This window comes from Acinetobacter sp. UBA6720, from assembly GCF_002454215.1.
Classification (GTDB): domain Bacteria; phylum Pseudomonadota; class Gammaproteobacteria; order Pseudomonadales; family Moraxellaceae; genus Acinetobacter.
This window is the reverse complement of record NZ_DKIK01000010.1, coordinates 1-43,641: the sequence shown is the minus strand read 5'-3', so window position 1 is coordinate 43,641 and position 43,641 is coordinate 1. Positions and strand designations below refer to the sequence as shown.

Genomic DNA, 43,641 nt, shown 5'->3' with positions numbered 1-43,641 from the left:
TTTTGATTATATTATTCGTTCTGGGCTGTAAGTGTGAAATGAAAAAGCCAATGCTCTCCCAAAATCTACGTTGGCTTTTTCCCTTTTTATGTTGTATGACTAAGCTCTAGTTATACTTTTATAGGAACTCTGGTCGCTAACAGCCTGAGTTCCTTTTTTTTGGAATGATGATTTCGGGCAAAGAAAAAGCCAAAGTGTTCCCCAGATCACTTTGGCTTTTTCATTTAGTTGTTGTTTATTGTTATTCTTTGCCCAGTTTTTGTTTTGAAACTCTGAGTGTGGTTAGTACTCGGTTTCTTTTCTACTTTCCCCAAGGTTAGACGCTAAATAAGTTCAATCCTTTAAATTTTTCTAACAGTTGTTGCTGAGTTTCCATGTGTTCTGGGTGTGGCTCGATACAGGCAATTGGGCAAACATCGACGCAGGTTTGGGTGTCATAAAAACCAACACATTCTGTACAACGGCTGACGTCTATTTCATAAATCTTGTCACCTTCAAAAATAGCAGTATTGGGGCATTCAGGAAGGCACATATCACAGTTAATACATGCATCTGTTATTCGTAGTGCCATGGCATTATCCCCAGTCAGCTTGCAACATAAGCCAATGCAGGCGCTGAAATATCAGTGCTTGAATGCGGTAAGTTACGAATGAGTAGGGCATAACGCATGTCAACATCAGCAGGAACAGGTATTTCAACTACATGTCCTGAGCCTTTCGCTTCAAGTATTGGATTGCCTTTTTTATCGAGGATTTCTGTCAACTTAAAGGTGATATTGCCTGACGTGGTCATGAGTTCAAGTACATCGCCCACCACAAAACGGTTTTTGACATCGACTTTCAGATAATCGCCATTTCGCTCTAAAATTTCACCGCAGTATTGTTGATGGTCAAAACTAGATGAGCCATTTGCATAGTTTTGATATTCGCTGTGTACGTGGCGACGTAAAAAACCTTCGGTATAACCACGATTCGCCAGACCTTCGAGTTGTGTCATGAGTGATGGGTCAAAAGGCTTATTTGCGAGCGCATCATCTATGGCTTTGCGATAAATTTGAGCAGTACGGGCACAGTAAAAATAAGACTTGGTACGTCCTTCAATTTTTAAAGAATGGATGCCCATATGGGTTAAGCGCTCAACATGTTGCACCGCGCGCAAGTCTTTTGAGTTCATAAAGTAAGTACCATGTTCATCCTCTTCAGCAGCAAACATGTCTTCATCATGACGTTGTAATAATACGGGTTCATCGAACTGATGCTGTGCTTGCATATGCACTTCATCAACATCAGAATTTGAACAGCAGTTGGAGCTTGTATTCAGATTTTGAACGGGGATCACATCGCCATTTTCATCTTGTGTAGTCTGATGGACTTTGTATTCCCAACGGCAAGCATTGGTACATGCCCCTTGATTGGCATCACGTTTATTCATATAGCCTGAAAGCATGCAACGTCCTGAATACGCCATGCATAGCGCACCATGCACAAAAACCTCAATTTCCATGTCTGGCACTTGCTGCTTAATTTCTTCAATTTCATCAATGGATAATTCACGGGACAAAATGACACGAGTCAGTCCCATGTTTTTCCAAAATTTTACAGTAGCCCAGTTGACAGCATTGGCTTGAACAGAAAGATGCACATCCATGTCTGGAAAATGCTCACGTACCATCATAATCAGCCCAGGATCTGACATGATCAGGGCATCGGGTTGCATCGCAACCACAGGTGTGAGGTCACGAATAAAGTTTTTGAGCTTTGAGTTATGGGGTTGAATGTTGACGACCACATAAAACTTTTTGCCTAAGTCATGCGCTTCTTGAATGCCGATAGCTAAATTGTCATGATCAAATTCATTATTGCGCACACGTAAACTATAACGGGGTTGTCCTGCATAGACTGCATCTGCACCATAGGCAAAGGCATAACGCATATTTTTAAGCGAACCAGCCGGTGAAAGAAGTTCAGTAACGTGGGAAATGCTCATGATCAAACTAAGGCATAAAAAAAATATGGTTTTATTGTAGTGCTTTAAAAAATAGATTCAACCTAGTAAAAAACTCGGAATTTAACTGCTAGTGAGTATCATAAATTTTTATTCAAGGCTTTAATTTTAAATAATAAATAATATTTCTTTGAGTGAAGAATGATGTCTTTATAAAGATAGAAATTAAAAAAATAAAGTGCCTCATATAAAATTCACGCTGATTTGAAAAAGAAAAGATAAAAATTCTATACGAGTCTTTGCATATTTAGATGAAAGAAAGTGAAGACTAGGCATAAAAGTGAAGTTAAGCCATCAGGCATGTCAAGGTTCTGCTATTCGTCAGAAGTTTCCGCTTCAAGTTGCCTTAAAATTTGACAATCATCAATGGTTGATAGCGTGGCACAGGATTGACGCAGTTGTTGCAACTGAATTTGGAATTTTTTTAGTTCAACTATTTTTTGCTCGACTTGTTTTAAATGCTCATCTATCAATTGATTGACCGCGCTACAGTCCTGTAGTGGGTTCTGCTCCAATTGGATGAGATATTCAATTTCTTTGAGTGAGATATCCAGCGCACGGCAACGTTTAATAAAAATGAGTCGTTTAAGCGCCTCATCTTGATAATAGCGATAGTTATTGTCCCCGCGAAAAGAAGGTTCTAATAAATTTTTCTTTTCATAAAAACGAATGGTATCGGCACTTAAGCCAGTTTTTTGGACTAAGTCTTTTATTAAATAAACAGGAGATGAGTTTTGTTGATTCATTTTACTTGACCTTAGAGTGACTCCATGGTTTTTAATCATAATATAAAATGATCAAGTAGTGATAGAGGTCGCTAATATGGCGTGTTCTTCTTGTAGTTGTACACCCGCACCACAAAAGCCGAATAGTAAGTTTAGAACGGCATTATGGATTGCCTTATTTATTAATTTAGCTATGTTTGTGGTGGAACTCATTGGTGGGGCTTATGCGCATTCATCATCATTATGGGCTGATTCCTTAGACTTTTTTGGTGATGCGGTGAATTATGGTATTTCACTGGCAGTGCTCGGTGCGAGTTTATACTGGCGAGCGACAGTAGCCTTGCTGAAAGGTATAACCATGGCGCTGTTTGGCTTAGTTGTGATAGGCAAAGTGATTTATGCTTATGTGCTAGGGATTCCGCCTGAAGCTATGACTATGGGTGTGATTGGTGTGATAGCTTTGCTTGCGAATGTGGTTTGTGCTGTCATTTTATATGCTTACCGCGAAGGGGACTCGAATATGCAATCGGTTTGGCTTTGTAGTCGAAATGATGCGATTGGAAACGTGGCGGTTATCTTTGCAGCTATAGGTGTGTTTGGGACAGGAAGTATGTGGCCTGATATGATTGTTGCAGGTATTATGGCAACGTTAGGTTTGACAGCTGGCTATCAAGTCGTGACTAAGGCATTAGCTGAGCGGAAAAAGAGCGTTTTAGAAAATTCGACTGTGAAATATGAATAGGATGTAATTGCGAATACGTTTAGCGTTCAAGATTCGGTTTACAGCCTTACAGTAGTTTGAAGTTTAACACTCCATAGGATGGAACTTCTGCATGTTTAAGACGAATATGAGAGTGTACATGGACGTACAGCTATTAAGATGAATTAGTGAGTATGCAAATACATCTTTGTCCAAAAGTCATTCCACAGATTTAAATATTCAGCTTGAAGCTGTTTAAAATATGACTCGTCTTTTGGTTGGTAGCTTTGCGTGAATAGCAACCAAATATCGTCTTCATGATTATCATCGTTTGCAAGAGTTTGGTCACTGGCTTTAGCAATACCATGACATGCATAATAACCATTGGTAAACGAAGAATCATACACCGCGAGATTTGTTCTGAGTGCTTCACTGAACTTAATCACTTGCAGTTCAGTACAAGCCAAAATCAACAATAAGTCTGCATAAGAATGAATATGCTCTTGAATAAACTGTGTAAGAGAGAATGCTTCGGCTTGAGTTTGTTTTTGGTCAGGGACATCGAGTTTGAGTTGTTGCATCAGCTTTAAAAAATAAACCAAGTGCGATTTTGCAGGGGAGCTTTTTTCAAGTTGATGCGTGTTAAAACCCAATTCATCAAAAAGATTGAGTGAGAGTAGATAACGCGCATATATCTTTGCCGCAATACGGTCTTGTGCCTTAATATTACTGTTGTTTTCAAGTTGTAATGCTTGGTAGATCACCATGCTTAAGGCATCGGTAAAATTCTTGACAATAGCTGTAAAATAATTCAGATGAATTAATTTTAACTGCTCAAGGGTCAGTTGACATTGGTGCAACCGTGTAAGGATAGGATGCTTAAATAAGGCATGATCTCCTGTTGCCTGCTTTAGTGCATGGACCACTTGAGTATTTGATTTCCATAACTCTGGACTTAAGGAGTGCTGAATAAAGTATAAAACTTCTTCGCGGGTATGTTCAGACTGAGTAAAGGAAAAGGTGTTCATAGAGCGTTAAATTTTAATTTTCATCATTTTTTATCATAGTGAAAAAGGCTGCATTCTTCTAGTTTTTTTATTTAATTTAAATCTCTTATATTTCATGTGCTTATTTTAATGTTAGTGAGATTTCCCATAAAAAAACAGTGTTGTTTTAAATTTGATATATAATATCGTTTCGAAACGATATATTTCATATTCTTGTGGTGTTCTTATGGGGCAGTGGCCTAATTTTAAAGTTTTGTGCATCAGGTAAAATAAATGTCAAAAAAAGAAGACATCATTAATACAGCGCTTAATCTCTTTAACTCACATAGCTACAATTCTATCGGTGTGGATCGAATTATTAGTGAGTCTGGCGTTGCTAAAATGACATTTTACAAATATTTCCCTTCCAAAGCTAAATTAATTGAAGAATGCTTAGTGACTAGAAACCAAAATTTGCAGCAGTCTCTCGATGCAACGATTGCTGCGTGTGACCCAAGTGATTATCTCTCACATATTCGCGCAATTTTTGAATGGTATAATACATGGTTTCATACGACAGACTTTAATGGTTGCATGTTTCAAAAAGCAGTCGAAGAAATTTCAAAAATTTATCCGTCATCGCTCCAACCAGCAATTGATTATAAAGAGTGGTTGAAAGGAAAGTTGCGCCAAGCATTGCATCATTTAGGGGTGAAGCAAGATGAACAGTTGGCTGGTTTTCTTTCTAGTATTTTGGATGGAATGACTATTCAAGCTCAAATTGACCCAAATCAAGTGCATTTGGAAGAGTATTGGAAGCGTGTGAATACATTGATTCAGATGGAATTAGTTGCGGCTTAAATTATTAAAAATAAGAATGTAGCATCTAAGAATTACATTCTTATTGATTGAAATCATGCAGACTTTTATAAAATTCAATCAAAAATAAATAAGCGCGATAACTGTTAGATTATCGCGCTTTGCTGATAATAATTTATTTTTCATATCACTCATTATTTGACACTAATGAGTGATATGAATATGAGCAACTTAAACGTGCCTTCTTATATTTTTTTGTACCCTCTGAATGTTTTCGGTCATTCAGTATTTCAGCAAAAATAGACAGACTTGTCTGTTTTGTTGAATTATAGAGAAATTGTGGAGAAAAACAACCAATATGTCTTGAGTTTGGCTGAAATTTATTCATTGCCTCTAGTATTCAATAACTTAAATAGAATTAATTTTTTTAGAATTTAATTTGCTACAGTTTCGAGTACGCTTGGGGGTAAGTAAATTGTAAATTCATTGATCGGTTCAATCAGTACACTATAAGGCTTGAGTTGATCTTCATAGGATATAAGATTAAGCCTTGCTAACAGTTCAAAGCGCGCGTAGTGCAGTGTTGCGGGTCTAGGATTTAAGCGCTCATGCCACACACGATATGTACCGAGTTTGCCATCACGGCGATGATAAAATCCTGCCAAAGGATGTGTAAGAAAGACTTGGTAACTTTCTAAATCAGGAAAGCCTTCAAAAAACCAGTGGTCATCTTGAGCCTGAATTAAATTCACTTCAGAGCTAGCCCATGCAGATTGGGTTCGCATTTTGTATTGTGTGTATAAGCCAGTCGGATCTTGTAGACAGTCAAACTCAATTTGGGCTGGATGCCATGGCAGTTGCCAAACATAGCGTGGAAAGATCAGCGTCCAAGAGTCCAAAGTTGTGCCTAGAAACCAAACACAACGTTCCTGTGTTTCCTGATCAATCACATACACTCGATAGTTGGTTTGTCCCATAGTAAATTTAGGAAAAGGGTAGACGGCGGAGCTAAAGTCAACATCAATAAAAGGAACGACAGACATCAAAGCACATTGTTGGCCTTGATAAAGGATAGTGTCTAATTTAAATCGAGGGGGAATAATGTCTTTGAAGCGTGTAGGGTCGAGTGCATAAGTAATGAGGGCGAAATGCTGAAGTTTACACTGTACATCGAGACCTTTAGGTTGAGGTCTTGGGTGTAAATAGTCTTTAAAATTGAGTTTTGGAAAGGTCATTGTATAAATTTAAGATTTGTTCTTTTGTACAAATATTAGAGAAAAAGACAAGCAGAGTAAATAAAAAAACCGAAGCCTAAGCTTCGGTTTTTTAATATCTTTATACGATCTTACTTTTCAACGAATGCACGTTCAATAACATAATCACCCAGTACACCCATTTTAGGTGATTCTTTTAGACCATGTTGATCGAGAAGTGCTGCAACGTCATCTAAGAACGCTGGGCTGCCACAAAGCATAGCGCGGTCAGTTTCTGGGTTGAAACGTGGTAGCCCAATTTTTTCAAACAATTCGCCAGTTTCAATCGCTGTCGTTACACGACCTTGGTTTGGATATTCTTCACGAGTAACCGTTGGGTAGTAAACCAATTTGTCTTTGATACCAAGTTCTTCAAAGAATTCATGGCTTGGAAGTTCATTTAGGATTAGGTCTTGGTAGGCTAATTCAGAAATGAAACGAGTACCATGTACAACAATGATTTTCTCAAAGCGTTCATAGGTTTCTGGGTCACGAATTGTAGACAAGAACGGTGCAAGACCTGTACCTGAAGAAAGGAGGTATAAGTTTTTACCAGGGTTTAAGTCGTCGAGAACCAAAGTCCCTGTTGGTTTTTTAGAGATTAGAATCTCATCGCCCACTTTTACTTTCTGTAAGATAGATGTCAATGGGCCATCTGGAACTTTAATTGAGAAAAACTCTAGTTCTTCTTCATAGTTTGCACTGGCAATAGAATAAGCACGCATTAACGGTTTGCCATTTACTTCAAGGCCGATCATCACAAATTGACCGTTTTTAAAACGCAGTGCAGTGTCGCGTGTCGTTTTAAAAGAGAATAAAGTATCATTCCAATGGTGGACGTGAGTAATCTTTTCGACGTTGAAAGCAGCCATTAAAGGTCTCAATAAATTATCAAATTAGAACAGCTTGCTATTCTAATCTAAAATCATTCTCGATAAACTGAATATATTTAATTGAGCTTATTAGAAAAAGTGATGATAACTGAGTTAACCTTGCCAATTATTGGTTATATGCACTCTTCTTATAAAGAAAAGTTTGGTATTCCTCGCCAGCCTAATTTGGTACAAGTGGAATCCTATATTGAAATGTCAGCCCCTTATAATGATCTTTTGGCCTTTGAGGGGATTGAGGCTTTTAGTCACTTATGGTTGGTTTGGCAGTTTCATGACAATAAGAATCAAGAAAAAGCACAGTTTCGTCCACAAGTTCGACCACCTCGCTTAGGGGGCAACACAAAAATAGGAGTGTTTGCCACACGGAGCATGTACCGTCCAGCGCCAATTGGCCTATCTGTAGTTCAATTAAAAGCGGTAAAAAAAGAAGGGCGGTCAGTTCGTGTGTATGTTACAGGGAGTGATTTGCTCGATGGTACGCCAATTGTTGATATTAAGCCTTATATTCACTATTCAGATGCAGTTTTAGATGCTGAAAGTGGTTATGCACAAGATGAGCCTAAACGAAAGGTGGTGGTGTGGTCTGATCTGGCTTTGCTACAGAAGCAGCAGCTTTTAGCAAATGGCAAAATTTCTACGCAGACAGTACAGGAGCTTGAGGCGGTTTTATCTTTAGACCCGCGACCTGCGTATCAAGATGATGAAGCGCGAATTTATGGGATGAGATTTGCAAACTTAGATGTGAAATTTAAGGTAAATGAAACGTGTGTGGAAATACAGGAACTTTGAGTTCCTGTAGCCATTAAAACGCTCATCGGTAGCATGCTTTTCAAGTAATTTAGAACTTTAAGTTTTGTTCTAAATAACTTGCTGCAATTGGATTATACAGGTCACAACCTTTATTTAAGCCATCTGCCTTAGCTAAACGTGCGTTTTTCTCTTCGGTAGACATATTGTTTGTGATGAGGTCTTTCTCTGATTGAATGTCATCTACAAGATTTGACTCTACCCCAGCATTTACTTTTGAACTTGAATAGTAACTGTCTTTGTATTGAGCATATCCAATGAAAGTATTTGCCTCAGTTCCATCAGGACTGTAATGGTAGGCAAGAACATTTTTAAATTTTGTGAGCTTAAAATACTCTTGTTTAGTTTGGTTGGTAAATCGCTCTGTATATTCTTTAAAGAGACGTTGATATTCATCATCTTTTTCAGCTAAAAGTAAATATTCCTGATTATTAGAATATTGGGTTTCCAGTAGGCAGGTTGAACCTGCTGGGAATTTTAAAGCTTGGTAGGCTTTTAATTTTGTATTGATTTCATCTGAATATTTGACGCTATATTGAGGATAGTTCAAGTTCCAATTCAACTCAGGGTCTACCATTGCAAGTAGACTTTCGCCCGAAATATCGCGTTTGCTGACAGTTGACGTGAATTCTAATCCTGTAGAACCAATTGCTGAATAAGGGCGAAGTTTGAGTTGATTATTGGAAAAGGTCATTTCACCCATTAAAGTGCCATAACGACTATGGGTTGGGCCGAATGTTTGATACTCGCCTTGCGTAGTTAAGTAAATTTCATTTGTATCATCATCTGCATCTAAAGTGGCATAGGCTTTACCATCCACCAGTGTAATTTGCGTATTCAGTACATTGAAATCACCAAATTGATTGAGTTGATCATACCAATAATCAATACGGAATATTTCCCATTGCTGAGCGGTATTTGAATTATTATTTGATGAGTCAGTAGTTGTTGAGTTGTTGCTCGTGCTTGTATTATTTGAGCTATCAGAGCTTCCACCACATGCACTCAGCATGAGTGTGCTAAAAATTGCAAATGATAATATTTTAAATTTCATAAAGTACCCAATTCAAAAAATTTATTATTAATAACGTTGTTGTTTAAAAATAAAGCGGGCTGATTATAGGTTAATAGTATTGAATAAATAAATTTCATAAAAATAAGTAAGCTAAGTTTTTTTAAAAAATCATCCAGTACAGTAAGCCGATTAAAACCATCATATGTAAAATTTGAATCGGTGCAAAAGCAATAAAGTATTGCATCCCTCCTGTTAAAGCGGCATTCACAGATTTGGCAATCGCATGTGCGGCTAAACCAAATATAAATGCGGATATAACAGCAGTATCTGTGGGGGTACCTTGCATTACCACGGTTGCCATCGCCGCATGGATTTCAAACAAAGAGGCCAGTAAAGTTCCTGCAATTAAGCCAGCTTCGCCTAGCCACAGGTGAAGTCCATATACTCCTGCCTGAATGAGAGTTAAGCTCAGGGCAATAATTCCTGCCTCTTTTAAACTAAACATGCGTGAATCACTGCTCAGTTGCTGTTCTTGAGCTGGGGCAGTGCGGACTAAAGTATAGGCAGAGAGTCCTAAAATCAAACATGCGATTAGAGTGGGTAACAGTATTGTTTTGAGCCAGAGCATACTGACGCCCGCCACAATAATGAGCAGTTGCAATAAAGTTGCGATACATGACATCAGAGCAGCACCTGCATTGGATTTGGCCTGTGCACGACCTGCTCGAACCTCCATGCCCAAGCTAGCAATAGTGGCTGTACTGGATACAAAACCAGAAGCAAGGGCGGATAAAATCATGGCATTTTTAGTGCTTAACAATCGTTTGGCGATATGTGCAAGGGCTTGAACAGCCAGAATGAGTGTGACTAATTTTAAAATGATATAAGGATTCAGCACAGCGCCCCATAAAGGCGTATTCGGTGTTAAGGGAAGGGCTATTAAAATGAGAGCCAATAGGAAAATACCGTCTTTAAATTCTGCTTCTGTAATCCATTTTCCTGCAATACTGTGCATGGAGTGTTTAGTCATGAGAATAATGGTCAGCAGTACAGCCAGACCTGCTGCTAAAGGTGCATTCCACAGGCACATGGCGCCAATAAAATAAGTCATCACAAAGGCAAGCTCAGTGGTTGAGCCTAAGTCCTCAGTTTGGTTTTTCATGGAAAATAGGACAATACCTCCAATGATCAGCGCACCCACAATACCAATGGTGACACCAAATAAAAAGCAAATAGCACCAAGAAGGGCACAAATGGCAAAGGAGCGCAGTCCTGCAAAGCTCTGTTGGTTTTCTCGTTGCTTGCTTCTTTCTCGCTCTAGACCAATGAGTAAACCACAGCCCAAAGCTGAGGCCAATGTAAACAGGACGTCAGATAAAGCATAGTTGTCGATTGAAATGGTACTGAAGTCCAAAGCCTACCTCATAAACACAAATGAGTCGTTTAAAATATAGGCGAATGCGGGTGGTGGATTCAAGTCAAAATAGAGAAAAAGCGTAGTCATTTCATGATTATATTGATCAGCTGACATGCTTTTTTATATTTATAGGATTTGCCTGTGCTTTGTACAAAATAATCTCGAAAATCTTGCTATAGTGGTGTTCTGTTTGGGGACGTATAACAATGAATTTTAATTTTGAAATTGATACCACTTGGTGCTTAGATCAACTTTTTAAAGATGGGCGAATTACTGAAAAAGAAAAAAATCTCGTACAAACCTCGCACCGTCAACGGGATCAATTAAAGTGGCACCCTTTACAATGGATTGCCCATTTTAATATGCAGGATCAGTCACACCCTCAGTCCAGACTGACGTTGAACCGATTATGTCAATGGTTAGCCGAAAAAACCCAGTTACCGTTTTATGTGATTGATCCACTCAAGGCTGATGTTCAAGCCTTGACTTCGGTGATGTCCCAAGAGTTTGCCTTCCGCAATAAAATCTTGGCCGTAGAGGTTCAACCCAATCAAGTGTTGATTGCGACAGATCAACCCTATATGAAGGATTGGGTAGCGAATTTGGAGCATAATGTCGCACCGAAAAAAATCCAGCGCGTATTGCTCAGCCCAGAACAATTACAACGTTATATGGTGGAGTATTATCAGGTGAGTCGCGCTGTGAGTAATTCACAGAAGTCTGGAATTTATGATCGTGAAAATAAAGGCGTTGAAGCCCTGTTACAATTAGGTGATAGTCAAAATCCTGATGCCAATGATCAACACATTGTTAAATTAGTTGATTGGGTTTTACAGTTTGCTTTTGAACAAAGTGCCAGTGATATTCACCTAGAACCTCGTAAGGACAATGGTAAAGTACGCTTCCGCATTGATGGTGTGTTACATACGATTTATAACATGCCTGCCAATACTTTAACGGCGGTCATTTCGCGAATTAAAATTTTAGGTCGAATGAACGTTGCAGAAAAACGTAAGCCACAAGATGGTCGTTTAAAAACACGTACACCCAAAGGACAAGAAACAGAACTACGTCTTTCAACCTTGCCAACGGCCTTTGGTGAAAAGTTGGTTATGCGTATTTTTGACCCAGAAGTTTTGGTACGTAGCTTTCAGCAGTTGGGTTTTGATGGGCATTTGCTCAGTGATTGGAAGGCACTGACTTCACATAGTCATGGCATTATTTTGGTGACAGGACCAACAGGCTCAGGTAAAACCACCACGCTTTATTCTTCATTGAAACAGTTGGCAACAGAACAGGTGAATGTCTGTACCATTGAAGACCCAATTGAAATGTTAGAACCAAGCTTTAACCAAATGCAGGTCAACACAGGTATTGACTTAGGTTTTGCTGATGGTGTTCGTGCACTCATGCGCCAAGATCCCGACATTATTATGGTGGGGGAGATTCGTGACCATGATACGGCCAATATGGCAATTCAAGCTGCACTTACAGGGCATTTGGTACTTTCAACCCTACATACCAATGATGCGCCTTCTAGTCTAACCCGTTTACACGATTTGGGCATACAACCATTTTTAACTGCAGCCACCATTTTGGGTGTATTGGCACAACGTTTGGTACGGCGCCTATGTCCACACTGTAAAGTGGAAAAACAAATCAATAGCCAAGAGTGGGAGCACCTGACTTTTGATTATATTATGGAGATGCCTGAAAAAGTCTTTACCGCAGTAGGCTGTGAAGAGTGTCGTCAAACGGGCTACAAAGGGCGAGTTGGTATTTATGAGTTTATGCCTATTAGCATAGAGGCTAAACAATTAATTGGTGCAAATGGTGATTTGACTGCACTGCGTCAGCAGGCCAAAAAAGAAGGCATTGAGCCTTTGCGGATTGCAGGGGCACGAAAAGTGTTAGAGGGAGTCACCACGCTAGAAGAAGTGTTGCGTGTCGTACCTCTCAACTAAGCGTTTAATGTTTTACTTGAAGCTTTCTTAAGATTCAGCTCATCTAATTTTGGTTTAATAACTTCATCAAATAGATCAACAATTAAATAGAGGTACTGGATATGAATATGATGATGAAAGCGTTATTGGTTGCTGGTGTGATTGGTTCGACAACTGTGGCAGTAGCAAATACAGCGGTGAACCAAGCGGCTGTAGCTGCTTCAACGCCAACTACGGTTAAGCATGCATTAACTTTAAAAGATGACAGCCATGTTCAGTTAAAAGGTTATGTGGTCAAAGCAATTGGTGATGAAAAATATGAATTTCGTGACCAAACAGGTTCAATCACTGTCGATATTGATGATGAATTATGGGGTGGCAAAGCGATTTCGGCTAAAACACCTGTCACTATTATCGGTGAAGTGGATATTGACTATAAACCAACAAAACGCGTTGAAATTGATGTAGATCAAGTGAAATTCTAAACACTCTAGTCCAACCTTAATTGGACTTTCTTAAAAAACCACATGGCTTAGATTTGATCTTAGCCCTGTGGTTTTTGTATTTTTCATCATTTCACGGCATGATTTAAACAACAGGGATAAGGCAGGTTCAGCAGTGCGGATATTGTTAGCAGAAGATGATGCCTCTCAAGCTGAAAGTATTAAAACTTGGCTTGAAATGGATGGTTATAGTGTGGATTGGGTGGAGCGGGGCGATCATGCCATTTTAGCGATTGAACAGCATCAGTATGACTGTGTGCTTTTAGACCGTGGATTGCCACATGCCACAGGTGATGACATTTTGCTGAAAGTCCGTGGCAAGAACCTCTCGACGCCTGTGATTTTTCTCACTGCGCGTGACAGCATTCGAGATCGGGTCGAAGGGCTAGATTTGGGCGCCAACGACTATTTGGTTAAACCCTTTAGTTTGGAGGAATTATCTGCTCGTATTCGCCTACAACTGAGACAGCAACAAAATAGCAGTTCGCATATATTGAGTTATGCCAATATTCAACTCGATCCACAAGCCAAAAGCGTAACTCAAAATGGTCAATCCGTGAATTTGACCGCCAAAGAGTTTCAAATTTTGCATAAATTGATGCTCAAGCCTGAACATGTGGTGACACGTGAGCAGTTAGAAGAAAGCCTATATGCGTGGGGAGATGAAATCGAAAGCAATGCCATCGAGGTTTTTATTTATCAACTGCGAAAAAAACTCGGTAGCCACTGTATTAAAACCATCCGTGGTTTGGGTTATAGAATGAATCAGGACACATAATGGCTCAACCAGTTTCATTACAACGTCAGCTCGTTAAAAGTTCGCTCCTCAGTTCGATACTGGCGGGGCTTTTGGCCTTGCTGATGTTTATTGGAGTGTCGGTTTATCAGACCATGTCTATGCAAGATGAGATCATGGATGAAATGGCCGATATGTTGTTGGCAGATGACTTAACTGTCAGCAATGGTCAGGCCTTGGCTGAGCTCAGTGATGAGTTTGATATTCGCTATCGACTCGATAATGCACAACAGCTTTTAACTGCCTCAGAAGATGTGCCAGAAAAAATAACCGTGGATCATTTGAGTTTGGTTTCAGATGCACCTTATGGCTTTTACTGGTCAGAGCAGAAACTTTGGCGTATTTATAGTGCGCAGGATGAGCATGGATTGCAGGTACAAGTCACTCAGTTGATGTCGGATCGTTTTCAAGCCTTTGGGCACACCATCTTGATTTTTAGTGGGGTATTGCTTTTAGTCTGGTGCGTACAATGGCTATTGATGCACTTTGCGATTCGACGCAAGTTTCGGACGATCCACCAAGTTTCAGAGCAAATTTCAAATAAATCGGTAAATGATTTAGCGCCTATTTCTATGCCAGAACCTGAACTGATTGAACTACAACCGATGTTATCTCAGTTGAATGCTCTATTGGCTCGTTTAGATCAGGCCTTAGTGGCAGAGCAACGCTTTACCGCAGATGCCTCGCATGAGCTACGTTCTCCATTGTCTGCGATACAAATGCGGCTTCAGGTACTCAAACGTAAGTTTCCTGAGCTAGAGCAGGAGTTTAAGCCAATTCAGCAAGATGTGAGCCGTGGGGTACAAGTTCTCGATAATTTACTTTTATTGGCACGGTTAGATCCAGAGCAAAGTCAAAGTTTAGCCAAAAGCAAATTTGATTTTAGTCTGTTAATACAAGATGTAGTCAAAGCCTTACAGCCTTTTGCAGAATCAAAACAGATTGAGGTTCAGATGGTACTTGCAAAAGAGGTCTATGTATTTGCCAATGAACAGCTTTTATTCAGTGCACTACGGAATGTACTTGATAATGCGATTCGTTATAGTCCTGAGCAGGCAAAAGTTTTTGTGACGCTGACGATTGAAAGACAGCAGCTTAGACTGAGTATTGAAAATAGCGGATATGGTGTAGATGTGACAGTTATCCAACGTTTGGGTGAACGCTTCTATCGGGCTTTAGGTACAAAAACACAAGGCTCAGGCTTAGGTCTATCCATCTGTCAAAAAATTGTCGATTTACACGCAGGGCAGTTGTTATTTAGCCCATCTGACTTAGGCGGTTTAAGCGTTGAATTGATGCTGGATGTTGTTAAGGTTTAGAGCATGCTTTTTTAGCGATAAAATTAAAATGAATATTTTAAATCAATTAAAAAGCAGTACGCGCTGACATACTGCTTGTTTCCACGATTATTGTTATTGAATTTTTATAATTCTTATTTGGTTAGAATGAGTCGATTATTGCGTGTGAGTCGTAGACGGTACTCTTCTCCTGCGTGCATAATGCGAATTTCACGGCCTAGGGCAAATAAGTTGTTCGAGTGTAGCATTGGTAGTGAATGGGCTGTTTCGTTACGAGTAAATAAGCTAAATGGTGCGTTCATTCTGGCGACTCCGTGGTGTATATTGAACGTTTTAAATGATAATCATTATCGAATGGGGCTGTCAACATTTTCTCGCTGAAAATATAAAAAACTTCTATAGCGTTACATATGGTCACTTAACACACTACACATCTGAAATGGAATCTGATTATGTCAAAACCTCTGGTTCAAGTTGCTATAGCTATTCTTTTACATCAAGGCAAAGTATTGGTGGGATGGCGTCAGGCTGAGCAACATCAAGGTAATAAGCACGAATTTCCAGGTGGGAAAGTTGAGTCAGGTGAAACCACAGAACACGCATGTCGCCGTGAGGTTTTAGAAGAAGTTGGAATTGATATTACAGATTGGCATGCCTTTGACAGTATTCAGTTTGAATATGAGGACGTCATTGTGCATTTACATTTGTTTCATGGCATTGTCTTAGATCATCAGCTTTCAGACATTCGTGTGCCTTGGGCATGGTTTAAACGTGCCGAGTTACAGGATTTAAACTTTCCTAAAGCCAATCAGGCCATTTTAAAGCGACTGTATGCTCCGCAGGTGATTAAGATTTCTGAGCAAATTACGCTGTTAAAGACTTTAGCTGAACAGCAAATGTTGTATTGGAGAGTGCCTGTAAGCCCTGAGCATCTTTTGAATATAGCTGAACTGAGTGTGGAACAGTTGTCGCGAGTCATTGTGAATGTAAGCTTGTGGAAAGAGCTGAACCCTTTACAGCAGCAAGCGATTGCGGCTATACACTTGAAACAATCTCAACTGATGCAACTTCGTAAAGGCGATTTAAAAGTTGGTCAACGTTATATTGCGGCTTGTCATGACACAGAAAGTGCAGAACATGCGCAGAATATTGGCTGTGATGCCATTTTACTTAGCCCTGTACTTGAAACTTTAAGCCATCCGAATAGTGACACTTTGGGCTGGGAGCAGTTTAGTCTGATTGCTCAAAAGATTCACATCCCAATTTTTGCCCTAGGTGGCTTACAGTTAGCTGATTTAGCCAAAGCACAAAGTTATGGTGCTTATGGTATAGCAGGCCAGCGCTCTATTTAATGGAGCGTACTTTTAAGACAGGCTTTTGATTGCAGTCTGGGCTTGTTGAATGGTTTTTTGGTTTTTCTGCATTTGACCAGCTTTTAAGATAATGCTCCAAAGTTGCTTTTTCATGGCATTACTTTGCGCATAACTCAGGCCTCGACGCGCGAGTGATTCTGCATTTGCAGGTTGTTTTTGTTGATTGGCAATTAGCGCCAAATACAGGAAGGTTTCACTTGACTGTGGGGCGATACGTTGCGCCTGCATAGCAAAACCTTGAGCTTGGTTCCACTGACCTTGGCGGTAAGCGGTTTGTGTTTTTTGCATCAAGTTTTTGAATGCAGGGAGTTGTCGACCATCATCAAACTGCTGTTTGGTCTTTTGTTCAGGAATCACAATTTTTTGACGTTGAATTTCTTCGCGGTCATAAGGGTGAATCGTTACACCTGATGGTGTTTGCTGCTCTTTGTTCGGCTCAGCTTTCTCTGGCATTTTTTTATCAGTTTGCTGTGGGAGGCTTTGACAGCCTGCCACAGTTATGACGATTGCTAAGATACTTAAACGTTTAAACCACATCAAAATTTAAATCCGTCCTATTTATTCAGGTTGGTAGCTACCGCTTGAAATGACCTGCGTGTCATTTTCTAGGTTGCGTTGCATATTTGATTCACTTTCACGAATATAGTTGTCTATGCTGTCGCCTTGTTCAGGTGTAGCTTGGTTACCATCTGTTTCAGGATTGTAAGTGGGTTCAACTTGATAATGAGGCAAGCCACATGCAGTTGCCTTTCGGGGAATGGTGTTACGAAGTAGAGGAATATACATTGCGCCCTCACAACCTTGGGCTGCAAGATAGCCTGAACTACTGTCAATCCAGTGCCATTGAACATCATCGGGTTGGCGTAAATTGACAGGCTTTTGACGCAGTTGACTCATTACATTGGTCCACACAGGTAAAGCACCTGAAGAACCTGTTAAGCCTGTTTGTTTGTTGTCATCCAGTCCTAACCATACTACAGAAACATAGTTGCCTGAGTAACCTGCAAACCATGAATCACGGGTGTCATTGGTGGTGCCAGATTTTCCTGCAAGCTTGAGCGACGTCGGAAGAGTATTGTACGCAGAGCGTCCCGTGCCCGAAGTCATCACTTGTTGGAGTCCATAGTTCAGGACGTAGGCAGAAGAAGGGTCAATAGTTTGTTGGACGTTTAGACCATAACGGGTCAGTAGGCGACCATTTTGATCGACAACGGTACGAATCGCTTTGGTTGGGTATTTAAAGCCCCCTGTTGCAAAATTACCATAAATGCCAAGTACCTCCATTGGAGACATGTCTACCGCACCCAAGAAAATAGATGGATAACTTGGGATGTTGCTAGTCACACCGAAACGTTTTAAGTGATTGCTAAATGTTGATAAACCAAACTCTTGACCTAAACGTACGGATGATAAGTTATAAGAATGAGACAAAGCTTGTACCATCGGCACAACCCCATGTTCGCCACCACTATAGTTTTTTGGTGTCCATGACTGACCATTTGACTGAATGCTGATACTACTGTCTTCAACAGGACTAGCCCAGTTATAGCGACCTGACTGAATTGCACTGAGATAAATTACAGGCTTGAGCAGTGAGCCAACTTGACGTTTGGCATCTAATGCGCGGTTAAACCCAGTAAAATCTTGTGTTGATCCTACTGCTGCGACTAATTCACCATTTTCAGGATGCGCAACCAATACAGCACCTTGTAACTCTTTTAAACGATTTGACCCACGACTCAAACGATTAACTGTTGCTTTAAACGAGTCTTGAATTTTGGTCTGGGCAATCGGATCGAGTGTTGTAAAAATACGTAGACCTTGATTAGTTAAATCACCTTCTTGGTATTCGGTACGCAACTGACGACGTACAATATCTAAGAAATCTGGGAAGCGTGATGGGCCGAGAGTTGGTTTGGCAATCACATTTAAAGGGCGAGCCGTTTCAGTTTCATACTGTTCTTGAGTCAAATAGCCCATGACCAACATGTTGTTTAAAACGATATCACGACGTTTTTTAGCCGCTTCTGGATTACGCCAAGGGTTATATAAGGTTGGACCTTGTACCAAACCAACCAAATACGCTTGTTGTGCAATATTTAGTTCGCGTAAAGGCATGCCGAAGTAGAACTGTGAAGCCAAGCCATAGCCATTAATTGAATAATTACCATTTTGACCGAGATTTACTTCGTTGAGATACGCTTCTAAAATTTCATCTTTGTTGTAGTGAAGTTCAACCAATAAAGCCATAAATGCTTCATTTACTTTACGCTTAATGGTTTTTTCAGGAGTGAGATAGAAGTTCTTCACCAACTGTTGGGTCAGCGTTGAACCACCCTGACGTTTTCCACCTGTGACATTACTCACAATCGCACGTGCAGTACCACGGATTGAAATACCGTGGTGGCTATAAAAATTACGGTCTTCCGTTGCGATTAAGGCTTCAATTAATGGTTTAGGGACTTTATCGAGTTTAATCAGTACACGGTCTTCGTTATGCTGTGGATAGATCCCACCTATGAGCATCGGCTCTAAGCGTGCAATCCCTGTAGAGGAAGGTTTAGTGGCACTTACTTCAGAGACTTGTTCATCAGCAAAGGTGACTTTAAGCACTTGCTCAGGTTCGACACTATCTCCAAAATCAAAGCCACGTGTATGCACATATAACTCATTGCCAGAACTGACATAATTGCCTGATTTGGTATAGTTTTCAGAGGACTTATAGCCCAAAAGTTTGAGCTCTTGGGTAAAGTCAGCCTGACTAATCGGTGCGTTGGTATACACTTCAAGCGGACGTGCGAATACTTTCGCAGGGATATCCCAACGCTTTCCTTCAAACTTGTCACGAACAACCGAATCTAGTCTTATTAAATAAATACTAAAGACCAAAAAAGCTGCAATGACTAAGATGCAGAAGATCAGTGCAATTATACCGATGCCACGTTCTGACTTCATAAATACTGATAAGATCCTTATAAATTGTGCTAATCATGCGAAGCTTTTCGCTAATTTGCAATAATTAAACTGTGAACAAATTGAAATATAGAGATAAATATTTGTATAGAAGCAGTCACTTTAGTTTTGAATCAATTTAAATAAATAATGCTATGATAGGCGGGAATCTTAGCGGAGCGATGTTGCTGGTGCAAATTTCACATAAAACATTTCGAAACATAGGCTTAATTGGGCGTCCAGATAAGTCTTCAGTCGTCGAAACCTTATGTCTTATTCATGATCATCTTCTCAGTTTAGGGTTACATCCTGTTTTCGATGCGGAAACAGCTGAACTCGTTCCTTATAAAAATACACAAACAGTCAGTCGAGCACTTCTGGGTGAAGTGGTCGATTTGGTGATTGTGGTGGGTGGAGATGGTTCACTTCTTCATGCCGCACGAGCTTTGGTGAAATACAATACCCCTGTAATTGGGGTAAACCGAGGTCGCTTGGGCTTTTTAACGGACATTAAGCCAACAGAAGTGATTTTTAAGCTCGATCAAGTCTTAAAAGGTGAATTTCAACTGGACCGCCGTTTCCTGTTGGAAATGGAAATTCGCTCAAAAGGTGAAACCATTTATGATGCGATTGCCCTAAACGATGTGGTGTTGCACTCAGGTAAATCGGTACATATGATTGACTTTGAGCTCAATATTGATGGCCAATATGTTTATCGTCAACATAGCGATGGTTTGATTGTATCGACTCCAACAGGTTCAACAGCTTATTCGCTGTCTGGTGGTGGACCCATTGTACATCCGAGTATGGATGCGATCGCTTTAGTTCCAATGCATCCCCACACTTTGTCTTCACGCCCAATTGTGGTGGGTGGACACAGTGAAATTAAGATTTTCATTCGTGAAAACCGTGTATTACCGATGGTTAGTGCCGATGGTCAGCACAGCGTATCTTTAAATGTCGGTGACAGTTTACATATTCGTAAACATCCCTTTAAACTGAATTTATTACATCCGCCGGGTTATGACTTTTATATGTCATGCCGAACCAAACTCGGCTGGAATCAAGATTTTGACTCTTTTCAGCAGGATTAAATCATGAATATTGAACAAATGTTAGCTGTGCTCAATCCTGAAATTGTTGAGCGTTTAAGAACAGCGGTTGAAATTGGTAAATGGCCAAATGGGGTTGCGTTAACCAAAGAACAGCGTGAAATTTCGATGCAAGCGGTCTATGCGTGGGAAATGAAACATTTACCTGAGGATGAGCGCAGTGGTTATATCGACCGTGGCACGAAAGAAGACGGTGAAGAGTGTGATGATGATCATCACCATCAGCATGACGATTTCCAGCCTATCAAATTTATTTAAGTTCTTTTAAAGATAAAAAGCTAAGCCCAGTGCTTAGCTTTTTACTTTAACGTTTATGAGTATCGAACGTGCTTAGTGGAGACGGTTTTGCCATAAACGTTTTGCCTGTTGCATCGCTTCTTCATATTGCTCGCAGATTCCCATGGTATATAGTGCAATGCCAATGGTTTCAGTCACTGCCATTTCACCATATTCGTGCTGTTTTTCACCCAGCCAAACTGCTTTAAACTCGGCCAAATCCAGTTCTTCTTCGATTGGGCTGCGGTTGTTGGTGAGCTTTGGTAGTTCATGTTCGTAAAGTTCACCATTTTTAATACCACAGATTAACGTTTTAGCATCAGGGTTACGTTCAAACTCGCCACCTTCGCCTTTAATGACAGCACTATTTTGATAACCCAGTTTAAATGCTGCTTGTTGATGCGAACCACGATAGGCTGGATGGAAAATAGCTTGCAAAGTCGCTTTGGCATTAAACGGATTGATCAAGCGTGCAAGGGTATGAATAGGTGAACGAAGCCCCATCACATTTCGCAGGGAAATCAGCTCACTTAGAATCGGGGAAATGGCATGTAAAGGTAAATAAGCAAAATTATGTGTTGCTAATTCCTGTTCCACATCTGCTTGGTTTTGGCAAATATTAAAATCGAGATACTCTAATACTTGTTCGGTATAAATACGGTTAATGGTATGACCTGATGCACCATGCATCACAACCTTATAACCCGCTTTGGCTAAAGTCAGCGCTGCCAAAAGAAACCATGGATAGTGCTTACGTTTACCCGCATAAGAAGACCAGTCTAAATCGACATCGAGAGCAGTAAATGGTAGTTGATCACGAGTGGCTTGAACAAAACCTGCCAGTTCATCTACAGACTCCTCCTTCACACGGAGTAACATCAGAAATGCGCCAAGCTGCACATCTAAGACTTGGTTTTTCAAAATCATGTCAAAGGCTTGATAGGCCTCTTCATAACTGAGAGAACGTGCACCGTTTTTCCCTTTGCCAATAATGCGAACAAACTGGGCAAAAGGGTGCTCAGTATCTTTATAAATATTTCTTTTGTTGTTCATGAACAAACCAACGTAAGTGACGGCTATGGTGTGCTATTTTAGATGAACGATCAAAAAAAATAGCACTTTTAATTTTAAATAATTTTTCATCATTAGACTAAAGTATGAGTCATATTGTTTAGATTTTATACATTATTTTTAAAATGAGTTTACTTTGCTTAAAGAATGTTAGGTAAAATTTACTCAATTGTTGTGACTTGCTAGTTTTTAAGTTTCTCCCATTATAGTAGATGTGAATGAACTGTGAATTTCATCACATAGCTAATGTTTGTACAGCATGATTTTTACCCGGTGTTTGGGCGCGGTCCAAACTGTGGGCTTTTTTGTGTTTATCAGAAAGCCTGCTGCCTATAAGGATATGTAGGTATACCGATTTTTTCAGTTTTTTGATTTACAGAAGTATTAGTTATGACTAAGAAACCAATCTATAAGTCACTATATTTTCAAGTTATTGTCGCGATTATTGCGGGTATCTTGGTAGGGCATTTTTTCCCTAGCGGTACGCAAGTTATCAATGGCGTTGAAGAATATGTACCCGGCTGGGGCGAGCTTTTTTATCCTCTAGGTCAAGGCTTTATTAAACTGATCAAGATGATTATTGCGCCAGTGATTTTCTGTACCGTGGTGAGTGGTATCGCGGGTATGGAAAGCATGAAGTCTGTGGGTAAAACAGGCGGTGTTGCGTTACTTTATTTTGAAATTGTATCGACGATTGCATTATTGATCGGTTTACTGGTCATTAACATCTGGAAACCAGGTGTAGGCATGAATGTTGACCCTTCAACACTAGATACTTCTGGTATCTCGAAATTTGTTGAATCGGGACAGCAGCAAACAACTGTCGACTTCTTTATGCACATCATTCCAAACACTGTGGTTGGCGCATTTGCTGAAGGTGAAATCCTACAAGTATTGCTGTTTGCACTCATGTTTGGTTTTGCATTACATAAGTTGGGTGACGCAGGTAAACCAGTTCTTAAGTTTATTGATCAAATTTCGCATGTGTTCTTTAACATTGTAAACATGATCATGAAGCTTGCACCAATTGGTGCGTTTGGTGCAATGGCATATACCATTGGTAAATATGGTATTGGCAGCTTGGCGCAACTTGCTCAGTTGATCATCTGCTTCTACATTACCTGTTTGCTTTTCATTTTCTTGGTTCTAGGCACAATTTCACGTCTTTGTGGCTTCAGTATTTTGAAAATGATTCGCATGATTCGCGAAGAATTATTGATTGTACTGGGTACGTCATCTTCAGAATCGGTTTTACCGCGTATGTTGAAAAAGCTTGAAATTGCGGGTTGTGAAAAGTCAGTGGTTGGTTTGGTTATTCCAACAGGTTATTCATTTAACTTAGACGGTACCTCAATCTACTTAACGATGGCAGCGATCTTTATTGCTCAAGCGACCAATACTCAGCTCGATCTGATGCACCAAGTAACTTTATTGGGTGTGTTATTGATTTCATCGAAAGGTGCTGCGGGTGTCACAGGTTCGGGCTTTATTGTAATGGCTGCGACTTTATCAGCTGTTGGTCATATTCCAGTGGCGGGTCTTGCTCTCATTTTAGGTATTGACCGTTTCATGTCTGAAGCACGTGCCTTAACCAACTTGGTGGGTAACTCATTGGCAACGATTGTTGTTGCGAAATGGGTGGGTCAGTTAGACCAAGAAAAACTACATTTTGCACTAGCAAACCCAGATGAAGTAGACCGCCAAATGGCTGTTGAAGAAAATGCTCACGCATAATTTCAGTTCATCTTAAAAAGGAAGCCATTCGGCTTCCTTTTTTTATGTGCATAAAAAAATGGCCTGATGCGGTCATGACAGTTGCATTAAAAATGGCTAGCATGTGAGCTGAATAATAAAACAACATCAACATAAGGAAAAAACATGCTGAATTACGATGCAGACTTAGAGCTATTTCGCGATAATTTTCGTCGCTTTATGAATGAACACATTGCACCGCATTATGAACAATGGGAACGAGAAGGCTTAATGCCGCGTTCGGTATGGAACGCATTGGGTGAAAATGGGTTCTTATGTGTCGATGTTCCAGAGGAATACGGCGGTTATGGCGTTCCAACGCATTATTCGCTGATGTTGGTTGAGGAGTCGGCACGAGCAGGTTTTAGTGCTTTATCGACAGGTATTTCTTGTCACTCCGAAATTGCAGCACCGTATATTTTGCATATTGGAACTGAAGCACAGAAGCAGTACTGGTTACCGCAAATGGTGTCAGGTGAAGTGGTCGGTGCAATAGGGATGACGGAGCCGGGTGCGGGTTCAGACTTACAAGCCATGCGAAGTAATGCGATTTTGCAAGGGGAGCATTATATTTTAAATGGTTCTAAAACCTTTATTTCAAATGGGCAGCATGCTGACCTTGTGGTATTGGCGGTAAAAACTGATCCGCAAGCTCGTGCAAAGGGTGTTTCACTGATGTTGGTCGATACACATTTAGAAGGTTTTAAAAAAGGGACCAATCTCGATAAAATTGGCCTGCATTCGCAAGACACTTCTGAGTTGTTTTATGATAATGTAAAAGTTCCGAAAGATCAATTGTTGGGACAAGCAGGTCAAGGTTTTGCTTATTTGATGCAAGAGCTACCACGTGAGCGTACAGCAATTGCAGCAACCGCTGTAGGTGCAATTCGCGGTTCGATTGATGTCACTATTCAATACGTCAAAGAGCGTCAAGCCTTTGGTCAACATATTTCTCAGTTCCAAAATACACGTTTTGTTTTGGCTCAAGCCAAGATTGATGAACAAGCCACAGCAGCTTTTTACAATCAAAACGTGGAGCTTTATATGCAAGGCAAGTTGGATGTAGAAACCGCAGCAGCACTGAAAAGCTTTTCAACGGATATGCAAATGAAGGTGGCAGATAATTTATTACAGCTCTTTGGAGGCTATGGCTATATGAGTGAATATCCAATTTCACGTTTCTTTGTCGATGCGCGTATTCAACGCATCTATGGTGGAACCAATGAAATTATGAAAGAAATTGTCGCACGTAGTTTGTTGGGACGTTAATAGTTACTGAGCGAGAAACCGATCGGTTGGCTAAAGAGCTTGCATTGGTTCTTTAGCGACTGAGTACGAGTAGGCTTTCTCTAATAAAAGCAGGTAAGTCGTGCTGCGTTTGTGATGAAATGTACAAGTTATTGTCATTGACTACCCCTGTATTATATAGCACCGCGCCTGCATCTTCTAAGTCCTGATGAAGGTGGTGGATGCACGTCATACGTCGGCCTTTTACGACTCCTGCATGCATCAAAACTTTTGGGGCATCGGCACTGCATAAAATGGGCTTTTGCGTGTTTGCAAATTGCCTGACAAATAGAACATAGCGTTCATCTTGACACAGGTTGTCAGGTGAGAAACCGCCAGGGATGAGTAAGGCATCAAATTCATGCACTGAGGCATCATCTATACTTTGGTCGATGGTCACAAAGGCTTTACGCTTTTTACCATAAATAATTTTGCCTGCCTGACTTTCAAGATTAATAATACTATGCCGAGCTGCCCGAAATGCTTCAACAGGTTCAGCATATTCGGCATCCTCAAAGTCATAGGTGACTAAGACCGCAATTTTCTTGTGCATGACAGTACCTACAGTTCATTATTGTTTTGTTTTATTGAGACTATAGAGCAATCTGTCGTGCTGCATACTCTCTTTGTTATGAATACGTCAACTTAAGTAAAGCATATTTTAAAACAAACTCTAACGCACTGAAATACAGATAAATGGTGATTTTTGCCTAGATGTAGCAAAAATTTTCTAAACCAAGTTTAAGTGTTAAAAACATTAGACTTAGATAAAAATTCAATAATCAGGTGAGGTGTGTTTTTAAGGGTGTTCTGCATAATATGTGCAAGGTCAATACAGATTCCTCAGTGATTTTATTGATGTCGATTATTTAGGCAGTTTATTGATTAACTTGATGATTAAATCAACTGTATGTTTTTAGCACTGAAACATGCAAAGTCTTATTGCGCAAGATTTCAAAGCTAACTATTGTTATACTGTTTGCACAATGTATATGAAGGGCGACATAACAATGATCCAAGACGATCAAAACACAACGACTTCTCTTGACCTCAATCAAATCCGTCAGGATATCGACTCTGTTGATCAGCAGATTCAACAACTTATTAACCGTCGAGCAAAACTGGCGGAAGCTGTTGCAAAAGCAAAATTTGCTTCTGAAGAGAATCCAATGTTTTACCGTCCAGAACGTGAGGCGCAAGTTTTACGTAATGTTATGGAGCGTAATGAAGGTCCTTTGTCTGATGTGACTATGGCGCGTCTGTTCCGCGAAATTATGTCTGCGTGTTTAGCGCTTGAAGCGCCACAAAGTATTGCATTTTTGGGACCTGTCGGCACCTATACACATTCTGCGGTTTTAAAGCATTTTGGTCATGATGCTGTGGTTCGTCCTCTACCTACCATTGATGAAGTTTTCCGTGAAGTGGAAGCGGGCAGTGCACATTATGGTTTGGTACCTGTAGAGAATTCATCTGAAGGTGTGGTTAACCATACATTAGATTGTTTTAAATCGTCTCACTTAAATGTGATTGGTGAAGTTGAATTGCGTATTCATCATCAGTTCCTTGTGTCTGAAAACACCCGCAAAGACAGTATTAAACAAATTTATGCACATCAGCAAACTTTAGCACAGTGCCGTGCATGGTTAGATGCACACTATCCAGGTGTTGAGCGTGTAGCTTTGAGTTCAAATGCAGAAGCGGCGCGTCGTATTCGTACAGAATGGCATTCGGCTGCAATTGCGTCTGAGGTGGCTGCAACCATTTATGATCTTGAAATTTTGCACAGCAATATTGAAGATAATCCAGAAAATACAACGCGCTTTTTAGTGATTGGCCGTGAAAAAGTGCCACAAAGTGGCAATGATAAAACTTCGCTTTTGATTTCAGCACACGATCGTGCAGGTGCATTGCTTGAAATTTTAGCACCTTTTGCAAAGCATAATATTAGCTTGACCAGCATTGAAACCCGTCCTGCGCTGCCTGAAAAATGGGCTTATGTCTTCTTTATTGATTTAGAAGGGCATGTGGAACAAGACAATGTTAAAGCGGCGATTGAAGAGATTCGTCCACTAGTAAAAGAAGTTCGAGTATTGGGTTCATATCCGATAGCAGTATTGTAATCTCCAAGGTGGTTGGGTTTGTAAAGAACTCAACCCTATAACCACTTGTAAGAATGGAAAGGTCACATGTCGTTTGCTCCAGCCAATGAAGGTATTTCAAAGTTAAAACCATATCAACCAGGTAAACCTATTAGCGAATTAGAGCGTGAATTGGGGATTACCGATATTGTTAAACTTGCCTCAAATGAAAACCCTTTGGGTTGTTCTGACAAAGTAAAAGAAGCAGTTGCTGCTGAATTGGCGCAAATTGGACGATATCCAGATGGTGGCGGTTTTATCTTAAAAGATGAAATCCATACTCAGTTTGGTGTGGCGCATAATTGCATTACCCTTGGTAATGGTTCAAACGATTTGCTTGAAATATTTGCGCGCGCTTTTGTTTCTGATAAAGACTCAGTCGTGTTTAGTCAACATGCATTTGCGGTCTATGCTTTGCTCACTCAAGCCATTAATGCTGAAGCAATAGAAGTGCCTGCTCAAGGTTTTTCGCATGATCTTGAGGCGATGGCAGCGGCCATTAAAAGCAATACCAAATTAGTATTTATTGCAAACCCGAATAACCCAACAGGGACTTGGTTTGAAGAAGCTGAATTTGATCGCTTCATGCAAAAAGTACCGAGCCATGTGATCGTGGTTTTAGATGAAGCCTATGTGGAATATTTCCCAGAGAACTTCAACAGTTTAAAATTTTTAGCCCAGTACCCAAACTTGATTGTCAGCCGTACCATGTCGAAGTGTTTTGGTTTGGCAGCCTTACGTGTTGGCTTTGCTTTAGCATCAGCAGAAGTAACAGATTTCTTAAATCGTATTCGTCAACCGTTTAACGTCAACCATTTAGCTATGGTGGCTGCTGTTGCGGCACTGAAAGATAAAGATTTTATTGAGAAATCACGTGTGGTCAATAAAGCTGGCATGGCGCAATTGGAAGCAGGGTTTAAAGCTTTAGGATTAAGTTTTGTGCCTTCACGCGCTAACTTTATTTTGGTGGACATACAAGCCGACCCAACACAGACTTTTAATGCGTTGTTAAAAGAAGGTGTGATTGTTCGCCCAGTAGGAATTGCGCATCATCTGCGTGTGTCCATTGGTACTGAAGCTGAAAATTCGAAATTTTTAACAGCTTTGGCTAAAGTACTTGGTTTAGAGGCGAACATTTAAATTATGTCTGTGCCACTGTTTGAAAAAGTTGCATTTATTGGACTAGGACTGATTGGTTCGAGTCTTGCACGGGTCATGATTGCTGAGGGTTTAGCAAAGCAAATTGTGGCATCAACACGCTCTGAGAGAACCCTACAGGATGCCAAAGCATTAGGCTTAATCCAACAAGGCTATAGTGACCCTGTAGAGGCAGTTCAAGGTGCGGATTTGGTGGTTTTAGCCTTGCCTGTTCGTGCAACCCAAAAAGTGCTGGAAACCATTAAACCGTATTTGCAAGAACATACGATTATTACCGATGTGGGGAGTACTAAAGGTAATGTAGTCGATGCAGCCAAAGCCGTGTATGGTGAAGCATTGCCCGCTGGCTTTGTACCAGGGCATCCTATTGCGGGTGCAGAACATACGGGTGTGCATGCAGGTAAGGTTGATTTATTTGCAAATCATAAAGTGATTTTGACGCCGCTACCGACCAGTGCTGATTGGGCGGTCGAAAAACTGATTCAACTGTGGCAAGCTGCGAAAGCAGAAGTAATTTGTATGGATGTGGCCAAGCATGATGAAGTCTTGGCGCATACCAGTCATCTTCCACATTTAATGGCCTTTAACTTAGTTGAACAGCTGGCAAACCGTGAAGATAATTTAGATATTTTTCGCTATGCTGCGGGGGGGTTCCGTGATTTTTCTCGAATTGCGGCAAGTGATCCGCAAATGTGGCATGACATCTTCTTTGCCAATAAAAAAGCCATTTTAAATGCCGTAGATGGTTTTGAGAACCAACTGGCAACGATTCGTAAACTCATTGAAGATGAAGATTCACATGCTTTAATGGGCTTACTTGGACATGCGCAAGCAGCACGCCAGCATTTTAACCATATGCTCGCTCAAAAACCTTTCATGGAGAACAATAAAGTGACGACACAGCAATTCACCATATTACCGGGTAAAAAAAGTTTCCAAGGTAAGTTTAGCGTGCCAGGTGATAAATCTGTGTCACACCGTTCAATCATGTTTGGTGCAATTGCGGAAGGAACGACGCATGTGACAGGCTTCTTGGAAGGTGAAGATGCGTTAGCGACTTTACAAGCCTTCCGTGATATGGGCGTGAGCATTGAAGGTCCTAAAAATGGTGAAGTGACGATTCATGGTGTGGGCGTAAATGGCCTTAAAGCGCCAGCAAGTGCGCTTTACATGGGTAACTCAGGGACGTCGATGCGTCTGCTTTCAGGCATGCTCTCTGCACAGAAATTTGACTCTGTAATGACGGGTGATGCATCACTGTCGAAGCGTCCAATGGAACGTATTGCTAAACCGTTACGTGAAATGGGTGCTCAGATTCAAACCACAGGTGAACGTGGCACACCTCCTGTTTCTATTACTGGAAATCAAGCTTTACAAGGCATTCACTATGATTTGCCGATGGCATCTGCGCAGGTGAAATCTGGGATTTTATTGGCAGGTTTATGGGCGGCAGGTGAAACATCGGTCACAGAACCAGAACCTACACGTGATCATACTGAACGTATGTTGCGTGCATTTGGTTATGATGTGAAAACAGAAGGTAACCGCATTTCACTGCAAGGTGGTGGTAAGCTTGTTGCTACAGAGATTCAAGTGCCATCAGATATTTCATCGGCTGCTTTCTTTATGGTGGGTGCTGCGATTACCGAAGGTTCAGATGTCACTTTAGAGGCAGTAGGCATTAACCCAACCCGTACAGGTGTGATCGAGATTTTGAAGCAAATGGGTGCGGACATTACGGTTGAAAATGAACGTATTGCAGGCGGTGAGCCGATTGCAGACATTCGTATTCAAGGTACACGTACACTCAAAGGCATCCATATGCCTGAAGATCAAGTGCCACTGGCAATTGATGAATTTCCTGCATTGTTTATTGCGGCTGCCTGTGCAGAAGGGCAAACCGTACTAACGGGTGCTGCTGAACTCAGAGTAAAAGAGTCAGACCGTATTCAAGTGATGGCAGATGGCTTAAAAACTATGGGCATTGATTGTACACCGACTGACGACGGCATCATCATTGAAGGTAAAGGTCGATCAGGTGAGTGGGGTGCTATTTTCACTGGTGGTGAAATTGCATCACATCACGACCACCGTATTGCAATGAGCTTCTCAATGGCAGGCTTACGGACCTCTGGTGAAATTAAAATTGTAGGTACTGAAACGGTTGCAACCAGTTTCCCTACCTTTACGCAATTGAGCAATCAAGCCGGTTTAGCGATTCAAGTCACTGAATAAGACCAAAGCTTAACGACTTTGTTGAATTACAGCCAAGCTTTTGCTTGGCTGTTTTGTTTTTACCCTTTATGCTTAAACCCATATAACAAAAAAGCCTTTAGGATGATTAATGAGAAAATTACAATTTACGGCACAGCATGGACAACCGCATAGCCTAAATGACAATGCTGTAGTACAAAAGCAGGTGCAACAGTTACTGGTTCAAAAATTGGGGCAATTTGGCTTTGAAACGTTGCCACAAAGTGGTGATCAGGTGGCTGTGAGTGTGGATAACCATACTTTGCCGTTGTCTATTACTTGCCAAGGTCATGACAACGAAGGAAACTTGGTATGTGAAATTGCTTCTTATCCTGATGAAGAGCAGGACTGGGTAGACCGTATTGCGGAGCGTAGCTTATTGAATCAACTTGCTCAAGCAGTTGAAAATACATTAAAAACAGATAAAAGTTTTACTGAGTTTGAGTGGAAAAATAGTTAGCCGAATGGGGAAAAATGCTGAATATTTTATCATTCAGCATTTTCTGGGACAGAACAAGTTTAATATTTTAATGGGTCAATGCGTCTATTGCATGATGTGCTATAAGACCTACTCCACACGTAACCAAGTCTGGCTACGTCCCACAGCTGAAACCCCTAAATACCCTCGTAAAAAAAGCTTTTTGCCGTTTGGGCTAATTTTTCCTTTCAGGCTATACAGTTTGCCTGAAACGGGATCAATAATTTTGCCATGCGTATAATTAATATTATTGTCAGTTTTTAAACCCGTACTCACTTGCATGCCAATAATCGGTTTATCTGTGTACGGTGCTGGACAGTTGGTGCAAAATTCTTTTGCTGTATAACCCGGGCGAGGAGTTGCTTTCAGTGCAGTTCCAGCATAAGTCCCATTGGCTTGCTTTTCAATTTTAACCAGGCCTTTGGGTTCTCCAGTTTTATCGTCGATATAACGCCAAGTTCCTGTAATATCCTGAGCCCAGATGGATGTAGTTGTTACAGCAACTAAAATAGCCCCAATAATTGTTTTCATAAGATCCTTGAATATTTTAAAAATTATTTAAATCTGTAGCTCTATCGAGCCAAGGCATTGATTGTATAGTTAATTATTTGAAAAAGGTTATGCAGAATATACCAAGTTAAAAAAGATATAGTTGCATAATGTGCCATGATACGGTTTGAAGCTTCGCGGATATTTAAATGTGGGGGGCGTGTCGGTTTTGAAGCGATCCAATATGGAGTTCAAAAGAGATCATCAAAAAAACATAGAAGATGAAATAAGTGATTAAAAACGCGCTGTTCAGATCAAGACAATAAAATAAAATAAAGTGATACCTCAATGTGTAATCAAAGAAAAGTGCGAAGTGAAATGCTGGAAAACTCAAGAAAGAAATGTTCTAAAGAAGATCATCATTTCTCTCTTGAACTCCTTTAAGCATTAAATCCACAGAAAACGTGTAATCGCGATACGTAACTGCTTTAAATAACCTGTAAAGAAATGGTTTGCGCCCGGTAATACAGTCACTAAATGGCGCTGTGGTTTAGCCCACTGGATCATATCGGAGAGCAATGTGACATCATCGGCTTCACCATGAACAAACAAGATGTCACCCTTAATGTGTGGGGTAACATAGTGACGTACACCCGCTACAGTTGCTGTTGGTAAGCCACATAAAATAGTTTGTACAGGATGAACATCTACTGGAAGCATAGAGTAGCTTTTTGCCATGACATGTGCACCAAAGCTAAAACCACCTGCATAAAAAGGTAAGTCTGCGTGTTGGCTACGTGCGTAGTGTATAACTTCTAAGGTGTCTATCGTTTCGCCGTGACCTTCGTCGTGCTGGCCAGCACTTTGACCAGAACCACGGAAACTTGGGCGATACACAACGCAACCGCGTTCTAAAAACATTTGTGCAAGTAAAGCAGGAACCTTGTGTTGAGGCGTACCACCTTGCAGGGGATGGGGGTGAGTTACTACCGCGAATCCTTTCACTTCACCCTGTGGATAGTCTACAAAAACTTCAATTTGCCCAACTGGACCTTGAATGAACATCTGCTCAGACATAGAAAATAGATACATATAACAGGAGAATCGGCTAGTTTAACTGTTTATGCTTATTAAAAACACAGATTGGCAATAAAATAAGTCTACTGTTATAGTCTGTTTAATTGTTTTTTAATCAGGTTGTCTATGCTCGCCCTTGTTTCTCCCGCTAAAACTCTAGATTACCAAACTGCTTTACCTACCGATCAGTACACACAACCCAGATTGCTACAACATTCCCAAGAATTGATCGAAGTTAGTCGCAAGTTGTCGGCAAGTGAAATTGCAAACTTAATGAGCGTGAGTGAGAAAATTGCCACTTTAAATGTAGCGCGCTTTCGTGATTGGCAGTCAGAATTTAGCTTTGCGAATGCACGACAAGCCATGTTTGCTTTTAAAGGTGATGTTTATACAGGTTTAGATGCTTATCATTTATCTGCAGATGACATTCAATATGCGCAGCAGCATTTAAGAATGTTATCGGGTCTATATGGTTTGTTACGTCCATTGGATTTGATGATGCCTTATCGTTTAGAAATGGGCACTAAACTTACGAACCCTCGCGGACACAATTTGTATGAGTTTTGGGGCAATCACATTACTGATTTAATCAACCAAGATTTAGAACAAGCTGGTTCTCAAATTTTGCTGAATATTGCTTCTGATGAATACTATAGATCTGTGAAAGAAAGCAAAATCCAAGCAGAAGTTATTAAACCTGTGTTTTTAGATCAGAAAAATGGCAAATATAAAGTCATTAGTTTCTATGCCAAAAAAGCACGTGGTTTGATGGCTCGCTATATGATTGAAAATCAGATTGATCAAATCGAAGGCTTAAAATCCTTTAATACTGATGGCTATTATTTCGATGCAGACAGCTCGCTAAAAGGCGAGTTGGTCTTTAAACGAGATGAACAGGCAGCATAACGAAAGGGCATTGCAATGGTGCGGTATATAAAACAGTTTCAGGACTATTGGACACATACCGCAAGCCAGTTGGATTTAACTGTGAGTAGTTGTGAAGAACTTTATGGAGCACTGTGTAGCGCCTATAGTGAATCACAACGGCATTATCATACGGTGCAGCATATTGTTGAGTGTTTAGAGCATTTTCATGACATTAAAACCCACCTAACAGATGCCTTATCCGTTGAGTTGGCGATTTGGTTTCACGATGTCATTTACAATCCGCAAGCAAATGACAATGAACAGCAAAGTGCTGATTACATGAAGCAGGTGCTTGAAAGTGTGCTGGTTGCTGAACAAATGGAAAAGATTTATGCATGGATTTTGGCAACCCAAGCACATGCACCGACAGCTCATTTGGATTTAGCTTATCTACTGGATATTGATCTGGCAATTTTAGCCAGCAATCCTATTCGTTTTGCTGAATATGAACGCCAAATTCAGCAAGAATATGCTTGGGTTGAGCCTTCACTTTATGCACAGAAACGTCAGCAGGTGTTAAGGCACTTTTTAAAAATACAGCCTCTGTATCAAACACCACTTTTCCAAAAGCGCTATGAGCATCAGGCTAAGCAGAACTTAGCCCAAATTTTAAGTGTTTAGAGCCCTTTAAACGCTTCGATGGCACGCACACGGCTGGATTTTAAATCTACGATTGGTTTGGGATAGTCTAGTTCCATATTCGGCTGCCGAGCATAAGGTTCATGAATGCTTTTGGCATCTAAATGTGCAAGCTCTGGTAACCACTGTCGAATATAGTCACCATGACTATCAAATTTCTGCGATTGGCTTACAGGATTAAAGACTCGGAAGTAAGGCACAGCATCGGTGCCTGTGGAGGCACACCACTGCCATCCACCATTATTGGCAGCCAAGTCACCATCTGCCAAATGTTGCATAAACCACTGTTCGCCCAGTCGCCAATCAATCAACAAGTTTTTCGTTAAGAACATTGCGACAATCATCCGCACTCGATTATGCATCCAGCCTGTCGCAAGGAGTTGTCGCATACCTGCATCCACAATTGGAATACCAGTACGACCTTGTTGCCATGCTTTTAAATCCTCGGGTGCATCTCGCCAAACAATTCGCTGTGTGTTGGCTTTAAATGGCAGATGTTTAGAGACATGCGGAAAATCAAATAGAATATGTTGATAAAACTCTCGCCAAAGTAATTCATCTAACCACGTTTGCTGGCCTGTATTATCAATCATAAATTGACCATGTTGAGCACGAAACAGGGCATTGAGACACTGGCGGATAGATAGGATTCCAATATTTAAATAGGTTGAAAGTTGGCTCGTACTATTCAGAAAGGGGAAGTCCCTTTCTTTATGATAGTCACTAACTTTATGCTCAATAAAATCATCGAGCACTGAAAGTGCATAGGCTTCCGTTTCAGGCCAATAAGCTTTAATTTGATTTAATTCATTCGTATTTGCATCAATCAGTGATTCAATGTGAGGAATGCTTGTATTTAAATCGGCAGGAAGCTGTATGGACTGCTGTGCAGAAGGAGGTGGGTAGCACTGAGGTAAGCCAATATTTAAACGTTCATAACAGGTTTTTTTAAAAGCGCCAAAGACTTGATAGGGTTTACCTGATTGGTTACGAATACTGTTTAAAGGAAATATCGTCCGATCTTGAAATAGGGTAAATGCTATGGCATGTTGATCGAGACACTTTTGTATTTCAGCATCACGTTTCAGCTCATTTACGCCCACTTCGAAATTTGCAAAGATCTGTTGTACTTGAAGTACATGACATAAGGATGAAAGTTGAACAGGGATATCGCGCCACAGAGGAATGTTTAAAATAATCAGTGGAATATTGAGCTCAGCCAGATTTTGTTTCAAATCTTCCAATTGTCGGACATATAAATCTATTTTTACAGGGGCATCATGGTGTAATAGCCATTGTTCAGGAGATAAGATGACTAAAGCAAGCATAGCCCCGTCTTGGCTTGCATGCCAAAGTGCAGCATTATCATGTATGCGAAGGTCTTGTCGAAACCAAATTATGTTCATCAAAAGTTAATCAACTGTAATTTTTTGAAATATAAAATATTACAAAATTGAGCACTTTGATCATATTTTCTTGGCATGTCTTTCACTTAATCTTATGTTATTGAAATAATTAAATCAGAAAAAACTATAAAGTGTGAATATGCTTTTTATCAGATAAGTGTGTTGACCCTCATGTAATTTGTTATGATTTGTAATCATGCTAAAACAGTTATGGATATTGTGAATACCGTGAAAAAGATTCTAATTCCTATTTTTGTATTAGCTGTTTGTTTGCTTGGTTTTGTTGTTTTTCAGGATACTGAAACTAAAAAGCAACAAGAGCTGAATCAACTCATGAACAGTGCTGAACCTAAAGTACAAAACTTGAGTCCGATCTCAAAGGTAACGGTCGTCCCTGAAAAAGTTACGCGCCCACTTCAAAGTGATGCTGAAGTGGTAATAGAACAGGTCTCGATCAAAGTACTTTGATGTCCATAATTGAATAAAAAACGCATGAATCACTTATCATATTGAATTTTAATCAAAAATAAATTTTAAAACAATTAAAAATCAGTGTGTTATAATCCGCGCCGAGATATCTTGAATTTTAGACTTTGATTCTAAAATGACATTTTTGTTGAAAGCTGCATACGGTTTATGCGGCTTTTTTGTTTAGGTATATATGGTGTAAGTTTCAACTTAAATCATTCATGGCTAAATAAACTTTTCCTGAGTTGAGGAAATTTGGCATATCCATTGCTTTAACTTGCAAAAATTGAATTAGATGTTCAGTGTGTTGAATCTAGCAAATTTTGAAAAGTTATACAGTTTTAAAAGTTTATTTACAGGGGCTAGGTCATGACGACTCCTAATCCATCTTCAGAAAATATGCTCGAGCGTATGTTCAAACTGAGTGAAAATAAAACCAGTTTTCGTACAGAGCTTCTTGCAGGTGTAACCACATTCTTAACGATGTGTTACATCATTATTGTGAATCCAATGATTTTATCCGAAACGGGGATGGATCATGGAGCTGTCTTTGTAGCAACTTGTCTTGCAGCCGCAATTGGTTGTTTAGTGATGGGCATTGTTGCGAATTATCCTATTGCACTCGCACCAGGTATGGGTTTAAACGCTTACTTTACCTATTCAGTATGTTTGGGTATGGGGGTACCTTGGCAGACCGCTTTAGCAGCCGTGTTTGTATCAGGTTTTATATTCATTGCGATCAGCATGTTTAAAATCCGTGAAGCTATTGTGAATGCAATTCCAATGTCACTTAAGCTTGCAATTGGTGGTGGGATTGGTTTATTTCTTGCATTAATTGCTTTAAAAAATGCAGGGATTATTGTTGATAATCCAGCAACTTTGGTGGGATTAGGTGACTTAAAGCAACCAACTGTTCTTTTGGCTTTATTCGGTTTCTTAATGGTGGTTGTGCTACATCACTTTAAAGTGCGCGGTGCAATTATTATCAGTATTCTAGCTTTGACTGCTATTTCAACTGCATTGGGTTTAAGCGAATTTAAAGGTGTGGTGGGGGAGATTCCATCAATTGCTCCGACATTCATGCAGATGGATTTCAAAGGTCTTTTTACTGCGAGTTTAGTGGGTGTTATTTTTGTATTCTTCTTGGTCGATTTATTTGACTCAACGGGTACATTGGTTGGTGTGTCACACCGTGCAGGTTTACTGAAAGATGGCAAGCTTCCACGTTTAAAAAAGGCTTTGTTTGCAGACTCAACTGCAATCGTTGCGGGTGCAGCATTAGGTACATCTTCAACAACGCCATATATTGAGTCTTCAGCAGGTGTTGCTGCGGGTGGTCGTACAGGCTTAACCGCAGTTGTGGTTGCAGTGCTTTTTATTCTATGTTTATTCTTGGCACCATTAGCTCAGTCTGTACCTGGTTTTGCAACCGCTCCAGCTCTGTTATTTGTTGGTGTGTTGATGATTCAGGGGATTACCCATATTGATTGGGATGATATTACTGAAGCAGTACCTGCGTTTTTAACGATTGTCTTTATGCCATTTACTTACTCAATTGCAGATGGTATCGCGATGGGCTTTATCAGCTATGCATTGGTTAAACTGTTCACAGGTAAGGCAGCAACTGTACCGTATATGGTTTGGATTGTTGCTGCGCTTTGGGCACTGAAATTTGCAATGTTTGGTGGCTAATTCACCAAATATTGATAAGGGTGTAAACTCCGTTTACACCCTTTTTTATTTTTTAAAGAGGAAGAGATATGAGTCAATTGGAGCTCATTCGTGCTTTACCAAAAGCAGAACTGCATGTGCATATTGAAGGGACATTTGAGCCAGAACTCATGTTTGCAATTGCACAGCGTAACCAAATAGACATTCCCTATAAGTCGGTTGAAGAAGTAAAGCAGGCTTATAACTTTCATAACTTACAGTCCTTTTTAGACATCTATTATGCAGGTGCAAATGTACTGATTCACGAGCAAGACTTTTATGATTTGGCTTGGGCGTACTTTGAAAAATGTGCTGAAGACCGCGTAGTACATACCGAAATGTTCTTTGACCCTCAGACACACACTGACCGTGGTGTTGCATTTGAAACCGTGATCAATGGTTTACAACGTGCTTGTGATGATGCCAAAGCAAAATTTGGCATTAGTTCGCATTTGATTATGTGTTTCTTACGTCATTTAAGTGAAGAAGCTGCATTTGAAACTTTAGCGCAGGCATTGCCTTATAAAGATCAAATCATTGGTGTAGGCTTAGACTCAAGCGAAGTTGGGCACCCTCCTGCAAAGTTTGAACGTGTCTTTGCTAAAGCACGTGAAGCAGGCTTTTTAGTGGTTGCGCATGCGGGTGAAGAAGGCCCAGCAGAATATGTGTGGGAAGCTTTAGATTTGCTTAAAGTGAATCGTATTGACCACGGTGTACGTTCTGAGGAAGATCCTGTATTAATGCAGCGTTTGATCGCAGAGAAAATGCCACTGACAGTTTGTCCACTCAGCAACTTAAAGCTATGTGTCGTTGACGATATGGCACAGCACAATATCCGCCGTTTATTGCAACAAGGTGTGCAAGTGACAGTAAATTCAGATGACCCATCGTACTTTGGTGGTTATATGAATGATAACTTTATTGCGATTACAGATGCATTAGACTTAACAGCAGCTGAGCTAAAACAATTGGCGCTGAACTCTTTTGAAGCATCGTTTATTTCGACAGAAGAGAAGCAAAAATGGGCGGCTGAAATTGCAGCCATTGCTTAATCTGATGTTGCTTTAAAGACAGAGTTCGCTCTGTCTTTTTTATGTGAGGTCGATATGAAAAAAATCATTGCATTGCTTGTGGTTATTTTTGCACTTTTTGCAGTTTATTTACTTAAAACAGATACAGGGTTAACTCAAAAGATATTAAAGCCAGTGGTGGTATATCAGTGCGGTGTAGAGTTGGAGTCGACACGCTTATGGAAAGTCAGTACAGCATTGATTGGTGAAGAAAAAAAGAATCAACTCCAAACACAAATCTGTGGCTGCGTGGGTGAAAATGCATTAAAGGATATTCCCGCAACAACCTTATTACATGCAGTGGTTGATGAGCAAGTCAAAAAACAGGTAGTACAACAGGGCGTGTTGAATACGCTTAAAGGATGCGTGGTGGATGAAGTCCTAAAAGCAACAGATTGATGCTTTTAGGCTGATTCAACTTGGTCTTACTTTGCTTGTCTGGTCATGCTGTTTAATACGTTATCTTTATCTATAAAGTGGTGTTTTAGCGCTGCTGCAATATGACCTGCCAACAGCAATCCAGCTGCCCATGAAATCCAGACATGTAATGGTTTTACGATTGCGAGTAATTCAGGGTTGTCTTGTACTAAACGGGGAATTTCAAAAAGGTACAAAACAGGTGCAGGGTGCCCAGCACTCCAGCTAAATAAACAACCAGTAATTGGCAAAGCCAACAAAATGAAATATAAAGCCAAATGACCAAGGTGTGCCATTTTTTGCATTAACGGTGACATACTATCAGGCAGTTTAGGCGCAGGGTGTGTATAGCGCCAAAAGATACGAATCACCACCAGAAAAATAATCGTGGTTGCAATATTTTTATGACGGGTGATGACATCTCCCTTAAAGCTACCATCCACATCATAACTTAAGAAATTTCCGCTATAAAACCCAATCAGCCACGCGACAATAAAGATAATTGCCATCAGCCAATGTAGAACTTGAGCGGTACGCGTGTAATGGGTATTTACTGTGTTCATTAGATTCACATCCATTTTTATGTTGCGCTATTTTATAGAACTATAGATATTGCAAAAATATACGAGATGCAACATAGCGTTGAAATTCTGCAACGCTGTTTAGATGAGTGGTGCGAATGATCTAAAATTATGCAATGGATTAAGTATGATCGGTGCATTTACGAAATAGTATTTCCGAAATGCGAGAATCTTCGGCACAATACGCTGAATTTTAACTGCAAGAAAAGGATAAATCAGTGAAAAAATGTGTCGCAATGTTAGCCCCTTTGGCTTTGGTTCTCTCAGCATGTACCACGACAGGTACTCCGTCAACGGCTGAAACCACAACTCAACAGTTAGGTACAGCGGCGCTCAAAATTGCCATTAATGCAAAATGCACCACTGAGCTGAATAATTTACCCGCATGGAAAACTGCGACTAAGCTTATGACAGTAGATCAAAAAGCCGATATCCAAACTGAAATTTGTGGTTGCGTGAGTGATAAAGCTCCACAAAATATTACAGCAGTTGATGTTGCAACGGCAGCGATTGATCCAGCAGCCCGTACAACAATTATTAGCAATGCTGTGACGAAGACCATCAATGCATGTGTGGCTGAAGCGGTCAATTAATCACTGAGTGGCGGGTCAAGAGGTGAGATGAATTCGAACTTCTTGATCAATCTTTTGTACTTTTATTTATTTATCTTTTATATTGAACTGAATAATAAAAATTGAAGCATTATTTGATCAATAAAAAAAGGTATATATGTATGAAAAATAATAAATTAATCATGGGTTTATTCAGCTCTGTTTTGCTGACTGCTTGTGTGTCGAATCCATTATCGAGTTCAAACTCAGATGGTTTTTCTGTCATTAAAATGGCGTCTCATGCAAAATGTATGGATGAAATTGAAAATAATCCAACTTGGCTTATGACGAGTAAGTTGTTTTCTGACGATCAAAAACAAAAGAAAAAACGTGAAGTATGTAACTGTGTAGGTGAGAACTCACCAAAGGTCTTGTCCAAAGAGCAACTGGCCTTGGCCGCGATTGATCCTAAAGCAAAGGCGACCTATACCGCTTTAGCAACAACTAAAACTACCGCCACCTGTGCATCCGAAGTGTTAAACTAGACGCAAGAAATTGTTATTAATATTGAGAGTGGCTGTTATCAGCCATTTTTTATGAGAGTAGAATATGCAAATTGCTGGTGCAGATGAAGCAGGGCGTGGCCCTTTAGTGGGTTCGGTCGTTGCAGCTGCTGTGATATTAGATCCGAATAATCCCATACAGGGCTTAAATGACTCTAAAAAATTGACTGAAAAAAAACGAGAGAAACTCTTCGTTGAAATTCAGGAAAAAGCACTGGCTTGGGCAATTGCAGAAGCAAGTGCCGCTGAAATTGATGAAATCAATATTCTACAAGCTTCATTACTTGCGATGCGCCGCGCGGTGGAGAGGCTGGCAGTGCAACCTGACCATGTCTTGGTTGATGGTAATAAAATCCCACAAGGCTTGAGCATGAGTTGTGAAGCAATCATTGGAGGGGATGCTTTACATGCTGAAATTTCAGCAGCGAGTATTCTGGCGAAGGTGACACGTGACCATCAAATGATTGAATTGGATTGCAAGTATCCACAGTTTGGTTTTGCCAAACACAAAGGTTATCCAACTAAGGCACATTTTGAAGCGATTGCTGAACATGGGGTGATTGATGAACACCGCCGTAGTTTTGGACCTGTAAAGAAAGTGATCGAGGCACTTGAGCAAAAAAAGATGCCATAAAAATTTAAAGCGGCTGATCGAGCCGCTTTATGTCAGAAAACTTCAACCTTAACGGTTGTAGTTGTTCTGCTGTGCACCATCATCTTCATAAGCAGGTTGGTAATCCTGATCCAGATGTTGAAGGTGCTCATGCATAGCACGTTCATGCTGAATGCGTTGATAGATCTCTTCACGATGTACAGATACTTCTTTGGGAGCATTGACACCAATACGAACTTGGTTGCCTTTGACACCAAGCACAGTAACGCTTACTTGATCCCCAATCATTAATGTTTCACCGACACGTCGGGTCAAAATCAGCATGTTTATCTCCTTGCAAAACGCTAAACCTGCAGTTGTACTAAAATAAATACATAATTTTTTGTATTTAAAAAAATTTAAACAAATGTTCAATACAACTACATGACATTCTGTTTTTTTTAATGTCTAGCAGTATTTGGCATAACATAGGTTTAAATTTAAGAAAGCCTCGGGTTTAATATAACAGAGCCACTATAGAAAAAACTATAGTGGCTCTGAAATTTTGTAGTCTTTTGCAAAAACTGTCAGACAATGACAAGTTTTTCACTCGATTACTTAAGCACGGGCACTTGACTCGCCATGTTCACGGTCTAAACCGAAAGCCGTGTGCAAAGAGCGAACAGCAAGTTCTAAGTAATTTTCTTCAATAATCACAGAAATTTTGATTTCTGATGTTGAGATCATCAAAATGTTGATGCCTTCATCAGCAAGAGCAGTAAACATCTTACTTGCAACACCTGCGTGAGAGCGCATACCTACACCCACGATTGACACTTTAACAATGTCATCACGTGTAGCAACTTCGCGAGCACCAATAGCTTGAGCGGTTTCTTCAAGAATTTTTGTTGCTTTAGCAAGTTCACCACGGTTTACCGTGAAGGTGAAGTCAGTCGTACCGTCTTCCTCAACATTTTGGATGATCATATCCACTTCAATGTTGGCATTACCAATTGGCGATAGAATTTTAGATGCAATACCTGGTTCATCAGGAACACCTAAAATCGTAAGTTTAGCTTCGTCACGGTTAAATGCGATACCAGAGATAATTGGTTGTTCCATGTTGTCTTCCGCCTCAGTGGTGATTAGTGTTCCGACGTTTTTCTTAAATTCTTCGTCGAATGCGCCATCATCGTCATTATCAAAACTTGATAATACGCGTAAAGGCACTTGGTATTTGCCCGCAAATTCAACTGAACGAATCTGCAAAACTTTAGAACCAAGTGATGCCATTTCCAGCATTTCTTCAAATGAAATGCGGTCTACTTTTTTCGCCTTTGGCGCAACGCGTGGGTCAGTGGTATAAACACCATCTACATCGGTGTAGATTTGGCATTCATCTGCTTTTAATGCAGCAGCTAAGGCTACACCTGAAGTATCTGAACCACCACGGCCAAGTGTTGTTGTGTTGCCATTCAAATCAAAGCCTTGGAAACCAGCAACTACAATAACGCGGCCTGCATCTAAATGTTCAGTCATCACATCTGTATCAATCGACTCAATACGTGCTTTGGTAAATGAACTGTCCGTTTTAATGCCGACTTGGCGACCAGTGAGCGACTTAGCTTCAACGCCAATAGAATTGAGCGCCATAGCTAACATTGAAATCGTTACCTGTTCACCCGTAGAAACCATTTGGTCTAATTCTCGTGGGTCAGGGGTTTCGGTAATGGCTTTCGCTAAAGCAAGTAGACGATTGGTTTCGCCACTCATTGCTGATACAACCACTACAACCTTGTGGCCGTGGTCATGCCAACGCTTTACACGACGAGCAACATTTAAAATGCGCTCTGGAGTACCCATAGAGGTACCGCCATATTTTTGAACGATTAATGCCATAGTTGTTCCATATAAACCATGACCCTGAATGCATCATTCAAGGTCAGTTACACAAAAGGTGAAGTTTTATTTCGCTTCAAGCCAAGCAGCTAAATCTGCCATCACTGTTGCAAACTTCTCGTTTAGTGGCGCGCCACCTTGTGCTAAGTCAGGTTTGCCACCACCTTTACCACCAAGCTCAGTTGCTAGATGTTTGATGATGTCACCTGCTTTAATAGAAGCAGTAAAGTCTTTTGCTACAGA

General features: G+C 40.4%; 45 protein-coding genes. 25 read left to right on the top strand and 20 right to left on the bottom strand.

Annotated features, from left to right (window positions below):
* Window positions 1-316: 316 nt before the first annotated feature.
* The 3 genes from B4F08_RS01110 to B4F08_RS01100 all read right to left on the bottom strand — a co-directional run bounded on the left by B4F08_RS01110 (window position 317) and on the right by B4F08_RS01100 (window position 2,750).
* On the bottom strand, window positions 317-571 hold the full coding sequence (locus B4F08_RS01110) for a YfhL family 4Fe-4S dicluster ferredoxin (protein WP_110975970.1): 255 nt from the start codon (window positions 569-571) through the stop codon (window positions 317-319).
* Window positions 572-585: 14 nt separating this feature from the next.
* Window positions 586-1,986 (bottom strand): tRNA 5-hydroxyuridine modification protein YegQ, encoded by a 1,401-nt coding sequence (yegQ, locus tag B4F08_RS01105; RefSeq protein ID WP_291372560.1) that lies wholly within the window; start codon window positions 1,984-1,986, stop codon window positions 586-588.
* Between the two features lie 332 nt (window positions 1,987-2,318).
* Complete coding sequence (locus B4F08_RS01100; protein WP_086207901.1) at window positions 2,319-2,750, bottom strand: Cd(II)/Pb(II)-responsive transcriptional regulator; 432 nt, start codon at window positions 2,748-2,750, stop codon at window positions 2,319-2,321.
* 76 nt (window positions 2,751-2,826) lie between these two features.
* Between B4F08_RS01100 and B4F08_RS01095 the strand changes: the two genes are divergently transcribed.
* A complete protein-coding gene (locus B4F08_RS01095; RefSeq protein WP_086207900.1) occupies window positions 2,827-3,471 on the top strand; it encodes a cation transporter in 645 nt (214 codons plus the stop codon).
* 143 nt (window positions 3,472-3,614) lie between these two features.
* On the opposite strand, the gene B4F08_RS01090 is transcribed toward B4F08_RS01095, so the two are convergent.
* Complete coding sequence (locus B4F08_RS01090; RefSeq protein ID WP_291372557.1) at window positions 3,615-4,457, bottom strand: hypothetical protein; 843 nt, start codon at window positions 4,455-4,457, stop codon at window positions 3,615-3,617.
* A 252-nt stretch (window positions 4,458-4,709) separates the two neighbouring features.
* Between B4F08_RS01090 and B4F08_RS01085 the strand changes: the two genes are divergently transcribed.
* A complete protein-coding gene (locus B4F08_RS01085) occupies window positions 4,710-5,276 on the top strand; it encodes a TetR/AcrR family transcriptional regulator (RefSeq protein ID WP_110975398.1) in 567 nt (188 codons plus the stop codon).
* A gap of 392 nt (window positions 5,277-5,668) precedes the next feature.
* On the opposite strand, the gene B4F08_RS01080 is transcribed toward B4F08_RS01085, so the two are convergent.
* Both B4F08_RS01080 and B4F08_RS01075 read right to left on the bottom strand, forming a co-directional pair.
* Window positions 5,669-6,469: a DUF2071 domain-containing protein gene (locus tag B4F08_RS01080; RefSeq protein ID WP_086207897.1), complete on the bottom strand. Its 801-nt coding sequence runs from the start codon at window positions 6,467-6,469 to the stop codon at window positions 5,669-5,671.
* Between the two features lie 110 nt (window positions 6,470-6,579).
* Window positions 6,580-7,359 (bottom strand): ferredoxin--NADP reductase, encoded by a 780-nt coding sequence (locus B4F08_RS01075; protein ID WP_086207896.1) that lies wholly within the window; start codon window positions 7,357-7,359, stop codon window positions 6,580-6,582.
* 102 nt (window positions 7,360-7,461) lie between these two features.
* On the opposite strand from B4F08_RS01075, the gene tsaA reads away from it, so the two are divergent.
* Window positions 7,462-8,169 (top strand): tRNA (N6-threonylcarbamoyladenosine(37)-N6)-methyltransferase TrmO, encoded by a 708-nt coding sequence (gene tsaA, locus B4F08_RS01070; protein ID WP_291372552.1) that lies wholly within the window; start codon window positions 7,462-7,464, stop codon window positions 8,167-8,169.
* A 49-nt stretch (window positions 8,170-8,218) separates the two neighbouring features.
* Here tsaA and B4F08_RS01065 read toward each other — a convergent pair whose 3' ends face one another.
* Window positions 8,219-9,241: a hypothetical protein gene (locus tag B4F08_RS01065; protein WP_291372550.1), complete on the bottom strand. Its 1,023-nt coding sequence runs from the start codon at window positions 9,239-9,241 to the stop codon at window positions 8,219-8,221.
* Between the two features lie 121 nt (window positions 9,242-9,362).
* On the bottom strand, window positions 9,363-10,616 hold the full coding sequence (locus tag B4F08_RS01060; RefSeq protein WP_291372548.1) for an MgtC/SapB family protein: 1,254 nt from the start codon (window positions 10,614-10,616) through the stop codon (window positions 9,363-9,365).
* Window positions 10,617-10,825: 209 nt separating this feature from the next.
* Between B4F08_RS01060 and B4F08_RS01055 the strand changes: the two genes are divergently transcribed.
* From B4F08_RS01055 to B4F08_RS01040, 4 genes are all read left to right on the top strand, one after another.
* Window positions 10,826-12,583 carry a GspE/PulE family protein gene (locus B4F08_RS01055; protein WP_086207893.1) on the top strand — a complete coding sequence of 586 codons (1,758 nt, stop codon included), beginning with the start codon at window positions 10,826-10,828 and terminating at the stop codon, window positions 12,581-12,583.
* A 101-nt stretch (window positions 12,584-12,684) separates the two neighbouring features.
* A complete protein-coding gene (locus B4F08_RS01050; protein WP_086207892.1) occupies window positions 12,685-13,047 on the top strand; it encodes a NirD/YgiW/YdeI family stress tolerance protein in 363 nt (120 codons plus the stop codon).
* 133 nt (window positions 13,048-13,180) lie between these two features.
* Complete coding sequence (locus B4F08_RS01045; RefSeq protein ID WP_119063047.1) at window positions 13,181-13,843, top strand: response regulator transcription factor; 663 nt, start codon at window positions 13,181-13,183, stop codon at window positions 13,841-13,843.
* Window positions 13,843-15,180 carry a sensor histidine kinase gene (locus tag B4F08_RS01040; protein ID WP_086207890.1) on the top strand — a complete coding sequence of 446 codons (1,338 nt, stop codon included), beginning with the start codon at window positions 13,843-13,845 and terminating at the stop codon, window positions 15,178-15,180. The genes B4F08_RS01045 and B4F08_RS01040 overlap by 1 nt, the downstream gene beginning before the upstream one ends.
* A gap of 113 nt (window positions 15,181-15,293) precedes the next feature.
* Here the strand turns inward: B4F08_RS01040 and hemP are convergent, their stop codons facing one another.
* Window positions 15,294-15,461: a hemin uptake protein HemP gene (gene hemP / locus B4F08_RS01035; RefSeq protein WP_004696105.1), complete on the bottom strand. Its 168-nt coding sequence runs from the start codon at window positions 15,459-15,461 to the stop codon at window positions 15,294-15,296.
* Between the two features lie 150 nt (window positions 15,462-15,611).
* Between hemP and B4F08_RS01030 the strand changes: the two genes are divergently transcribed.
* Window positions 15,612-16,511, top strand: a complete 900-nt coding sequence (locus B4F08_RS01030; protein ID WP_291372540.1) for an NUDIX domain-containing protein — start codon at window positions 15,612-15,614, stop codon at window positions 16,509-16,511.
* A gap of 12 nt (window positions 16,512-16,523) precedes the next feature.
* On the opposite strand, the gene B4F08_RS01025 is transcribed toward B4F08_RS01030, so the two are convergent.
* Both B4F08_RS01025 and mrcB read right to left on the bottom strand, forming a co-directional pair.
* A complete protein-coding gene (locus tag B4F08_RS01025) occupies window positions 16,524-17,069 on the bottom strand; it encodes a hypothetical protein (protein WP_086207888.1) in 546 nt (181 codons plus the stop codon).
* 21 nt (window positions 17,070-17,090) lie between these two features.
* Window positions 17,091-19,487, bottom strand: a complete 2,397-nt coding sequence (gene mrcB / locus B4F08_RS01020) for a penicillin-binding protein 1B (RefSeq protein WP_110975392.1) — start codon at window positions 19,485-19,487, stop codon at window positions 17,091-17,093.
* A gap of 152 nt (window positions 19,488-19,639) precedes the next feature.
* Between mrcB and B4F08_RS01015 the strand changes: the two genes are divergently transcribed.
* Together B4F08_RS01015 and B4F08_RS01010 are read left to right on the top strand one after the other, a co-directional pair.
* Window positions 19,640-20,578 (top strand): NAD(+) kinase, encoded by a 939-nt coding sequence (locus tag B4F08_RS01015; RefSeq protein WP_171264389.1) that lies wholly within the window; start codon window positions 19,640-19,642, stop codon window positions 20,576-20,578.
* Window positions 20,579-20,581: 3 nt separating this feature from the next.
* Window positions 20,582-20,854 carry a YeaC family protein gene (locus B4F08_RS01010; protein ID WP_086207885.1) on the top strand — a complete coding sequence of 91 codons (273 nt, stop codon included), beginning with the start codon at window positions 20,582-20,584 and terminating at the stop codon, window positions 20,852-20,854.
* Window positions 20,855-20,926: 72 nt separating this feature from the next.
* Here B4F08_RS01010 and B4F08_RS01005 read toward each other — a convergent pair whose 3' ends face one another.
* Window positions 20,927-21,925, bottom strand: coding sequence for a glycosyl transferase family protein (locus B4F08_RS01005; RefSeq protein ID WP_086207884.1), 999 nt, complete (start codon window positions 21,923-21,925; stop codon window positions 20,927-20,929).
* A 408-nt stretch (window positions 21,926-22,333) separates the two neighbouring features.
* Between B4F08_RS01005 and B4F08_RS01000 the strand changes: the two genes are divergently transcribed.
* Together B4F08_RS01000 and B4F08_RS00995 are read left to right on the top strand one after the other, a co-directional pair.
* Complete coding sequence (locus B4F08_RS01000; RefSeq protein WP_086207883.1) at window positions 22,334-23,677, top strand: dicarboxylate/amino acid:cation symporter; 1,344 nt, start codon at window positions 22,334-22,336, stop codon at window positions 23,675-23,677.
* Window positions 23,678-23,821: 144 nt separating this feature from the next.
* Window positions 23,822-24,964, top strand: a complete 1,143-nt coding sequence (locus B4F08_RS00995; RefSeq protein ID WP_291372535.1) for an acyl-CoA dehydrogenase family protein — start codon at window positions 23,822-23,824, stop codon at window positions 24,962-24,964.
* Between the two features lie 52 nt (window positions 24,965-25,016).
* Here the strand turns inward: B4F08_RS00995 and B4F08_RS00990 are convergent, their stop codons facing one another.
* Complete coding sequence (locus B4F08_RS00990) at window positions 25,017-25,535, bottom strand: DJ-1/PfpI family protein (RefSeq protein WP_291372533.1); 519 nt, start codon at window positions 25,533-25,535, stop codon at window positions 25,017-25,019.
* Between the two features lie 457 nt (window positions 25,536-25,992).
* Here B4F08_RS00990 and pheA point away from each other — a divergent pair, with 457 nt between their 5' ends.
* The 4 genes from pheA (at window position 25,993) to B4F08_RS00970 (ending at window position 30,991) form a co-directional block, all read left to right on the top strand.
* Window positions 25,993-27,102, top strand: a complete 1,110-nt coding sequence (gene pheA / locus B4F08_RS00985) for a prephenate dehydratase (RefSeq protein WP_110975388.1) — start codon at window positions 25,993-25,995, stop codon at window positions 27,100-27,102.
* A gap of 66 nt (window positions 27,103-27,168) precedes the next feature.
* Window positions 27,169-28,260 carry a histidinol-phosphate transaminase gene (gene hisC, locus B4F08_RS00980; protein WP_119063043.1) on the top strand — a complete coding sequence of 364 codons (1,092 nt, stop codon included), beginning with the start codon at window positions 27,169-27,171 and terminating at the stop codon, window positions 28,258-28,260.
* Between the two features lie 3 nt (window positions 28,261-28,263).
* Window positions 28,264-30,513 carry a bifunctional prephenate dehydrogenase/3-phosphoshikimate 1-carboxyvinyltransferase gene (locus tag B4F08_RS00975; protein WP_291372529.1) on the top strand — a complete coding sequence of 750 codons (2,250 nt, stop codon included), beginning with the start codon at window positions 28,264-28,266 and terminating at the stop codon, window positions 30,511-30,513.
* Window positions 30,514-30,622: 109 nt separating this feature from the next.
* Window positions 30,623-30,991: a hypothetical protein gene (locus B4F08_RS00970; RefSeq protein ID WP_086207877.1), complete on the top strand. Its 369-nt coding sequence runs from the start codon at window positions 30,623-30,625 to the stop codon at window positions 30,989-30,991.
* Between the two features lie 108 nt (window positions 30,992-31,099).
* Here B4F08_RS00970 and B4F08_RS00965 read toward each other — a convergent pair whose 3' ends face one another.
* Window positions 31,100-31,540 carry a DUF2147 domain-containing protein gene (locus B4F08_RS00965; RefSeq protein ID WP_291372527.1) on the bottom strand — a complete coding sequence of 147 codons (441 nt, stop codon included), beginning with the start codon at window positions 31,538-31,540 and terminating at the stop codon, window positions 31,100-31,102.
* A 405-nt stretch (window positions 31,541-31,945) separates the two neighbouring features.
* Complete coding sequence (locus B4F08_RS00960) at window positions 31,946-32,575, bottom strand: alpha/beta hydrolase (RefSeq protein WP_291372525.1); 630 nt, start codon at window positions 32,573-32,575, stop codon at window positions 31,946-31,948.
* Between the two features lie 126 nt (window positions 32,576-32,701).
* On the opposite strand from B4F08_RS00960, the gene yaaA reads away from it, so the two are divergent.
* Together yaaA and B4F08_RS00950 are read left to right on the top strand one after the other, a co-directional pair.
* The gene (gene yaaA / locus B4F08_RS00955) at window positions 32,702-33,481 is read left to right on the top strand and encodes a peroxide stress protein YaaA (RefSeq protein ID WP_086207874.1); all 780 of its coding nucleotides are present in this window, start codon (window positions 32,702-32,704) and stop codon (window positions 33,479-33,481) included.
* Window positions 33,482-33,496: 15 nt separating this feature from the next.
* Window positions 33,497-34,123, top strand: a complete 627-nt coding sequence (locus tag B4F08_RS00950; protein ID WP_291372522.1) for a metal-dependent hydrolase — start codon at window positions 33,497-33,499, stop codon at window positions 34,121-34,123.
* Here B4F08_RS00950 and B4F08_RS00945 read toward each other — a convergent pair.
* Window positions 34,120-35,547, bottom strand: a complete 1,428-nt coding sequence (locus B4F08_RS00945) for a cryptochrome/photolyase family protein (RefSeq protein ID WP_291372520.1) — start codon at window positions 35,545-35,547, stop codon at window positions 34,120-34,122. The genes B4F08_RS00950 and B4F08_RS00945 overlap by 4 nt on opposite strands.
* A 228-nt stretch (window positions 35,548-35,775) precedes the next feature.
* Here B4F08_RS00945 and B4F08_RS00940 point away from each other — a divergent pair, with 228 nt between their 5' ends.
* The 4 genes from B4F08_RS00940 (at window position 35,776) to B4F08_RS00925 (ending at window position 39,194) form a co-directional block, all read left to right on the top strand.
* Window positions 35,776-36,015 (top strand): hypothetical protein, encoded by a 240-nt coding sequence (locus B4F08_RS00940; RefSeq protein WP_228146951.1) that lies wholly within the window; start codon window positions 35,776-35,778, stop codon window positions 36,013-36,015.
* 369 nt (window positions 36,016-36,384) lie between these two features.
* On the top strand, window positions 36,385-37,707 hold the full coding sequence (locus B4F08_RS00935) for an NCS2 family permease (protein WP_086207870.1): 1,323 nt from the start codon (window positions 36,385-36,387) through the stop codon (window positions 37,705-37,707).
* A gap of 68 nt (window positions 37,708-37,775) precedes the next feature.
* Window positions 37,776-38,777, top strand: coding sequence for an adenosine deaminase (locus tag B4F08_RS00930; RefSeq protein ID WP_291372515.1), 1,002 nt, complete (start codon window positions 37,776-37,778; stop codon window positions 38,775-38,777).
* Window positions 38,778-38,831: 54 nt separating this feature from the next.
* Complete coding sequence (locus tag B4F08_RS00925; RefSeq protein WP_291372513.1) at window positions 38,832-39,194, top strand: hypothetical protein; 363 nt, start codon at window positions 38,832-38,834, stop codon at window positions 39,192-39,194.
* Between the two features lie 26 nt (window positions 39,195-39,220).
* On the opposite strand, the gene B4F08_RS00920 is transcribed toward B4F08_RS00925, so the two are convergent.
* Window positions 39,221-39,775 carry a cytochrome b gene (locus B4F08_RS00920; RefSeq protein ID WP_291372511.1) on the bottom strand — a complete coding sequence of 185 codons (555 nt, stop codon included), beginning with the start codon at window positions 39,773-39,775 and terminating at the stop codon, window positions 39,221-39,223.
* Window positions 39,776-40,011: 236 nt separating this feature from the next.
* Between B4F08_RS00920 and B4F08_RS00915 the strand changes: the two genes are divergently transcribed.
* The 3 genes from B4F08_RS00915 (at window position 40,012) to rnhB (ending at window position 41,541) form a co-directional block, all read left to right on the top strand.
* Window positions 40,012-40,386, top strand: a complete 375-nt coding sequence (locus B4F08_RS00915) for a hypothetical protein (protein ID WP_086207866.1) — start codon at window positions 40,012-40,014, stop codon at window positions 40,384-40,386.
* Between the two features lie 140 nt (window positions 40,387-40,526).
* Complete coding sequence (locus B4F08_RS00910) at window positions 40,527-40,889, top strand: hypothetical protein (RefSeq protein WP_119063035.1); 363 nt, start codon at window positions 40,527-40,529, stop codon at window positions 40,887-40,889.
* Window positions 40,890-40,953: 64 nt separating this feature from the next.
* Window positions 40,954-41,541, top strand: coding sequence for a ribonuclease HII (gene rnhB / locus B4F08_RS00905; protein ID WP_291372507.1), 588 nt, complete (start codon window positions 40,954-40,956; stop codon window positions 41,539-41,541).
* Between the two features lie 48 nt (window positions 41,542-41,589).
* On the opposite strand, the gene csrA is transcribed toward rnhB, so the two are convergent.
* From csrA to B4F08_RS00890, 3 genes are all read right to left on the bottom strand, one after another.
* Window positions 41,590-41,844 carry a carbon storage regulator CsrA gene (gene csrA, locus B4F08_RS00900; RefSeq protein WP_086207863.1) on the bottom strand — a complete coding sequence of 85 codons (255 nt, stop codon included), beginning with the start codon at window positions 41,842-41,844 and terminating at the stop codon, window positions 41,590-41,592.
* A gap of 273 nt (window positions 41,845-42,117) precedes the next feature.
* Window positions 42,118-43,398 (bottom strand): aspartate kinase, encoded by a 1,281-nt coding sequence (locus B4F08_RS00895; protein WP_086207862.1) that lies wholly within the window; start codon window positions 43,396-43,398, stop codon window positions 42,118-42,120.
* A 66-nt stretch (window positions 43,399-43,464) separates the two neighbouring features.
* Window positions 43,465-43,641: DHHA1 domain-containing protein (locus tag B4F08_RS00890; RefSeq protein WP_291372562.1), on the bottom strand; the 177-nt coding region annotated here is incomplete at its 5' end.

Bases quoted from the DNA above. Each gene is read 5' to 3' on its own strand.
- hisC (WP_119063043.1), top strand. From the start codon at position 27,169: ATGTCGTTTGCTCCAGCCAATGAAGGTATTTCAAAGTTAAAACCATAT.
- B4F08_RS00960 (WP_291372525.1), bottom strand. From the start codon at position 32,575: ATGTCTGAGCAGATGTTCATTCAAGGTCCAGTTGGGCAAATTGAAGTT.
- B4F08_RS01095 (WP_086207900.1), top strand. From the start codon at position 2,827: ATGGCGTGTTCTTCTTGTAGTTGTACACCCGCACCACAAAAGCCGAAT.
- B4F08_RS01065 (WP_291372550.1), bottom strand. From the start codon at position 9,241: ATGAAATTTAAAATATTATCATTTGCAATTTTTAGCACACTCATGCTG.
- B4F08_RS00975 (WP_291372529.1), top strand. From the start codon at position 28,264: ATGTCTGTGCCACTGTTTGAAAAAGTTGCATTTATTGGACTAGGACTG.
- B4F08_RS00930 (WP_291372515.1), top strand. From the start codon at position 37,776: ATGAGTCAATTGGAGCTCATTCGTGCTTTACCAAAAGCAGAACTGCAT.
- B4F08_RS01010 (WP_086207885.1), top strand. From the start codon at position 20,582: ATGAATATTGAACAAATGTTAGCTGTGCTCAATCCTGAAATTGTTGAG.
- hemP (WP_004696105.1), bottom strand. From the start codon at position 15,461: ATGAACGCACCATTTAGCTTATTTACTCGTAACGAAACAGCCCATTCA.
- pheA (WP_110975388.1), top strand. From the start codon at position 25,993: ATGATCCAAGACGATCAAAACACAACGACTTCTCTTGACCTCAATCAA.
- B4F08_RS01055 (WP_086207893.1), top strand. From the start codon at position 10,826: ATGAATTTTAATTTTGAAATTGATACCACTTGGTGCTTAGATCAACTT.
- B4F08_RS00990 (WP_291372533.1), bottom strand. From the start codon at position 25,535: ATGCACAAGAAAATTGCGGTCTTAGTCACCTATGACTTTGAGGATGCC.
- B4F08_RS01050 (WP_086207892.1), top strand. From the start codon at position 12,685: ATGAATATGATGATGAAAGCGTTATTGGTTGCTGGTGTGATTGGTTCG.
- B4F08_RS01030 (WP_291372540.1), top strand. From the start codon at position 15,612: ATGTCAAAACCTCTGGTTCAAGTTGCTATAGCTATTCTTTTACATCAA.
- yegQ (WP_291372560.1), bottom strand. From the start codon at position 1,986: ATGAGCATTTCCCACGTTACTGAACTTCTTTCACCGGCTGGTTCGCTT.
- tsaA (WP_291372552.1), top strand. From the start codon at position 7,462: ATGATAACTGAGTTAACCTTGCCAATTATTGGTTATATGCACTCTTCT.
- B4F08_RS00910 (WP_119063035.1), top strand. From the start codon at position 40,527: ATGAAAAATAATAAATTAATCATGGGTTTATTCAGCTCTGTTTTGCTG.
- B4F08_RS01085 (WP_110975398.1), top strand. From the start codon at position 4,710: ATGTCAAAAAAAGAAGACATCATTAATACAGCGCTTAATCTCTTTAAC.
- B4F08_RS01000 (WP_086207883.1), top strand. From the start codon at position 22,334: ATGACTAAGAAACCAATCTATAAGTCACTATATTTTCAAGTTATTGTC.
- B4F08_RS00995 (WP_291372535.1), top strand. From the start codon at position 23,822: ATGCTGAATTACGATGCAGACTTAGAGCTATTTCGCGATAATTTTCGT.
- B4F08_RS01080 (WP_086207897.1), bottom strand. From the start codon at position 6,469: ATGACCTTTCCAAAACTCAATTTTAAAGACTATTTACACCCAAGACCT.
- B4F08_RS00925 (WP_291372513.1), top strand. From the start codon at position 38,832: ATGAAAAAAATCATTGCATTGCTTGTGGTTATTTTTGCACTTTTTGCA.
- mrcB (WP_110975392.1), bottom strand. From the start codon at position 19,487: ATGAAGTCAGAACGTGGCATCGGTATAATTGCACTGATCTTCTGCATC.
- B4F08_RS01110 (WP_110975970.1), bottom strand. From the start codon at position 571: ATGGCACTACGAATAACAGATGCATGTATTAACTGTGATATGTGCCTT.
- B4F08_RS01100 (WP_086207901.1), bottom strand. From the start codon at position 2,750: ATGAATCAACAAAACTCATCTCCTGTTTATTTAATAAAAGACTTAGTC.
- csrA (WP_086207863.1), bottom strand. From the start codon at position 41,844: ATGCTGATTTTGACCCGACGTGTCGGTGAAACATTAATGATTGGGGAT.
- B4F08_RS00965 (WP_291372527.1), bottom strand. From the start codon at position 31,540: ATGAAAACAATTATTGGGGCTATTTTAGTTGCTGTAACAACTACATCC.
- rnhB (WP_291372507.1), top strand. From the start codon at position 40,954: ATGCAAATTGCTGGTGCAGATGAAGCAGGGCGTGGCCCTTTAGTGGGT.
- B4F08_RS01040 (WP_086207890.1), top strand. From the start codon at position 13,843: ATGGCTCAACCAGTTTCATTACAACGTCAGCTCGTTAAAAGTTCGCTC.
- B4F08_RS01075 (WP_086207896.1), bottom strand. From the start codon at position 7,359: ATGGCTGCTTTCAACGTCGAAAAGATTACTCACGTCCACCATTGGAAT.
- B4F08_RS00945 (WP_291372520.1), bottom strand. From the start codon at position 35,547: ATGAACATAATTTGGTTTCGACAAGACCTTCGCATACATGATAATGCT.
- B4F08_RS00935 (WP_086207870.1), top strand. From the start codon at position 36,385: ATGACGACTCCTAATCCATCTTCAGAAAATATGCTCGAGCGTATGTTC.
- B4F08_RS00895 (WP_086207862.1), bottom strand. From the start codon at position 43,398: ATGGCATTAATCGTTCAAAAATATGGCGGTACCTCTATGGGTACTCCA.
- B4F08_RS00970 (WP_086207877.1), top strand. From the start codon at position 30,623: ATGAGAAAATTACAATTTACGGCACAGCATGGACAACCGCATAGCCTA.
- B4F08_RS01015 (WP_171264389.1), top strand. From the start codon at position 19,640: ATGATAGGCGGGAATCTTAGCGGAGCGATGTTGCTGGTGCAAATTTCA.
- B4F08_RS01025 (WP_086207888.1), bottom strand. From the start codon at position 17,069: ATGTGGTTTAAACGTTTAAGTATCTTAGCAATCGTCATAACTGTGGCA.
- B4F08_RS00920 (WP_291372511.1), bottom strand. From the start codon at position 39,775: ATGAACACAGTAAATACCCATTACACGCGTACCGCTCAAGTTCTACAT.
- B4F08_RS00950 (WP_291372522.1), top strand. From the start codon at position 33,497: ATGGTGCGGTATATAAAACAGTTTCAGGACTATTGGACACATACCGCA.
- B4F08_RS01090 (WP_291372557.1), bottom strand. From the start codon at position 4,457: ATGAACACCTTTTCCTTTACTCAGTCTGAACATACCCGCGAAGAAGTT.
- B4F08_RS01005 (WP_086207884.1), bottom strand. From the start codon at position 21,925: ATGAACAACAAAAGAAATATTTATAAAGATACTGAGCACCCTTTTGCC.
- yaaA (WP_086207874.1), top strand. From the start codon at position 32,702: ATGCTCGCCCTTGTTTCTCCCGCTAAAACTCTAGATTACCAAACTGCT.